At 69.8% G+C, this 54004-nt stretch carries 38 protein-coding genes (1 of these 38 running past the window's edge); 16 read left to right on the top strand and 22 right to left on the bottom strand.

What is annotated here, in order from left to right:
* Positions 1-110 precede the first annotated feature (110 nt).
* The 7 genes from xpsF to xerD all read right to left on the bottom strand — a co-directional run bounded on the left by xpsF (position 111) and on the right by xerD (position 21147).
* A complete protein-coding gene (gene xpsF, locus JR064_RS14400) occupies positions 111-1325 on the bottom strand; it encodes a type II secretion system protein XpsF (protein ID WP_179568523.1) in 1215 nt (404 codons plus the stop codon).
* A 118-nt stretch (positions 1326-1443) separates the two neighbouring features.
* Positions 1444-3174, bottom strand: a complete 1731-nt coding sequence (gene gspE / locus JR064_RS14395; RefSeq protein WP_179568525.1) for a type II secretion system ATPase GspE — start codon at positions 3172-3174, stop codon at positions 1444-1446.
* A 409-nt stretch (positions 3175-3583) separates the two neighbouring features.
* The gene (locus JR064_RS14390; protein WP_191825446.1) at positions 3584-5473 is read right to left on the bottom strand and encodes a S8 family peptidase; all 1890 of its coding nucleotides are present in this window, start codon (positions 5471-5473) and stop codon (positions 3584-3586) included.
* A gap of 162 nt (positions 5474-5635) precedes the next feature.
* Positions 5636-13855, bottom strand: coding sequence for an ESPR-type extended signal peptide-containing protein (locus tag JR064_RS14385; protein WP_206230171.1), 8220 nt, complete (start codon positions 13853-13855; stop codon positions 5636-5638).
* 1094 nt (positions 13856-14949) lie between these two features.
* Entirely contained in the window at positions 14950-19029 is a 4080-nt protein-coding gene (gene purL / locus JR064_RS14380) for a phosphoribosylformylglycinamidine synthase (RefSeq protein WP_206230170.1), read from the bottom strand.
* 211 nt (positions 19030-19240) lie between these two features.
* Positions 19241-20047 (bottom strand): DsbC family protein, encoded by an 807-nt coding sequence (locus JR064_RS14375; protein ID WP_191825443.1) that lies wholly within the window; start codon positions 20045-20047, stop codon positions 19241-19243.
* A gap of 125 nt (positions 20048-20172) precedes the next feature.
* A complete protein-coding gene (gene xerD, locus JR064_RS14370) occupies positions 20173-21147 on the bottom strand; it encodes a site-specific tyrosine recombinase XerD (protein ID WP_206230169.1) in 975 nt (324 codons plus the stop codon).
* A 173-nt stretch (positions 21148-21320) separates the two neighbouring features.
* Between xerD and JR064_RS14365 the strand changes: the two genes are divergently transcribed.
* Positions 21321-21797 (top strand): RDD family protein, encoded by a 477-nt coding sequence (locus JR064_RS14365; RefSeq protein WP_206230168.1) that lies wholly within the window; start codon positions 21321-21323, stop codon positions 21795-21797.
* Between the two features lie 68 nt (positions 21798-21865).
* Here JR064_RS14365 and JR064_RS14360 read toward each other — a convergent pair whose 3' ends face one another.
* From JR064_RS14360 to lptF, 3 genes are read right to left on the bottom strand one after another with little or no spacing between them, the layout of a single operon-like run.
* Positions 21866-22168, bottom strand: a complete 303-nt coding sequence (locus JR064_RS14360) for a hypothetical protein (RefSeq protein WP_206230167.1) — start codon at positions 22166-22168, stop codon at positions 21866-21868.
* Between the two features lie 4 nt (positions 22169-22172).
* A complete protein-coding gene (gene lptG, locus JR064_RS14355) occupies positions 22173-23279 on the bottom strand; it encodes an LPS export ABC transporter permease LptG (protein WP_206230166.1) in 1107 nt (368 codons plus the stop codon).
* Entirely contained in the window at positions 23276-24361 is a 1086-nt protein-coding gene (gene lptF, locus JR064_RS14350; RefSeq protein ID WP_191825440.1) for an LPS export ABC transporter permease LptF, read from the bottom strand. The genes lptG and lptF overlap by 4 nt, the downstream gene beginning before the upstream one ends.
* A gap of 108 nt (positions 24362-24469) precedes the next feature.
* Between lptF and JR064_RS14345 the strand changes: the two genes are divergently transcribed.
* The 4 genes from JR064_RS14345 to JR064_RS14330 all read left to right on the top strand — a co-directional run bounded on the left by JR064_RS14345 (position 24470) and on the right by JR064_RS14330 (position 29953).
* The gene (locus JR064_RS14345) at positions 24470-25954 is read left to right on the top strand and encodes a leucyl aminopeptidase (protein ID WP_179568543.1); all 1485 of its coding nucleotides are present in this window, start codon (positions 24470-24472) and stop codon (positions 25952-25954) included.
* A gap of 121 nt (positions 25955-26075) precedes the next feature.
* Positions 26076-26501 carry a DNA polymerase III subunit chi gene (locus JR064_RS14340; protein ID WP_206230175.1) on the top strand — a complete coding sequence of 142 codons (426 nt, stop codon included), beginning with the start codon at positions 26076-26078 and terminating at the stop codon, positions 26499-26501.
* 125 nt (positions 26502-26626) lie between these two features.
* Positions 26627-29479 carry a valine--tRNA ligase gene (locus JR064_RS14335; protein WP_206230165.1) on the top strand — a complete coding sequence of 951 codons (2853 nt, stop codon included), beginning with the start codon at positions 26627-26629 and terminating at the stop codon, positions 29477-29479.
* A gap of 21 nt (positions 29480-29500) precedes the next feature.
* Positions 29501-29953 (top strand): methyltransferase family protein, encoded by a 453-nt coding sequence (locus JR064_RS14330; RefSeq protein ID WP_191825437.1) that lies wholly within the window; start codon positions 29501-29503, stop codon positions 29951-29953.
* 63 nt (positions 29954-30016) lie between these two features.
* Here the strand turns inward: JR064_RS14330 and JR064_RS14325 are convergent, their stop codons facing one another.
* The 4 genes from JR064_RS14325 to pssA form a co-directional block, all read right to left on the bottom strand.
* On the bottom strand, positions 30017-31168 hold the full coding sequence (locus JR064_RS14325; RefSeq protein WP_225209903.1) for a pectate lyase family protein: 1152 nt from the start codon (positions 31166-31168) through the stop codon (positions 30017-30019).
* Positions 31169-31757: 589 nt separating this feature from the next.
* Positions 31758-32249, bottom strand: coding sequence for a ribosomal protein S18-alanine N-acetyltransferase (gene rimI / locus JR064_RS14320; RefSeq protein WP_179568555.1), 492 nt, complete (start codon positions 32247-32249; stop codon positions 31758-31760).
* Positions 32246-32722, bottom strand: coding sequence for an alanine acetyltransferase (locus JR064_RS14315; protein ID WP_206230174.1), 477 nt, complete (start codon positions 32720-32722; stop codon positions 32246-32248). The genes rimI and JR064_RS14315 overlap by 4 nt, the downstream gene beginning before the upstream one ends.
* An 8-nt stretch (positions 32723-32730) precedes the next feature.
* The gene (gene pssA, locus JR064_RS14310) at positions 32731-33507 is read right to left on the bottom strand and encodes a CDP-diacylglycerol--serine O-phosphatidyltransferase (RefSeq protein ID WP_206230164.1); all 777 of its coding nucleotides are present in this window, start codon (positions 33505-33507) and stop codon (positions 32731-32733) included.
* Between the two features lie 80 nt (positions 33508-33587).
* Here pssA and JR064_RS14305 point away from each other — a divergent pair, with 80 nt between their 5' ends.
* The 3 genes from JR064_RS14305 (at position 33588) to JR064_RS14295 (ending at position 36545) form a co-directional block, all read left to right on the top strand.
* Positions 33588-33980: a DUF4124 domain-containing protein gene (locus JR064_RS14305; RefSeq protein WP_191825436.1), complete on the top strand. Its 393-nt coding sequence runs from the start codon at positions 33588-33590 to the stop codon at positions 33978-33980.
* A gap of 112 nt (positions 33981-34092) precedes the next feature.
* Positions 34093-35787: a proline--tRNA ligase gene (locus JR064_RS14300; protein WP_206230163.1), complete on the top strand. Its 1695-nt coding sequence runs from the start codon at positions 34093-34095 to the stop codon at positions 35785-35787.
* Positions 35788-36068: 281 nt separating this feature from the next.
* Positions 36069-36545: an H-NS histone family protein gene (locus tag JR064_RS14295; RefSeq protein ID WP_191825434.1), complete on the top strand. Its 477-nt coding sequence runs from the start codon at positions 36069-36071 to the stop codon at positions 36543-36545.
* A gap of 99 nt (positions 36546-36644) precedes the next feature.
* On the opposite strand, the gene JR064_RS14290 is transcribed toward JR064_RS14295, so the two are convergent.
* Positions 36645-37904 (bottom strand): threonine/serine exporter family protein, encoded by a 1260-nt coding sequence (locus tag JR064_RS14290; protein WP_179568563.1) that lies wholly within the window; start codon positions 37902-37904, stop codon positions 36645-36647.
* A gap of 98 nt (positions 37905-38002) precedes the next feature.
* On the opposite strand from JR064_RS14290, the gene JR064_RS14285 reads away from it, so the two are divergent.
* From JR064_RS14285 to JR064_RS14270, 4 genes are all read left to right on the top strand, one after another.
* Positions 38003-39115: an ABC transporter permease gene (locus JR064_RS14285; protein WP_179568565.1), complete on the top strand. Its 1113-nt coding sequence runs from the start codon at positions 38003-38005 to the stop codon at positions 39113-39115.
* Between the two features lie 79 nt (positions 39116-39194).
* Positions 39195-40016 (top strand): ABC transporter ATP-binding protein, encoded by an 822-nt coding sequence (locus tag JR064_RS14280; RefSeq protein WP_179568567.1) that lies wholly within the window; start codon positions 39195-39197, stop codon positions 40014-40016.
* Positions 40017-40019: 3 nt separating this feature from the next.
* Positions 40020-40946: an MlaD family protein gene (locus JR064_RS14275; protein ID WP_191825433.1), complete on the top strand. Its 927-nt coding sequence runs from the start codon at positions 40020-40022 to the stop codon at positions 40944-40946.
* A complete protein-coding gene (locus JR064_RS14270) occupies positions 40943-41611 on the top strand; it encodes an ABC-type transport auxiliary lipoprotein family protein (RefSeq protein WP_179568571.1) in 669 nt (222 codons plus the stop codon). The genes JR064_RS14275 and JR064_RS14270 overlap by 4 nt, the downstream gene beginning before the upstream one ends.
* Positions 41612-42058: 447 nt before the next feature.
* On the opposite strand, the gene JR064_RS14265 is transcribed toward JR064_RS14270, so the two are convergent.
* Entirely contained in the window at positions 42059-42640 is a 582-nt protein-coding gene (locus tag JR064_RS14265) for an alpha-ketoglutarate-dependent dioxygenase AlkB family protein (protein ID WP_206230162.1), read from the bottom strand.
* A gap of 113 nt (positions 42641-42753) precedes the next feature.
* Between JR064_RS14265 and JR064_RS14260 the strand changes: the two genes are divergently transcribed.
* Together JR064_RS14260 and JR064_RS14255 are read left to right on the top strand one after the other, a co-directional pair.
* Positions 42754-44397: an electron transfer flavoprotein-ubiquinone oxidoreductase gene (locus JR064_RS14260; RefSeq protein ID WP_206230161.1), complete on the top strand. Its 1644-nt coding sequence runs from the start codon at positions 42754-42756 to the stop codon at positions 44395-44397.
* 66 nt (positions 44398-44463) lie between these two features.
* A complete protein-coding gene (locus JR064_RS14255; protein ID WP_206230160.1) occupies positions 44464-47295 on the top strand; it encodes a rhamnan synthesis F family protein in 2832 nt (943 codons plus the stop codon).
* A gap of 121 nt (positions 47296-47416) precedes the next feature.
* Here JR064_RS14255 and JR064_RS14250 read toward each other — a convergent pair whose 3' ends face one another.
* The 3 genes from JR064_RS14250 to JR064_RS14240 all read right to left on the bottom strand — a co-directional run bounded on the left by JR064_RS14250 (position 47417) and on the right by JR064_RS14240 (position 49422).
* Complete coding sequence (locus tag JR064_RS14250) at positions 47417-47947, bottom strand: glycosyltransferase (protein ID WP_206230159.1); 531 nt, start codon at positions 47945-47947, stop codon at positions 47417-47419.
* A gap of 100 nt (positions 47948-48047) precedes the next feature.
* Positions 48048-48683: a CoA transferase subunit B gene (locus JR064_RS14245; protein WP_206230158.1), complete on the bottom strand. Its 636-nt coding sequence runs from the start codon at positions 48681-48683 to the stop codon at positions 48048-48050.
* Position 48684: 1 nt separating this feature from the next.
* Positions 48685-49422: a CoA transferase subunit A gene (locus JR064_RS14240; RefSeq protein WP_206230157.1), complete on the bottom strand. Its 738-nt coding sequence runs from the start codon at positions 49420-49422 to the stop codon at positions 48685-48687.
* 135 nt (positions 49423-49557) lie between these two features.
* On the opposite strand from JR064_RS14240, the gene JR064_RS14235 reads away from it, so the two are divergent.
* Both JR064_RS14235 and JR064_RS14230 read left to right on the top strand, forming a co-directional pair.
* Positions 49558-50904, top strand: coding sequence for a phosphohexomutase domain-containing protein (locus tag JR064_RS14235; RefSeq protein ID WP_206230156.1), 1347 nt, complete (start codon positions 49558-49560; stop codon positions 50902-50904).
* A gap of 55 nt (positions 50905-50959) precedes the next feature.
* Complete coding sequence (locus JR064_RS14230; RefSeq protein WP_206230155.1) at positions 50960-52363, top strand: mannose-1-phosphate guanylyltransferase/mannose-6-phosphate isomerase; 1404 nt, start codon at positions 50960-50962, stop codon at positions 52361-52363.
* A gap of 80 nt (positions 52364-52443) precedes the next feature.
* Here the strand turns inward: JR064_RS14230 and rfbD are convergent, their stop codons facing one another.
* The 3 genes in view from rfbD to rfbA are tightly spaced (each overlapping or abutting the next) and all read right to left on the bottom strand, a layout consistent with a single transcriptional unit that may run on beyond the window.
* Positions 52444-53358 carry a dTDP-4-dehydrorhamnose reductase gene (gene rfbD, locus JR064_RS14225; protein WP_206230154.1) on the bottom strand — a complete coding sequence of 305 codons (915 nt, stop codon included), beginning with the start codon at positions 53356-53358 and terminating at the stop codon, positions 52444-52446.
* A complete protein-coding gene (gene rfbC, locus JR064_RS14220) occupies positions 53355-53912 on the bottom strand; it encodes a dTDP-4-dehydrorhamnose 3,5-epimerase (RefSeq protein ID WP_206230153.1) in 558 nt (185 codons plus the stop codon). Before rfbC ends, rfbD begins: the two co-directional genes overlap by 4 nt.
* Positions 53909-54004: the final stretch of a glucose-1-phosphate thymidylyltransferase RfbA gene (gene rfbA / locus JR064_RS14215; RefSeq protein ID WP_206230152.1), read on the bottom strand. Its footprint extends 792 nt past the window's final position; the window shows 96 of its 888 coding nt (coding positions 793-888); its start codon lies beyond the right edge, outside the window; its stop codon occupies positions 53909-53911. Before rfbA ends, rfbC begins: the two co-directional genes overlap by 4 nt.

Here is a 54004-nt window from a genome sequence, read left to right as displayed (position 1 = left end):
GTTCACGCCGCCATCCCTGGCGCGGCGCCACGTGCGCCGGAACCACCGGCCCGGCCATCCGTGGCCGGGCGTTCGGCGCCACATGCGCCATGGCGCATGAGCGTGGCGCCTCACCCAATCGCATTGGTGAGGTCGTACAGGGGGACGAGGACGGAAATGATCACCAGCCCGACCACCGAGGCCAGGACCAGGGTGATCAATGGCACCAGCGCGGCGAGCAGGCGGTCGATCGCCTGCGCGGTTTCCTGTTCGAAGGTATCGGCGGTCTTCAGCAGCATCGTGTCCAGCGCGCCGGATTCCTCGCCGACCTGGATCATCTGCAGCGCCAGCCGCGGGAAGCGCTTGCCCTTGGACAGCGACGCCGACAGGCCGTGGCCGTTCTTGACGTCGTCGGCCGCGGCGCCGACGTCGGCGGTCAGCGCCAGGTTCGACAGCACATTGCGCGAAATGCCCAGCGCGGCCAGCAGCGGCACGCCGTTGCGCAGCAGCGTGCCCAGGGTGCGGGTCAGCCGCGCGGTTTCCAGCCGCGCGATCAGCACGCCGATGAAGCGCTGCTTGAGCAGCCAGGCGTCGAAGCTGGCGCGGAACACCGGATCGCGGCGCTTGCGGTCCACCGCCAGCAGCGCCAGCCCGGGCACCACCAGCAACAGGATCCACCAGTCGCGCACGAACAGGCCCACGCTCAGCACCGCCTGGGTGAACCACGGCAGCTGCACGTCCAGGCTCTCGTACATCAGCGCGAACTGCGGCACCACGTAGCCGAGCAGGAACAGCAGCGCGCAGCCGACCACGCTGACCAGGATCGCCGGATAGATCAGCGCGTTGATCACCCGCCCCTTCAGCTCGCGGCTGCGCTCCAGGTATTCGGCCAGGCGCTGCAGCGTGTCGTGCAGGCTGCCGCCGGCCTCGCCGGCGCGGACCATGTTGATGTACAGGCGCGAGAACAACCCATGCTGCCGCTCCAGCGCGGTGGACAGCGGCGCGCCGCCGCGCACCGCATCGCGGATATCGCCGACGGTGCGCTTGGAGCGCTCGTCCTCGGGCAGTTCGAGCAGGATCGTCAGCGCGCGGTCCAGCGGCTGGCCGGCGCCGAGCAGGGTCGCCAGTTGCTGGGTGAACTGCACCAGCGCCGCGCCGTCGAACGGCTTGGGCCGGAACAGGCCGCGCAGCGAGGTGCCGCCGCCCTGCGCCGCGAGCTTGGCCTCCATCGGCATATGCCCCTGCTCCTGCAGGCGCAGCGCCACCTCGGCGTCGCTGGCGGCCTCCATCTGGCCTTCCAGGATCTCGCCGTGCGGGTTGAGCGCTTTGTAGCGGTACAGGGGCATCAGGGCTGGGAATGGGGAATGGGGAATGGGGAGTCGGAAAGCAGGCTGCGCGCGTGCCGGCGCGAACGCCGCAGCCCCACTGCGCCGCTGCGCGCTGCCGCGCCGGGGACGGTGCGCATCAGGTTTCCTCCGTCACGCGCAGCACTTCCTCGATCGTGGTCTGGCCGCTGAGCGCCTTGCCGATGCCGTCCTCGTACATCGTGCGCATGCCTGCCTCGCGCGCCAGCTGTTCGATCTCGCCCATGCCGGCGTGGCGCATCACCGCGCGGCGCAGCGCGTCGTTCATCACCAGGAATTCCATGATCGTGGTGCGGCCCAGGTAGCCGGTCGGCGCGATCGCCGAGGGCCGCGGGCGGAACAGGAAAATGTCGCCCTCGGGCTGCAGCCGGCGCAGTTCGAACTTCTCGATCTCCTCCGGCGAGGCCGCATAGCGCTCGGCATGGGTCGGCTCCAGCCGCCGCACCAGGCGCTGCGCCAGGATGCCGTTGATGGTGGAGGTCAGCAGATAGTCCTCCACGCCCATGTCGAGCAGGCGGGTGATGCCGCCGGCGGCGTTGTTGGTATGCAGGGTGGACAGCACCAGGTGGCCGGTCAGCGCCGACTGGATCGCGATGCGCGCGGTTTCCAGGTCGCGCATTTCGCCGATCATGATGATGTCCGGGTCCTGGCGCACGATGCTGCGCAGCGCGTGCGAGAAATCCAGCCCGATCTGCGGCTTGGCCTGGATCTGGTTGATGCCCTCGATCTGGTATTCGACCGGATCCTCGACGGTGATGATCTTGACGTCGGCGGTATTGAGCTGGCTCAGCGCGGTGTACAGCGTGGTGGTCTTGCCCGAGCCGGTGGGGCCGGTGACCAGCAGGATCCCGTGCGGCTGCTCCAGCACCTTGCGGAACTGCGGCAGGAACGCGTCGGTGAAGCCGAGCCGGTGGAAGTCGAACACCACCGTCTCGCGGTCGAGCAGGCGCATCACCACGCTCTCGCCGTGCGCGGTGGGCACGGTGCTCACGCGCAGGTCCAGTTCCTTGCCCTGCACGCGCAGCATGATGCGTCCGTCCTGCGGCAGGCGGCGTTCGGCGATGTTGAGCTTGGCCATGATCTTGACCCGGCTGATCACCGCCGCGGTCAGGTTGGCCGGCGGGCTTTCGCCGTCGATCAGCACGCCGTCGACGCGGTAGCGCACCTTCAGCCGGTTCTCGAACGGTTCGATGTGGATGTCCGAGGCGCGCAGTTCCACCGCGCGCTGGATCACCAGGTTCACCAGCCGGATCACCGGCGCTTCCGAGGCCAAGTCGCGCAGGTGCTCGATGTCGTCGGCCGCCGTGCTGTCGCCGTCGGCGGTCTCCACGATCGCGCCCATCGCGCTGCGGCCCTGGCCGAACCAGCGCTCGATCAGGTCGTCGATCTCCGAGCGCAGGCCGACCCGCGGCAGCACCTGGAAACCGGTGGCCAGGCGCACCGCATCGGCGGCATAGGCCTCGTGCGGGTCGGACATCCACAGTTCCAGCACGCCGTCGCGCTCGCCCAGCGGGCACACGTGGAATTGCTTGAGGAAGCGCAGCGACAGCGGCTGCGCCTCGGGCAGGTGCTCCGGCGCGGTGGCCGGCAATTGCTTGGCGTCGAGCAGCGGCAGGCCCAGCACTTCGGCGCTGACCTCGGCATGGTCGCGTTCGGAGACCAGCCCCAGCCGCGCCAGCAGCGACAGCAGGCCGCCGCCGGATTCGCGCTGCAACTGGCGCGCGCGCAGCAGGTCGCCCTCCTTGAGCCGGCCCTTGGCCAGCAACGCATCGACGATGCGCGCCTCGGGCGTATCGACAGCGGCAGCAGTGTCCTTGACGAGCGCGTTCACACAATCCCTCCAGAGTGTGCGGCGACTTTAGCAGTTCGGCGCGACCTGCCGCCCGCCCGCGCCGCATCGGCCCGCCGCACTGTCTACGACGCCGTGGCGGCGCGGCACGCCGTCATTGGCGTGACATACGCGGCGCGCAGCATCGCGCGTTGCGGCGCGTTGCGGCGCGTTGCGGCGCGTTGCGGCGCGTTGCGGCGCGTTGCGGCGCGGTGTGCACGCCGCGCGCGGCACCGGCGTTGCAGCGCACAAGCGCAACGGACAGTGGCGCACGCTTGCGCAGCGGCCGTTGCGCCGGCAACGGCAGCGACCGGCGCGCTCGAGGTTCTCAGCTCCAAAACGCAGGAAACCCGGCCGGAGCCGGGTTTCCTGGGTCACTCCGGCGCCGTTGCCGGCGCCGTCCAGCGCACGCTTACTGGCGCGCGACCAGGCTGACGCCGCTGTAGCTCGAGGTGCCGACCAGCTTGACGTAGTAGGTGCCGGCCTGCGGCGCGGTGAAGCGCACCGTCTCGTTGTTGCCCGGACGCGCCGACTTGGCGTCGTAGCTGGTGGTGCTGGGCTCCTTGTCGAAGCTCACGTACAGCGACACGTTGCCGCTGCCGCCGTAGGTGAGGAAGCTCAGCACCGCACCGGCCTCGGCCTCGAAGCTGTACAGCACTTCGTTGCCTGCCGCACCGGTCAACCCGGCCACCGCCACCTTGTTGGTCAGCGCAGTCGCCGGCGGCGCGCACTCTTCGGTCTGCGGGTCGCACGGCACTTCCAGCGCCTTGTCCAGCGCCGCCTTGGCATCGACGATGCCGGTACCGATCGGAGTGCTGGTCGGGATCGACACCGGGAACGGACGCGCGGTCTGCTTGAGCAAGGTTTCCAGCGCGGCCGGGGTCAGCGGCGCGTTGCCGGCGGCGATCACCGCGCTCTGCACCAGGGCCGCCACCGCCGCCACGTGCGGCGAGGCCATCGAGGTGCCGCCCATGCCCATGTAGGTGTAGTTGCCCGAGGTCGGCGTGGTCGCACCGGTATAGCCGTTCTGCCAGACGAAGCCGCCCGGGTTGCCGTCGACGCTGCCGCCGCCGCCCGGACCGGACAGGTCCACCGCCGCGCCATAGTTGGAGTAGTAGGCGATGCCGCCGGTGATGCGCGTCGCGCCGACCGCGATCACGTTGGCGCAGCTGGCCGGACGGAAGTTGGCCGCATTGCCGGCGCTGTTGCCGGCTGCCACCACCACCGTGGTGCCGCGCGCCACCGCGCCGTTGATCGCATCCTGGTACAGCGTGTCGCAGGTGCCGCTGCCGCCCAGGCTCATGTTGATGACCTCGGCCGGATTGGCGTTGGCCGGCACGCCGGCGACGGTGCCGCCGGAGGCCCAGGTGATCGCGTCGGCGATGTCGGACAGGTAGCCGCCGCACTTGCCGAGCACGCGCACCGGCAGCACCGTGGCGTTCGGCGCGACGCCGGCCATGCCGACACCGTTGTTGGTGGCCTCGGCGACGGTGCCGGCGACATGGCTGCCGTGCCAGGAGCTGTCCTCGGCGAGCGAGCCCGCATAGCACTCGTTGTCGTTCTCGACCCAGTCGCCGTAGTCCAGCGCGCCCGGCACGCGCGCGTCGGTCGGACGCCGCGAGGTCTCCGCATCGGAGATGAAGTCGTAGCCCTGCAGCAGGTTCACCGCCACGTCCGGATGGTTCGGCAGGATGCCGGTATCCAGCACCGCGACGACCACGCCATCGCCCTTGGACACGTCCCAGGCGGCCGGCGAGTTGATGCCGCCGGTGGCGCTGCTCAGGTGCCACTGGTACTGCGCGTACAGCGGGTCGTTGGGCACCAGCTGCGGCTGCTCCAGCGTCGCCTTGGGCAGCTCGGTGCGCTGCAGCTTGACGTCCACCTGCGCGTACTTGACCGCCGGGTCGGCGGCGATTTCCGCCACCACCTTGTCCACGTCGGCCTTGCTCAGCTTGCCCGACAGGCGGATCAGGTCGGCGCCCACGCCCAGGGTACGCACGTATTCGGCGCGCACGCTGGCGGCCGCGGCACGCGAGATGCCGTTGCTGCCGCCCAGGCTGGCGCGGGTCACGGCCGACTGCACCGCCGACAGCTTGGCGCTGCGGTCGCTGGCGGCGGCGCTGCCGGTGTTGTAGCGCACCACGATGCGGCTGGAAGTCTGCGCGTCGGCCGGCGCGGCCTTGGCCGGTTGCTTGACCGGCAGCGACGCGGCACCGGCCGCGAATGCGCTCGAGGCCCCCAGCGACATCGCCAGCATGGCGGCGGCGATGGCATTGATACGGAGATTTTGCTTGTCGATCACGTTGACGTCCTCTTCAAAGTTTCGTGGATCAGGCGACTGTTGCGGCCGTAAAAAAAGCTCCTTTTTCCCGAATCCGTTGGCCGGCCCAGCCAAGGTCCTTAGGTCTGCCCCCTCAGGCCATTGCGTGGGCGGACGGCGGCGCGCGCCGCCGTCCGCGATGGCTCACCAGCCGAAGCCGGCGCCGATGCCGACCGAGCTGTCGTCGCCGCTGAACGCGCCGCCGATGGTCAGCGTGGCGCGCTCGCTGAAGGCGCGCTGGTAGCCCACCGACAGCGCCGACTCGCCGTTCTGGAAACCGACGCCGGCACCGACCCGGTTCTGGGTGCGGATGCCCGCCGCGCTGGTGGCCATGTTGAGCATCGCCGCGCTCATCGCGCCCTGCCGGTCGATGCGGCGATCCTGGTCGCGCAACCGCGCATCGACGTCGCCGCGCAGCACGTCGAAGCTGTCGGCCATCGTGTTGAAGCGCGTGTCGGTGTACGACTTGGCGGTGGCGACGCCGCTGTCGAGCTGGCTCTTGTTGACCGCATCGGTAGCCTGGGTGCCGGCGGCAACGTTGGCGACCTGGCGCTCGTTGCCGGCGCTGCCCACCGACACCGTGTTGGCGCGGTCGGCGACCGAGCCCTGGCCCAGCGCGACCGCACCCTGCGCCGTGGCGCTGGCGCCCTGGCCGAGCGCGGTGCCCGAGGCCGCAGTGACGCTGGCGCCCTCGCCCATCGCCACCGCATTGGTCGCCACCGCGGCGATGTGGCTGTTGGCGCCCACCGCGGTGCTGCCGTCGGCGTTGACCTTGGCGTTGCTGCCGATCGCGGTGTCGTTGGGGCCGTGCGCATAGGCGCTGCCGCCGATCGCGGTCCCGGTGACGTCATTGGCGCGCGCCGCGGTGCCGACCGCCGTCGCGCTCGTCCCCGCATCGGCCACGGCCGTCTCGCCGACCTGCGCGGTGGACGCGGTGCCGGACACGGTCGCCGACTCGGACACCGCCTGCGCGCTGGCCACGGTCGACTCCGGCTCGGCCACCGACGCCACGCTGGCGACACGCGCATTGCGTGCCACGCTGGCGGTACCGCCACTGCGCGCATCCAGTTCGCTGACCTTGCCGTCCAGCGCCGCCAGCGCATCGCCGACGTTGCTGTAGCTGGCGCCCTGGATCACGTAGGTCGGCGCCACGAACAGGCCTTGCGCGCCGAGTCCGGCGCCGCCGCCGAGGAACGTGGCCATGTTGCTCAGCGACTGGTACAGCTGGCTGCCGTTGATCGCCTCGGTGCTGCCGGCGGCGATGCTGCCCGCGGTCAGATTGACGATGCGCCGCGTGGCCGGGCCGCCGCGGCCGTTGCCGCTGCCCAGCGACACCGTGTCGGCCTCGTAGACGCGCGAACCGGCGCCCAGCGCGACCGCGTTGTCGGCCGACACGCCGGCATTGGCGCCGATCGCCACGCCGTTGCTGCCGCTGTTGCGGACGAAGCTGTTGTAGCCCAGCGCCACGCCGTTCTCGCCGATCGCATTGGTCTGCAGGCCGACGGCGGTGCTGCGCGCGCCGCTGGCCGAACTGCTGGCGCCCGACGCAGTCGCGCCGGCGCCGCTGGCGAGGCTGTCCACGCCCAGCGCGGTGCTGCGCAGGCCGCTGGCCGTGGCGCCGGCACCGGCCGCGGTGCTGTTCACGCCGCTGGCGCTGGCCACGCCGCTGCCCGAGCTCTGGAAGTTGGCGCTGGTTTCGCCGGCGGCCGCCGCCACCGCATCGAGCTGCGTCTTGTTCACCGCATCGGTGGCGTTGATCGCCGCGCCGACGTTGGTGATGCGACGCGTGGCCGGCGCGCTGACGCCGTTGCCGCCGCCCACCGACACCACGTTGGCCTCGCTGGCGCGCGAACCGGCGCCCAGTGCGACGCTGTTGCTGCCGCTGGCCCAGGCGCTGGTACCCAGCGCGGTGGCGTTGACGCCGCTGTAGGCGTAGGCATCCTGGCCGATCGCGGTGCCGCCCTGCGCGGTGGCCCAGGCGAACTGACCCACCGCGGTGGTCTGCGCCGCGGTGGCCCAGGCCGACGCGCCGAGCGCGGTCGCATCCTCGCCGGTGGCGCGCGAGCTGTAGCCCAGCGCCGACGCGTACGCGCCGGACGCGGTGCTGCCCCAGCCGAGTGCCGAGGCGTAGTCGCCCGCCGCCTCGGCGCCGTAGCCGAAGGCGCTGGTGCGAGTGCCGCTGGCGCTGCTGAACGCACCGACCGCGGTGCTGTAGTCGGTCGTGGCTTCGGCCTTGTAGCCGTTGGCGGTGGACTGCAGGCCGGCAGCGGTAGCGCCGGCGCCGCTGGCGCTGCTGAACGCGGCGGTGGCCTGCGCGCCCGCACCGAGCGCGGTGGCGCCGACGTCGCTGGCGGTGGTGGTGCCGTCGAGCAGCACGTTGCCGGCGTCGTCGGTGTAGTACAGCGAACCGCCGATCGCGGTGCTGGACTCGCCGGTGGCGGTGGCGTTGTAGCCGGACGCGGTGGCGTACTGCGCGCCGGCCAGCGCGCCGCTGCCGAACGCCGAGGCGCCGGTGCCGAAGGCGTTGGACGCCTCGCCGGCGGCGGTAGCGTAGTTGCCCTCGACATAGCTGCCGACGTCGTCGGCCGGCTCTGCGCCGCCGTTGGCCTTGAACTGTTTGCCGGTGGCATCGGCGGACTGCTTGACCGCATCCAGCTGCGCGACGTTGACCGCATCGGTGTCTTCGGTACCGGCGGCGACGTTGGCGATCTGCCGCTCGCTGCCGACGCTGCCCACCGACACGGTGTTGTCGCGATCGGCCTCGGACAGCGCGCCCAGCGCCACGCTGTTGCTGGCGGAGGCATAGGCGCCGTAGCCGAAGGCGCTGGAATCGGCGGCGCTGGCGTAGGCCAGGCTGCCGATGGCGGTGCTGAAGTCGGCGGTGGCGCCGGCGCCGGCACCGAACGCCGACGAATTGGCACCGGAGGCTTCGGCCGGAATCAGCCCGAAGAACGAGGTGCCGCCGACCGCGACGCTCTCCTCGCCGGATGCCACGCTGTACTCGCCCACCGCCACGCTGCTGGTGCCGGAGGCGGTGGAGGCGACGCCGACCGCGGTGCCGTAGTCGCCGGCGGCGAGCGCGCCATAGCCCAGCGCCGAGGACAGGTAGCCGCTGGCTTCGCTGTAGCCGCCGAGCGCGGTGGCGCCGATGTTCGAGGCACTGCTGCGGAAACCGGTGGCCGTGGCCTGGTTGTCCGACGCCACCGCCTCGCTGCCGGTGGCAGTGGAGTAGGTACCGCTGGCCTGCGCACCGGCACCGCTGGCGCTGGCGCCGATCTCGCTGGCCAGCGCACCGTTGCCGATGGCGATGCTGTCCTGGCCCAGCGCCTGGCTGTCGCTGCCGAGCGCGACCGCATCGCTGCCGCTGGACACCGCGTTGAAGCCGATCGCGGTGGCCCCGGCCGCCAGCGCATTGGCGCCGCCGCCCAGCGCGGTGCTGCCGTCGCCGATCGCATTGGCCGCCTCGCCGGCGGCCAGCGCATTGTCGCCTTCGACATAGGCGCCGGCATCGCTGGCGTCGCCGCCGCTGGCCTGGAAGTACTTGCTGGTGGTTTCCGCCGCCTGCTTGACCGCATCGAGCTGGGCGACGTTGACCGCGTCGGTGGCTTCGGTGCCGGCGGCGACGTTGGTGATCTGGCGCTCGTTGCCGGCGCTGCCGACCGACACGCTGTAGGCGCGATCGGCCACCGAGCCTGCCCCCAGCGCCACGGCGTTGGAGGCGGTCGCCTCGCTGCCGGCGCCGATCGCCACCGCGCTTTCCGCATCGGCCAGGCTGTTGGTGCCCAGGGCGATCGTGTTGACCTGGTTGCCCAGCGCCTGGAAGCCCATCGCCACGCTGTAGTTGCCGTAGCCGAACGCGCCGCGGCCCACCGCGGTGGCGCTGAGGCCCGGTGCCCAGCTGTTGAAGCCGATCGAGGTGGCGCCGCTGCCGCTGGCCCACGCACCGGTGCCGAAGGCCGAGGCATTGGTGCCCGTCGCCCACGCCGAGGCGCCGAACGCCGAGGCGCCGTCGGCGGTGGCCCAGGCATAGGCGCCGCTGGCGCTGGCGTCGTCGCCGCTGGCCCAGGCGTTGTCGCCCTGCGCCAGGCTGTAGCTGCCGGTCGCACGCGCCTTGTAGCCGCCGGCGGTGCTGTGGTCGCCGGTGGCCTGCGCGCCGTAGCCGGTGGCGGTCGCCAGCGCACCGGTGGCCTGTGCGCCGGCGCCGATGGCGGTGGCGTTCTCGCCGGCGTTGGCGCCGATCAGTTGCGCGTTGCCGTCGGCATCGGTGATCGGCTGGTTGTACTGGTCGAAGGCCTGGCCCTGGCCGCCGATCGCGGTGCTGCCGGTACCGCCGGCGGTGCTGCCGTTGCCGAGCGCGACCGCGTCGTTGCCGATCGCGGCGGCGCCGCTGCCGTACGCGGCCGCACCGTTGCCGTAGGCGTTGGCCGCATCGCCTGCCGCGACCGCGCCCTCGCCATCGGCGTAGGCGCCGACCGTACCGCTGCCGCTGCTGGTGAAGAATTTGGCGGTGGTCTCGGCGGTCTGCTTCACCGCGTCCAGCTGCGCCACGTTGACCGCGTCGGTGGCCTGGCTGCCGGCGGCGACGTTGGCGATCTGCCGTTCGCTGCCCACATCGCCGACCGACACCGTGTTGGCGCGGCGCGCGACCGAGTTGGAACCCAGCGCCACGCTGTCGGCGGCGAGCGCGGTGCTGTAGTAGCCGATCGCGGTGCTGTTGGCGCCGCTGGCCCAGGACTCGGCGCCGAGCGCCGTGGCGAACGCGCCCGGCGCATAGGCGAAGTAGCCCAGCGCGGTGCTTTCCAGGCCGGAGGCCTCGCTGAGGCTGCCGCTGGCGAGGCTGTAGTCGCCCGAGGCGATCGCGCCGGCGCCGAACGCCGCCGCGCTCTCGCCGCTGGCCTGGGTCTGCACGAACAGGCCCAGGCCCGGAATCAGGTCGGCCGGGCCGCCGACGGCGACGCTGCTGGCGCCGGTCGCCGCGCTCTGCGTGCCGACCGCGGTGGCGTAGTCGCCGGTGGCATTGGCCACCGCGCCGAAGGCCGAGGCCTGCGCGCCGCTGGCGTAAGCGCCCACGCCCACCGCCGAGGCGGCGAAGCCGCCGGCATCGGCGCTGGCGCCCAGCGCGGTGCCGCCGACGCCGGCGCTGGTCGCGCCGGTGTCCACCGCCACGCCGCCGTTGGTGATCAGCGGGTCGCCGTTCTCGTCGACCGCCACCCCGCCCACGGCCACCGCCGCCGGGCCGGTGGCCTGCGCGTTGGTGCCGAACGCGGCGCTGTTCTGCCCCGCCGCGACCGCGCCGCTGCCCACCGCGGTGGCGCCGCTGCTCAGCGCATCGGCACCGCCGCCGAGCGCGGTGCTGCCGTTGCCGATGGCATTGGCCGCCTCGCCCGCGGCCAGCGCATCGTCGCCTTCGACATAGGCGCCGGCGTCGCTGTTGCCGGCGCTGGCCTGCAGGTACTTGCCCGCCGCCTGCAGCTGCGCGACGTTGACCGCGTCGGTGGCCTCGGTACCGGCGGCCACGCTGGTGATCTGCCGGGTCAGGCCGCTGGCCACGTCGCCGACCGAGACGCTGTTGTCGCGGTCCGCGTAGGAATACGCGCCGAGCGCGACCGCGCTGGATGCGGAACGGTTCTGCGCGTCCTCGAGCCAGCTGCTGACCCGCGCGCCGTAGCCGATCGCGGTCGCGTCGGTGCCGTTGGCCGCGCTGTTGGCGCCGATCGCGGTGCTGCTGTCGTGGAACATCGAGGTCACCGCATCGGCGCCGAGGGCCACGCTGTTGGCGGTCCACGCGGTGGACGCCTGGCCGATCGCCACTCCGCCCTCGCCCGCGGACAGCGCATGGGCACCGAGCGAGACGGTGTGCGGCGCGAACGAACCGGCGCTGTGGCCGATCGCCACCGAGTCGGCGGTACCGTTCTCCAGGTTCGGGAACACGTTGGCGTTGTAGCCCAGCGCGATCGCGTAGTCACCCTGGCTCTGCGCGCCCGCGCCCAGGGCGACGCCGCCGACGCCGGTCGCCGCGGCAATGCCGACGCTGTTGCCGGCACTTTCGGCGGCGGTACTGACGCCGCCGATGGCGACGCTGTCGGTGCCGCTGGCCAGGGCATTCATGCCCATCGCCACGGTACTGGTCGCGGTCGCCCGCGCGCCGATGCCGGTCGCGGTGGCGTAGTCGCCCGCGGCGCGCGAGCCGTAGCCCACTGCCGTGCCCAGCGCGCCGGACACTTCGGACAGGCCGCCGACCGCGGTGGCGCCGTCCTGGAAGGTCTGCGCGTGGTAGCCCAGCGCGGTGCTCTGCACGCCGCTGGCGGAACTGCCGGTGCCGACCGCGGTGCTCAGCGGATCCAGCGCCTGCGCGCCGCCGCCGACCGCCGTGGACGCGGTGCCCAGCGCCTGCGTGGTCTGCTCGCGGCTGCCGACGATGAAGCCGTTCTCGTCGTACTCGTACACGGTGGCGACGCCGCCGATCGCGGTCGCCGACTCGCCGTCGGCGGTGGCGTTGGCGCCGAGTGCGCTGGCGTTCTGGCCGTTGGCCACCGCGCCGCTGCCGATCGCGGACGCCGCGCTGCCGCCGGCGAAGCTGCTGGAGCCCAGCGCGGTGGCATAGTCGCCGTCGGCCAGCGCGTTGGAACCGGAAGCGGTGGCCTCTTCGCCCTGCGCCAGCGCGCTGCCTTCGCCGTTGGCGGAGAACAGGCGCGCGGTGGTGTCGGCGACGTTGGCGACCGCGTCGAGCTGGTCCAGGTTCACCGCATCGGTGCCCTCGGTACCGGCGGCGACGTTGGCGATCTGGCGCTCGTTGCCGGCGCTGCCGACCGAGACCGTGTCGGCGCGATCGGCAGTGGAGCCCTGGCCCAGCGCGACGCTGCCGGCGGCCGCGGCCTTGGCGCCGTAGCCCAGCGCGGTGGAGTCCTCGGCCTGCGCCCAGGAGGCGCCGCCGAGCGCGGTGCTGGAGTCGCCGTCGGCCGAACTCAGCCAGCCGATCGAGGTGGAGAACGCGCCGTTGGCCCAGGCGCCGGCGCCGAACGCCGAACCGCCTTCGCCCTGCGCTTCGGTGGCGAAAAAGCCGAGCACGCTGCCGCCGACCGCGGTGCTGGATTCGCCGCTGGCCAGGCTCGACTCGCCCACCGCCACGGCGCTGCCGCCGCTGGCATTGGCGCCGTAACCGAACGCGGAGGCGAAATCGCCGCCGGCCTGGCTGAAGCCGCCGTTCGCGGTGCTGGCGAGGCCGCCGGCCTCGGCGGAGAAACCGGTGGCTGTGCTCTGCACGCCGTCGGCGCGCGCGGCGGTACCGAGCGCGGTGGAGAACGCACCGTTGCCCTGCGCGCCGGCGCCGAACGCGCTGGCGCCCTGCGCCGCGGCGCTGGTGGTGCCTTCCAGCAGCACCTCGCCGTTCTCGTCGACGATCGACAGCGCACCGCCGACCGCGGTCGCCGAAGCGCCCGTCGCGGTCGCGTTGCTGCCCACCGCGGTGGCATTGCCGCCCACGCTGGTGGCGCCGCTGCCCAGCGCGCTGCTGCCGTTGCCGATCGCATTGGCGGCTTCGCCGGCGGCCAGTGCGTTGTCGCCTTCCACGTAGGCGCCGGCATCGCTGTCGTCGCTGCCGCTGGACTGGAAATACTTGGCGGTGGTGTCGGCGGTCTGCTTCACCGCGTCGAGCTGGGCCACGTTGACCGCATCGGTGGCTTCGCTGCCGGCGGCGACGTTGGTGATCTGGCGTTCGCCGCCGGCCTTGCCGACCGACACGCTGTTGTCGCGATCGGCGAGCGCATCGGCGCCCAGCGCCACGCTGTTCTCGCCCTGCGCCACGGCGGCATTGCCGAGCGCGGTACTGTTGTAGCCGGTCGCGGTGGCGAAGCCGCCGACCGCGGTCGCGAAGTCGGCATCGGCGGTGGCGCCCAGGCCGACCGCCGCGGTGGCGGTGCCGTTGGCGACGCTTTCGGCGCCGAGCGCGGTCGCGCCGATGCCGCTGGCGGTGCTGTAGTAGCCGAGGGCAGTGGATTCCAGGCCGTTCGCTTCGCTGAGCGCGCCGCTGGCCACGCTGCCGTCGCCGCTGGCGTTGCTGGCCGCGCCGGTGGCGGTGCTCTGTTCGCCGCTGGCGTTGCTTTCGGCACCGACCGCGGTGGCGTAGTCGCCGCTGGCGCTGGCGCCGTCGCCGATCTGCAGCGCCTGCGCCTGTGCGGCAGAGGGCAGCACGGATCCGCCGGCGCCCAGCGCCATGGCGATCGCGGCCGACAAGGCTAGGCCCTGCGCGCGCCCAGCCCTGCCTTCGCGAACGAGCTGGCCGCGGGAATCGCCGCTGGCCAGTTCCGAGGCCACGGTCCACATCCCCAACGCCTTGTTCCAGACCTTGCGATAAATCCGATTCATCGAGTACTGCTCCTCAATAGGCTGGTTTTTGGTCAAAAAGCCACCCTCGCCCGGCATTCCAGCCGGCCGACCCCCTGTCGGTATATGCGCCGCATCCCTGACTCGCAGCGCGACAGGCTGGCGCCTGTCGCTGCCCGTCTGCCTTGATGAACCAAGACGAAATGCGGAACTGTCTGGAGTGTTAACCCCGTATCTTGAGTACGTCAAGTTTTTGACTAAAAACGGCACGACCAGGGATGGAGATCTCGGATTTACAACTTAATTGTTAATATTTCGATAAATTTCAATCAAAACAAGACATTCCGCCAAATTCTCGGCACGGCACTTGCCATGCGTTGACATTGGGCCGGCGCGGCATTCGCTGTTGCGCCAAGGGTTTGACGCGCATTGGGGTGATGGCGGAGAAGGCTTGCCGCTGGCCCGAGGGCGAGGGCCGTGTTCCGCCGTGCACAAGCGCAACTGCGCAGAATGCAGCCGTTGGCCGGCAGCGGAAGGCCGCGGTCAGTCCGCCGCCGAGGGGTGCGAAACGAGGTTTTCTTCAGCCGGTTTCAGGCTGCAGCGGCCTGGCCGCCACTCGGCGATACGAGACGGCTCCGACAGTTCGCCGAGGCTGCGCCCGTACCCTCATCCGCTCCTTCGGGGCACCTTCTCTTCTCGAAGGGAGAAGGGAACGGCCGCGGTGTGCTTTAGCCCCTCTCCCACCGGGAGAGGGGTTGGGGTGAGGGTACGGCGCGAAGCGACTCGCGGAGTTGGATGCACGAGGCTGCGCCCGGACCCTCATCCGCCCCTGCGGGGCACCTTCCCCCGAAAAGGGGGCCATGGTCCCGAGGGGAGAAGGGAACGGCGCGGTGTGCTTTAGCCCCTCTCCCACCGGGAGAGGGGTTGGGGTGAGGGTACGGCGCGAAGCGGCTCGTGGACTTGGGCGCACGAGGCTTGCGCACGTACCCTCATCCGGCCCTGCGGGCCACCTGCTCCCGGTGGGAGAAGGAACAGCCGCTGAGTGCATAGCCCTTCTGCGCCGGGCCGGCGCAGGACGTGCTCGCCTGCACCATGCCGCCGCGCCCGCCGACGGCGGACGCGGCAGGTGGGCGCTCTCAGCCCACCCACACCCGCGCGTTGCGGAACATGCGCAGCCACGGCGAAGCGTCCACCCAGCCCTCGGGATGCCAGCTGAGGTTGAGCGCGCGCGGGGTGCGCTCGGGATGCGGCATCAGGATCGTCACCCGGCCGTCGTCGCTGGTCAGGCCGGTGATGCCGTCGGGCGAGCCGTTCGGGTTCAGCGGATAGCGCTGTGCGACCTCGCCGTTGCCGTCGACGAAACGCAGCGCCACGCGCGCGGCGGCCTGGTCCACGGCATTGTCGAACTCGGCGCGGCCTTCGCCATGCGCCACCGCCACCGGGATCCGCGAGCCGGCCATGCCGCGCAGGAAGATCGACGGCGACTCCACCACTTCCAGCAGGCTGGTACGCGCCTCGAACTGCTCGCTGCGGTTGCGCAGGAAACGCGGCCAGTGTTCGGCGCCGGGAATGATGTCCTTGAGCTGGCTGAGCATCTGGCAGCCGTTGCACACGCCCAGCGCGAACGTGTCCGCACGCGCGAAGAACGCCGCGAACGCGTCGCGCAGCGCGGGCCGCTCCAGGATCGAGGTGGCCCAGCCGCGGCCGGCGCCGAGCACGTCGCCGTAGCTGAAGCCGCCGCAGGCCGCCAGCCCGACGAACTCGGCCAGGTCCACGCGGCCGGCGATCAGGTCGCTCATGTGCACGTCGAAGGCGCGGAAGCCTGCCTGCTCGAACGCGTTGGCCATCTCGATCTGGCCGTTGACGCCCTGCTCGCGCAGGATCGCCACCTTGGGCCGCTGCCCGCTGGCGACGAACGGCGCTCCCACATCCTCGGCCGGGTCGAACGCCAGCTTCGGCCTCAGGCCGGGCGCGGCGAAATCGCGCGCCACCGCGCGCTCCTCGTCGGCGCTGTCGGGGTTGTCGCGCAGCTTCTGCATGGCGTGGCTCACCGACCACCACGCATCGAACAGCTCTTCCCAGCGCCACTCGACCAGGGTCTTGCCGGCCAGGCCCACGCGCACCACCGCGGCGGTGCTGGGACGGGCGATGCGCTGCGCGCACTCGGTCAGCGCATGCCGCTCGATCAGATCGGCGAACGCGGCGCGGTCCTCGTTGGCGACCTGCACCACCGCGCCCAGTTCCTCGTTGAACAGGCTGCGGAACGGATCGTCGCCCCAGGCATCGAGGTTGATCTCCAGGCCCTGGCGCGAGGCGAACGCCATCTCGCACAGGGTGGCGAAGGCGCCGCCGTCGCTGCGGTCGTGGTAGGCCAGCAGCAAGCCGGACTCGCGCGCATCGCGGATCAGTTCGAAGAACGCGCGCAGGCGCTGCGCATCGTCCAGGTCCGGCACCGCGCCGCCGAATGCCGGCAAGCCGCCCTCGGCATGCACCTGCGCCAGCACCGACCCGCCCAGGCGCTGCTTGCCGCCGCCCAGCCCGATCAGCCACAGCTCGCTCTCCGCCTCACGCGCCAGCAACGGCGTCAGCTGCGCGCGCGCGTCGGCTACCGGGGCGAACGCGGAGACGATGAGGGAGACGGGCGATACCGACTTGTGGGTGGCGGTGGAGCCGGGATTGGGGAGTGGGGATTCGGGATTGGCAACAGCACTGTCCGTGCCCGTCGACCCGCTTCCACCAATCCCCAATGCCGCTCGCTCTTCGGCAGCCGCAGGCTGACCATCCCGAATCCCGGCTACTGCCCACTGCGCCTGCATCGACAACGAATCCTTGCCGACCGGAATGCTCAGGTCCAGCTGCGGGCACAGTTCCATGCCCACCGCCTTGACTGCGGCGTACAGCCGCGCGTCCTCGCCGGCGTGGTTGGCCGCGGCCATCCAGTTCGCCGACAGCTTGACCTGGTCCAGCGCCTCGACCGGCGCGGCGCACAGGTTGGTGATCGCCTCGCCGACCGCCATGCGCGCCGCCGCGGCGGCATCGAGCAGCGCCAGCGGGGTGCGTTCGCCGATCGCCATCGCTTCGCCGGCATAGGTATCGAACCCGGCCAGGGTGATCGCGCAATCGGCCAGCGGCAGCTGCCACGGACCGATCATCTGCTCGCGCGCGGTCAGGCCGCCGACACTGCGGTCGCCGATCGTGACCAGGAAACTCTTCGCCGCCACCGCCGGATGCGCCAGCACGCGCAACCCGGCCTCGCGCAGGTCCAGCGTGTCGGTATCCAGCTCCGGCCAACGCGGCGCCGGCGGCTGCCGCGCATCGCGGTGCATCTTCGGCGGCTTGCCGAACAGCACGTCCATCGGCAGGTCGATTGGATGCTGGGAATGGGGAATGGGGAATGGGGAATGGGAAGAAGCGGGATGGGCTGGCTTTTCACCATTCCCGATTCCCGATTCCCCATTCCCGCCGCCGAGGACGCCATAGCCCACGATGAGCCGTTCCTCGGCGGTGGCCACGCCGACCGCGGCGAACGGACAGCGCTCGCGTTCGCAGATCGCGGCGAATTCGGCCAGGCGCGCCTGCGGCACGCCGAGCACGTAGCGTTCCTGCGATTCGTTGCACCACAGCTGCATCGGCGACAGCGACGGGTCGTCGCTGGGCACGCGGTCCAGGTCGACGATGCCGCCCACGCCCGAGTCGTGCAGCAACTCGGGAATGGCGTTGGACAGGCCGCCGGCGCCGACGTCGTGGAACCAGCGGATCGGGTTGTCCGCGCCCAGCGCCACGCAGCGGTCGATGACCTCCTGCACGCGCCGCTCCATCTCCGGGTTGTCGCGCTGCACGCTGGCGAAATCCAGGTCCTCGGCGCTGTCGCCGGAGGCCACCGAACTGGCCGCGCCGCCGCCCAGGCCGATCAGCATCGCCGGGCCGCCGAGCACGATCACCGCATCGCCCGGCTGCAGGCGGATCTTCTCGACCTGGATGCGGTCGATCGCGCCGAGGCCGCCGGCGAGCATGATCGGCTTGTCGTAGGCGCGGGTCAGGTCCTGCGCCTCGGGCAGCTCGAAGCTGCGGAAATAGCCGAGCAGGTTGGGCCGGCCGAATTCGTTGTTGAACGCGGCGCCGCCGAGCGGGGCCTCGAGCATGATCTCCAGCGCCGGGGCCATGCGCGGGTTCAACGGGCGCTCGCCCTCCCACGGCTGCGGTAGGGTCGGGATGCGCAGGTGCGAGACGCTGAAGCCGGTCAGCCCGGCCTTGGGCTTGCCGCCGCGGCCGGTGGCGCCCTCGTCGCGGATCTCGCCGCCGGCGCCGGTGGAGGCGCCCGGGAACGGCGCGATCGCGGTCGGGTGGTTGTGGGTCTCGACCTTGATGCAGAACGCCGACGGCGTCACCGCCTCGCTGCGGTATTCGCCGCTGGCCGGGTCCGGGCGGTAACGCGCGGCCGGATGCCCTTCCACCACCGCCGCATTGTCGCTGTACGCGCTGAGCGTGTGCTGCGGGGTATGCTGGTGGGTGTGCTTGATCATCCGGAACAGCGAGCGGTCCTGCTCCTTGCCGTCGATGCTCCAGCTGGCGTTGAAGATTTTGTGCCGGCAGTGCTCGGAATTGGCCTGCGCGAACATCATCAGCTCGACGTCGGCCGGATCGCGGCCGAGCTCGCCGAAGCGCTGGCGCAGGTAGTCGATCTCGTCCTGCGCCAGGGCCAGGCCCAGCCGCGCGTTGGCCGCTTCCAGCTGGTCCAGCGCGATGCGCTCGACGTCGCCGCGCGCCGGCGCCTGGAACAGCGCCTGCGCCTGCGCCGCGCCGTCCAGCAGCGACTGGGTCATCGGGTCGTGCAGCAGCTTGGCCAGCGCCGCCTGCTGGCTGGCGTCGTCCGGCCAGCCGGCCAGGTCCAGGCGGGTGCCGCGCTCCACGCGGCGAATCGCCAGGCCGGCGCCGCGCACCAGCTCGGTGGCCTTGCTCGACCACGGCGAGCGCGTGCCCAGCCGCGGCACCACGTAGCGCGAGCAGGTGCCGGCCTCGGCCGCGATCGGCGCGTCCTGCGCCTGCAGGATGCGCTGCGCGGCGGCGGTATCCACCGCGCCGTCGGCGTCGCTGTCGATGAAGTAGACGTGCCAGGCGCCGGCGATGCGCAGACCGGGAACGACGGATTGCAGGCGGGTTTCGAGCCGAGCGCGACGGAACGGCGAAAGGGCGGAAGCGCCCTCGAGGACGATCATGTCCGGGGAACCGTGTGAGGTAAACGGGCTGCGTAGTGTAGCCGGGACTCGGGACCGGGGACTCGGGACTCGCAAAAGCTGTTTTCGGCGGCCGGGGAAATTCCCAGAAAATCAATAACTAACGCACACGACACGAACGCCCGCGGCAACGCTCACATGCCGGGGACGCGCGTTTGCGAATCCCCAATCCCGAAGGCCCAATCCCGGCCGCTTAGCGACCGCCTCCCGCCCGACCCGCCTCGGCCGCACGCTTGTCCAGCGCCTCGCGCAGCTGCGCCGGCGGCAGGTAGCCGCCGAGCTGGGTGCCGTCCGGAGCGAAGATCGCCGGGGTGCCGTTGACGCCCAGGCGCTGGCCCAGGTTGTACTGCATGGTCACTGGGTTCTTGCAGTTGGCCGCGCTCGGCACCTTGCCGTTGGCCTTGGCCTCGGTCAGCGCCTTCTTCTTGTCGGCCGCACACCACACCGCGACCATGTCCTTGTAGTCCTGGCTGCCCAGGCCCATGCGCGGGAACGCCAGGTACTCCACCGCGATGCCCTGCTTGTTGAGCTCGGCGATCTGGCTATGCAGCTTGCGGCAGTAGCCGCACTCGATGTCGGTGAACACGCTGATGGTGTACTTCGGGTTGGCCGGGGCGAACACGATGCGCTCGGTGCGCGGCGCGGACTCCAGCAGCTTGCGGCGGTAGTTCAGCAGGCCCTCGCTGGAGGCGAACTGCCTTTCCTGGATGTCGAACGGCTGCGCCTGGAACAGGTAGCGGCCATCGTCGGACACGTACAGCACCTGCCCGCCAACCACCACTTCGCGGAAACCCGGGAACGGCGCGGCGCCGATGAAGTCGGGCTTGAAGTTCGGATCCAGCTGCAGCAGCGCCGCACGCACGCGCTGGTCGCCCGGGGTGCCGGCGGGAGCGGCGGCCGGCTTGGCCGGGGCGGCGCCGGCACCGGTAGGCGAAGCCGGCTGCGCGCAGGCGGAAAGGGACGTGGCGCCCAGCAGCGCAAAAAGAGCAAAACGGAGCATTGGCTATCCATGAGGGCTGCGAATCGGCTGGATTGTCGCATACCGATTGGTCCGCTCCATGTAGACAGGCTGAGCCGGCCCTGGACGCGGCAAGCGCAAGCGGACGCGGGCACCGCCGGGGCGCCTCAGCCGCGCGGATGGTGCTTGCTGTGCAGTTTCTGCAGGTGTTCGCGCGCCACCAGGGTGTAGATCTGGGTGGTGGACAGCGAGCTGTGCCCGAGCAGCATCTGCAGCGCGCGCAGGTCGGCGCCGCGGTTGAGCAGGTGGGTGGCGAAGCTGTGGCGCAGGCCGTGCGGGCTGACCGAGACCGGGTCGATGCCGGCCAGCGCCGCATAGCGCTTGACCAGGCCCCAAAACTGCTGCCGGCTCAGCGGACGCCGCGCCGCATCGATGAACATCGGCACGGTGCCGTCGCTGGCCGGCACCGCCTGCCCCGCCGCCAGCGCCGGCCGCGCCGTGTCCAGGTAGCGCTGCAGCCAGTGCTGCGATTCCTCGCCCAGCGGCACCAGGCGTTCCTTGCTGCCCTTGCCGGTGACCCGCAGCACGCCCTGGCGCAGGTTCACCGCGTTCGCCGGCAGGTTCACCAGTTCGCTGACGCGCAGCCCCGCGGCGTACATCAGCTCGAGCATGGCGCGGTCGCGCAGGCCGGCCGGGGCGGTGTCGTCCGGGGTCGCCAGCAGCGCGTCGATCTGGCTCTCGGCCAAGGCCTTGGGCAGGGAGCGCGGCAGCTTGGGCGGGTCCAGCAGCGCGGTCGGATCGTCGCTGCGCTCGCCGCGGCGCAGGCGCAAGGCGAAGAACGCGCGCAGCGACGACAGCCAGCGTGCGTTGCTGCGCTGCGAATAGCCCATGCGGGCACGCCAGGCCAGGTAGTCGAACAAGGCCTGGCGATCGGCGCCGGGCAGGCCGCCGCCGGCGCCGTCGCGCCAGCGCGCGAAGCCCTCCAGGTCGCGCCGGTAGCTGTCCAGGCTCTGCCGCGCCAGGCCCTGCTCGGCCCAGGCCGTGTCCAGGAACTGCTGGATCGCGGCGGCATCGGCATCGCGCAGCGGGGCGAGCCGTTGCGCCTGCTGGCGGCGTTCGGCAGGGGTGCGGAGTTCGGGCATCGGGAGAGCTTACGGGACTTGGGACTTGGGACTTGGGACTTGGGACTCGGGACTCGGGATTCGGGATTCGGGATTCGGGATTCGGGAAAAGCCTAGCGCCGACTTGGCGCGACACAAGGCGTTGGCGGCGCGAGCCGGTGACGGGTTGGTGGCGCTGCCGCTAAGCTGTGGCGATGACCGCCGCGTCCACCGCCACCGCTTCCCGTCCGCGCGCGCTGCTGCCGTGGCGGCTGCTGGCGCTGTTCTACGATGCCTGGCCGGTATTGGCGCTGTGGTTCGCGATCTCCGCGCTGTTCACCCTCGGCTACACGCTCGAAGGCCACGCGCCGCGCGAGAACATCGCCCCGTTCAGCGCCTTGCAGTGGCTGCTGTGGCTGTGCTGCTGGCTGGCCGCCGGGCTGTACGCGACGCTGAGCTGGCGCCGCGGCGGCCAGACCCTGGGCATGCGCCCGTGGCGGCTGCGCCTGCATGGTGCCGATGGCGGCACGCCGAGCTGGGGCGCGCTGTGGCGGCGCTACCTGGTCGGCACGCTGTCGCTGCTGCTGGGCGGGCTGGGGTTCTGGTGGGCGCTGTTCGATCGCGACCGGTTGACGTGGCACGACCGCGCCAGCGGCACGCAGCTGGTGCGACTTCCGAAGCAAACGCCCTGACCGCAGCGGATGGGCACGCGGCGAACCCGATTGACGCGTCAATGGCACTGCGGCGCAAGGCGCTCCGCTCAGCCCGGTCGCGCAAGGCGTATCGCGATGCGGCGCAACGTCACCCCCAGCAGATGTCCCGCCAAATACAGCAATAGCAGCAGCGGCGGCACCAGCAACGCGTAACCGGCAATCCAGGACATCCCGCGCAACCACGCGTCGGCGCCCAGCGCATCCAGCACCAGCAACTGCGGGGTCAACGGCAGTTGCAGCAACACGAAGTGCCCTTTGTCGTCGGCACCCTGGGCACCCCACACGCACAACGCGGTCGGCACTGCATACAGCAGGCACAGGCCCACGCCGAGCAGGCTCAACCGGCGCATCGACTCAACTGCTGCGCTTGCGGAACAACAGCCACGACACGGTCAGCATCACCAGCGGCGGCAACGCGTAGGCGATGCGGTAGTCGAACTTGAGCGCGCCGGCCATGCGCCCGAAGAACAGCTGCAGCAGCCAGAACACCAGCGCGAACAGGATGCCCAGGAACAGGCGCTTGCCCATGCCGCCGCTGCGCAGCGCGCCGAACGCGAACGGGATCGCGGCGAAGCACAGCGCCAGCACGTTGACCGGATAGAACCAGCGGCTCCAGTACTGGTCCTCGTAGTCGCGCGCGTCCAGGCCGTTGCGGCGCCGGTACTCGATGCTGGTGTGCAGGTCGTGCGCGGACAGGTTGCGCGGCTTGGCCAGGCCCGAGGCCAGCGCCGCGGCGTCCAGCCGCGAGGCCCACGGCAGGCTGTCGAACTTCTCGCGCTGCACCGAACGCTCGGCGAAGGTGTCGCGGTAGGCCTGCTTCAGAGTCCAGCCGCTGCTGCGGTGCTCGGCGGTGGTGGCGTGGGTCAGCGAGGCCAGGCGACCGTCCTGGTCCAGCGTGTACAGGCGCACGTCGCGCAGCTCCAGCCAGGTGCCGCCGCTGCCTTCCAGGTGTTCCTCGCCGGCCTGCGCGTTGAGGAAGGTGTCGCCCTCGCGCGCCCACACCCCGGAGTAGCGGGCCATGCTCATGTTGCCGTTGTACTTGGCGTTGGCCTTGATCGTGTCGGCCTGGTTCTGCGCCCACGGCGCCAGGGTCTCGCCGCTGAACACCATCGCCACGGTCAGCAGCAGCATCGTCGCCGCCGCGGCCACGCTCAGCCGCGGCCGCGACAGGCCCAGCGCGCGCAGCGCGGTCAGCTCGGAGGTGGCCGCCAGCTGCCCCAGGCCCATCAGCACGCCGATCACCGCGCCGGTCGGGAACAGGGTGTAGGCGCGCCGCGGCACGGTGTAGGCGACGAACGCCACGGCGTGGCCGAGGCTGTAGCTGCCCTTGCCGATGTCCTTGAATTCGTTGGACAAGGCCATGATCACGTCGAGCCCGAGCAGCACCGCCCAGGTCAGCAGGACGGTGCCGAGCACGGCGCGGCCGACGTAGACGTCGTGCAGGTTCGGACGCAGCCTCATGCCGGCTGCCTCCGCGGCCGCGACAGCTGGCCGTCGCGCAGATAGGTCCACACCGCCAGCACCAGCAGCGGCACGGTCAGCCACCACAGGCCCAGCGCGCGCGGCAGCTTGTCGGTGCTCAGCCACTGGGTGCCGATGAACATCAGGTTGGTGCCGACCAGGTAGGCCAGGAACGCCAGCATGATCCGGCCGTAGCGCTGCTGCCGCGGCGAACTGCGCGACAGCGGCAGGGTCAGCAGGGCGAAGGCCAGCGCCAGCAGCGGCGGGGCGATGCGCGCGTGCAGCTGCGCATTGGCCTGCGGCCGCGGGTCGCCGATCAGCTTGGCGGTGGGCAACAGTTCCGGATCGTCGTCCTTGCGCGCCTCATCGCGGTCCGGCAGGGCCACGTCGTTGCTGACGTAGCGCATCAGCCGGTAGTCCATGCCGTCGCCGGCCAGCGGCCCTTCCACGCGGTAGCCGTCCTCCAGGCGCAGGTAGCGGTCGGCCTTGCCCTCGAAGAACATCGCGCCGCGCTGCGCGGTGACCACGTCCAGGCGGTCGTCCTTCTGCCGCTGCATGAACACCTTGCCCAGCTTGGTGCCGTCGCCGGACAGGGTGCTGATGTAGACGATGCCGCCGTCGGACAGCGGGGTGAAGCGCCCGGCCTCCAGCCCGGCCATCAGCAGGCTGCGGTTGGCCTCGTCGATCAGCCGGTCGGAGGTGCGGTCGGCCCAGGGGCCCAGCCACAGCGAGCACAGTCCGACCAGGGCCACCACCGGCACCACCAGCATCAGGATCGGCCGCAGCAGGCGCCGCGGGCCGACGCCGATGGCGGTGATCACCGCCATTTCCGAGTCGCGGTACAGCCGCGCCAGCGCCAGCAGCAGGCCCAGCATCAGCGCCAGCGGCAGGATCAGCGGCAGATACACCACGAACTGCAGGCCCAACTGGGAAAACAGCAACTTGGCCGGGATGCGGCCATCGGCGATGTTGCCCAGGATGTCGACCAGCACGCCGCCGACACTGACCACCAGCAACACGATGAGGGTCGCCAAGAAGCTCTGGATGAAATCGCGCAGCAGGTATCGATCGAGCTTCGGCATGGGGGTGGGTTGATTTAAACTCTCGGATTCGTTCGCGGCGGAGCCAGCCTAACCCGGCTGGACGTAAACAGCCCGCGATTGTACGGATTTGCCAACGGAATCTGATCAATGGCCCTGGAATTCACCCTGAACCACGACGCCCCGGCTACTGCGGCGTTCGATTGCATCGTCGTCGGCATGTTCGCCGACAAGCGTCTGTCGCCCGCCGCCCAGGCCCTGGATGCGGCCAGCGGCGGACGCCTGACGGCCCTGGCCGGCCGCGGCGACGTCAGCGGCAAGACCGGCGCCAGCGCGCTGCTGCACGACCTGCCCGGGGTGACCGCGCCGCGCGTGCTGGTGGTCGGCCTGGGCGAGGCCGCCAAGTTCGGCGTGCCGCAGTACCTGAAGGCGGTCGGCGACGCGGCGCGCGCGCTGAAGAGCGGGCCGTCCGCCAAGGCGCTGTTCACCCTGTCCGAGCTGGAGATCAAGGGCCGCGACCAGGCCTGGGCGATCCGCCAGGCGGTGATCGCCAGCGACCACGCCTGCTACCGCTACACCGCCACGCTGGGCAAGAAGAAGCCCGACGACAGCGGCCTGGCCAGCCTGGCCGTGCTCGGCGAGGACGCCACCGCGCTGGCCCAGGGCCAGGCCATCGCCGCCGGCGTCAAGTTCGCCCGCGAGCTCGGCAACCTGCCGCCGAACCTGTGCACCCCGGCCTACCTGGCCGAGACCGCGGCCGCCTTCGCCCACGGCGTCGACGGCGCCGAGGCCGAGATCCTCGACGAGACGCAGATGCAGGAACTGGGCATGGGCTCGCTGCTGGCGGTGGCGCGCGGCTCGGCCAACCGCCCGCGGCTGCTGGTGCTGAAGTGGCACGGCGGCGGCGACGCCAAGCCCTACGTGCTGGTCGGCAAGGGCATCACCTTCGATACCGGCGGCGTCAACCTGAAGACCCAGGGCGGCATCGAGGAGATGAAGTACGACATGTGCGGCGGCGCCAACGTCATCGGCACCTTCGTCGCCGCGGCGACCGCGCGCCTGCCGCTGAACCTGGTGGTGGTGGTGCCGGCGGTGGAGAACGCGATCGACGGCGACGCCTACCGCCCCTCCGACGTGATCACCAGCATGTCCGGCAAGACCATCGAGGTCGGCAACACCGACGCCGAAGGCCGCCTGATCCTGTGCGACGCGCTGACCTACGCCGAGCGCTTCAACCCCGAGGCGCTGATCGACGTGGCCACCCTGACCGGCGCCTGCATGGTCGCCCTCGGCCACCAGACCGCCGGCCTGATGAGCAAGCACGACGACCTGGCCAACGAACTGCTGGCCGCCGGCGAGCACGTGTTCGACCGCGCCTGGCGCCTGCCGCTGTGGGACGAATACCAGGGCCTGCTCGATTCCAGCTTCGCCGACGTCTACAACATCGGCGGCCGCTGGGCCGGCGCCATCACCGCCGGCTGCTTCCTGTCGCGCTTCACCGAGGGCCAGCGCTGGGCGCACCTGGACATCGCCGGCGTGGCCAGCGACGAAGGCAAGCGCGGCATGGCCACCGGTCGGCCGGTGGGGTTGTTGTCGCAGTGGTTGCTCGACCGCGCCGCAGGCGGCGCGGCGTGATTCGGGAGTCGGGATTGGGGATTCGCGAAAAGCGCCTCCCCTTTTCCCCCGTCCCGCACCTTCCGCCGGCGATCGTGACCTGCGTCAGCCAATCCCCAATCCCAAATAACGAATCCCCGCTCTGATGCGCGCCGATTTCTACCTGATCGCCAAGCCGCGCTTCCTGACCGAGCCGCTGCGGCTGGTGTGCGAACTGGCGCGCAAGGCCAACGACGCCAACCTGTGGACGCTGGTGATGGCGCGCGACCAGGCGCAGGCCGAGGAACTGGACGAGTTGCTGTGGGCGTTCGACGACGACGCCTACATCCCGCACCAGATCGCCGGCGCCGATGTCGACGAGGAAGAGGCGCAGGTGCTGATCGTCCCGCCCGGCGTGGAAGCGCCGTCGCGCGCGCTGGTGATCAACCTGCGCGACGACGCCTACCGCGGCACCTGCGAGCGCGTGCTGGAAGTGGTGCCGGCCGACCCCGCCGCGCGCGAACCGCTGCGCGAACGCTGGAAACAGTACAAGGCGCTGGGCTTCGAGGTCAGCAAGTACGACATGTGATGAAGCCGGGATTGGGGAGTGGGGATTCGAGATTAGTCTCCACGTCACTTCCATCGGCCACGTCTCAGTCCCCGTCCCTGCGCTTCACCAATCCCGAATCACGAATCCCCAATCCCGGCTCCTCAATGACCACCCTCGCCCCCAGCTACGACCCCACCTCCTTCGAATCGCGCCTGTACGCCCAGTGGGAGGCGGCCGGCTATTTCAAGCCATCCGGGCAGGGCGAGGCGTACACGGTGCTGCTGCCGCCACCGAACGTGACCGGCACCCTGCACATGGGCCACGCCTTCCAGCAGACGCTGATGGACGCGCTGGTGCGCTACCACCGCATGCGCGGCTTCGACACGCTGTGGCAGGTCGGCAGCGACCACGCCGGCATCGCCACCGAGATGGTGGTGTCGCGCAACCTGGCGCTGGAAGGCAAGGGCGAGACCCGCGACTCGCTGGGGCGCGAGGGCTTCATCGCCAAGGTGTGGGAGTGGAAGGCGCAGTCGGGCGACACCATCGAGCGGCAGATGCGCCGCCTGGGCACCTCCAGCGACTGGTCGCGCAGCACCTTCACCATGGACCCGCAGCCGTCGGCGGCGGTGGTCGAGGCGTTCGTGCGCTGGCACGAGCAGGGCCTGATCTACCGCGGCCAGCGCCTGGTCAATTGGGACCCGGTGTTGAAGACCGCGATCTCCGACCTGGAAGTGGAGAACGTCGAGGAAGACGGCTTCCTGTGGTCGATCGCCTACAAACTCGAGGACGGCGCCAGCTACGAGCACGTCGAGCACGACGCCGACGGCAACGAGACCCTGCGCGAGACCCGCGACTACCTGGTGGTGGCCACCACGCGCCCGGAAACCCTGCTCGGCGACACCGCGGTGATGGTGCACCCGCAGGACGCGCGCTACGCGCACCTGATCGGCAGGACGGTGACGCTGCCGTTGACCGGCCGCCAGGTGCCGGTGATCGGCGACGACTACGTGGACCGCGCGTTCGGCACCGGCGTGGTCAAGGTGACGCCGGCGCACGATTTCAACGATTACCAGGTCGGCGTGCGCCACAGCCTGCCGATGATCAACCTGTTCACCCCGACCGCGGCGATCAACGACAACGCGCCGGAGAAGTACCGTGGCCTGGACCGCTACGACGCGCGCAAGGCGGTGCTGGCCGACCTGGAAGACCTCGGCATCCTGGTCGAGACCAAGCCGCACAAGCTGCAGGTGCCGCGCGGCGACCGCACCGGCCAGGTGATCGAGCCCTACCTCACCGACCAGTGGTTCGTGAAGATGGACGCGCTGGCCAAACGCGGCCTGGAACTGGTCGAGTCGGGCCAGGTCAAGTTCGTGCCGCCGAACTGGATCAACACCTATCGGCACTGGATGGAGAACATCCAGGACTGGTGCATCAGCCGCCAGCTGTGGTGGGGCCACCGCATTCCGGCCTGGTTCGACGACGCCGGCACTTGCTACGTCGGTCGCGACGAGGCCGAGGCGCGCGCGAAGCACGGCCTTGGCGCCGACGTCGCCCTGCACCAGGACAGCGACGTGCTGGAGACCTGGTTCTCCTCGCAGCTGTGGCCGTTCTCGACGATGGGCTGGCCCGATCCGCAGGCGATGGCCGAGCGCGGCTACGAGCGCTACCTGCCGTCGAGCGTGCTGGTCACCGGCTTCGACATCATCTTCTTCTGGGTGGCGCGGATGATCATGGCCACCGACAGCTTCACCGGCCAGGTGCCGTTCCGCGACGTGTACATCACCGGCCTGATCCGCGACAAGGACGGGCAGAAGATGTCCAAGTCCAAGGGCAACGTGCTCGATCCGCTGGACATCATCGACGGCATCAGCATCGAGGACCTGGTCGCCAAGCGCACCACCGGGCTGATGAAGCCCAAGGACGCCCCGAAGATCGAGAAGGCCACGCGCAAGGAATTCCCCGAGGGCATCATCGCCCACGGCGCCGACGCCTTGCGCTTCACCATCGCCGCGCTGGCCGGCCACGGCCGCGACATCAAGTTCGACCTCGGCCGCGCCGAGGGCTACAAGAATTTCTGCAACAAGCTGTGGAACGCCAGCCGCTTCGTGCTCATGAACACGGAGGGACGGGACTCGGGACTCGGGACCCGGGACTCGGCACAGCACGCGCCGGTCACCGATGCCGAGAAGTGGATCCTGGTGCGGCTGGACAAGGTCGCCGCCGAAGCGCAGGCGCACTACGCCGCCTACCGCTTCGACCTGCTCGCGCAATCGCTGTACGAGTTCGCCTGGAACGAGTTCTGCGACTGGTTCCTGGAGCTGACCAAGCCGGCCTTGAACGGCGACGACGCGGTCGCCGCCGACAGCACCCGCCACACCCTGCTGCAGGTGCTGGAGACGCTGCTGCGCCTGCTGCACCCGCTGACCCCGTTCGTCACCGAGGAACTGTGGCAGCAGGTGGCGCCGCGCCTGGGCATCGCCGCGCCGACCATCTCGCTGCAGCCGTATCCGCGCACCGGCGACCTGGACGTGGGCGCCTACGCCGGTGCCGAAGCCGACATCGAATGGCTCAAGGCCATGGTCTCGGCGCTGCGTCGGGTGCGCAGCGAACTCAACGTGCCGCCGTCCAGGCTGGTGCCGCTGCTGCTGCAGGGCGGCCACGCCGAAGACCGCGCGCGGGTGGAACGCTGCGCCTCGCAGCTGAAGTTCCTGCTGCGGCTGGAGGCGATCCAGTGGCTGGACGCGGCGCAGGACGCACCGCCGGCCGCGGCGGCGATCGTCGGCGAACTGCGGCTGCTGGTGCCGCTGGAAGGACTGGTCGACCTGGATGCCGAACGCACCCGCCTGGACAAGGAGATCAAGCGCGTGGACGCGGAGATCGGCAAGTGCAACGGCAAGCTCGGCAACGCCACCTTCGTGCAGAACGCACCGGCGGCGGTGGTCGAACAGGAACGCGCGCGCCTGGCCGACTGGACCACGCAACTGGCTGGCCTGCGCGAGCAGCGCGCCAAGCTGTAAGTCGCGGACAATCCCAAGCGCATGAAGCTGCGCGTGCCGCCGCCGCTGATCGTGGTCGCCGGCGCGCTGTGCGCATGGGTTGCCGCACATGCCTGGCCGGCGGCGACGTTGCTGCTGCCGGGTCAACGCCCGTTGGGCGCAGCGATGATCGTTGCCGGAGCGGTCGCCAACGTGGCGCCCAAGCTGCATTTTCGCCGCGCCGGGACCACGGTCAATCCGTTGCACCCGCAGCGCGCCAGCGCCTTGGTGCAATCCGGGCTGCATCGCTATTCGCGTAACCCGATGTACGTGGGGCATGCGCTGATACTGCTGGGCTTGCTACTGTGCCTCGGCCATCCGGCCGCAGGTCTTTCCCTGGTGCTCTACCTGCTGTACGTCGATCGCGTGCAGATTCCGAGCGAAGAAGAGGCATTACGCGAACGTTTCGGCGCGGACTACGCGGGTTATTGCCGGCGCGTGCGCCGCTGGCTGTAGAGGGAATTTCACAACGACGACAATCGACCGCCGCCCGGCATCGCGGGCGGCGGTCTTCAACACTCAGAGCTTGCCGGCGCCCGCCTTGGCCTTGACGTCGTTCGCCACCTGGTTCGCCGGCAACAGCGAATAGGTGTACGGCGGGGTCCAGCCGATGCTGTTGTTCCACGAGCAGGTCAGCGCCTTGCCGTTGAGCAGCGAGCCGAAATCGCGGTACACGCTGCCGCCGTAGTTGGCCGCGATCTTGTCGCAGCTGCTGACCCCGCTGATGTCGAAGGCGTTGTTCTCGGAGAAGATCTTCGACTCCTTGCCGACGCCATGCGCATGCGAGAACGGATACACCGCGTGGCTGGTGCTGCCGACGTGGTAGTTGTTGTACAGGTGCACCTGGCCGAACCGCACCCGCGGCGCGCGCGCGGAAATGTTCTCGAACAGCGTGTTGTGGATGGTCACCTTGAGCTTGCCGCTGTCGGTGCTGGAGGCGCTGTCGCTGGAGCCGATCAGGTTGTTCTTCTCGTGCGACTTGAACGCCGAGTACGAGATGGTCACGTAGTTGGCGCCCTTCTTGACGTCCAGCGCGCCGTCGTGATGCTGCTTGGGGCGGCCGTTGGCGGTGCCGTTCTGGTCGTCGGTGCGGCGCCCGTCGGTGAAGGTGACATGGTCCACCCACACGTTGCTGGCGCCTTCGATGGTCAGGCCGTCGTATTCGGAATTCCAGTTGCCGGCGCTGCCGTCGTCCGGATCCCACACCGGCTGCGGATCCCACGGATTCTCGATCGTGAGGTTGCGGATGATCACGTCGTTGGCCTTGACGTACAGATAGCCTTCGCGGATCTGCGCATTGGAACCGACGCCGATCAGCGTGGTCTTGGTGGGGACGTCCAGGCGCGCACGGCTCTTCATGTCCGCGGTTGTGCTGTACGGCGTGCCCTCGCTGACGTCGATGATGCCGCTGATCTTGATGATGCGGCCGTTGCTGCCGACGCTGGCCTTCAGCGCGGTCTTCAGCTGCGCGGCGGTGCTGACGCTGTAGACGTTGGCCGCCGCGGCCTTGGAGCCGCCCTTGGTGCCGCCGTTCTGCGTCGCCCACCCGGTGCTGGCGACCTCCAGGCTGGCATCGGCGTAGGCGCTGCCGGTCGCGCCCGCCAGACAGACTGCAAGCGCAATCGCGTGGGTGAGCGTGCGCGGGGATGCGATGAGTGACTGTGTCTTCATCCTGGAACCTCGTAAGCATGGGTGGAGTCGTCGCACGCGTGGCGCGGTTCCGCAGCCCGGAAAACGCAAGCGACGCGCGCGCATTCGCTGTCCCTTCGGACAACTGCGCCTCATGCCATCGAATCAGGCAGCGCCGAAGAGGCGCGCACTGTAGGGAGCGCGTTCGGCTTGGGAAGAGACAAATGCGGCGCGTGCGGATCCAACGCTGCGATATGGGGAAGGCATCTAACAAAACCCACTGGCGATGCCGCTTCCGCATCCGCTCCCGCTGCGGGACAACAACGCTGTCCCGACGACATGTCGCGACATTGCGCGAATGCGCGATGCATTCCGAACGTGCTGAAAAATCCGTGTCGCAGGCGGCATCGTCGGCAGGCATCGGCAGAGCGACGGCGGGCGACACCGGGTCTATCGGTCGCGGCTGGCAACACCGATCACGTCCATCGCGACCGATGGCCCTGGATCACCCGGCGTCGCTCCCACCGCATTCCGCCGGCCGCAAAACGGCCAAGGCCGAAATGCTCCAATCATCGGAAGTGAAACGGCGCGCACCGCCCGCAGAGTGGCGGCGGCGGCAGGCCGTCGCGGGTTACGACATGCCTTCGAAGAACAGTTCGATCGCCATCACCAGCGCGTCCTCGCGGCCGTTCGCCGCCGGGTAGTAGCGCGGGCGGCGGCCGATCTCGTTGAAACCTTCGCTGTGGTACAGCGCGATCGCGCTGGGATTGGACGGGCGCACTTCCAGGAACACGCGGCGCGCGCCCAGGTCGGCGCCGTACTTGATCAGCGCGCGCAGCAGCAGGCGGCCGTAGCCGCGCGATTGCCGTTCCGGCGCGATGCAGACGTTGAGGATGTGCGCCTCGTCGGCGGCGACGCTGATCACGCCGTAGCCGACGATCTGGCCCTGCTCCAGCAGCACCCAGCCCGGATAACCGGCCTGCAGGCAGTCGCGGAAGATGCCGCGCGTCCACGGGAACGGATAGGCGCGGCGCTCGATCTCCATCACCGTGTCGAGGTCGGTCTCGCGCAACGTGCGCAGCGTCGCCGCCGCCGGCGAGGACGCCGTGCCCAGCGCGCTCATCGCGGCGCCTGCTTGCGCAGCGCGCGCAGCTGCGGCCACAGCGCGCGCTTGGCGGCGGCATTGCCGCGCAGTTCGGCCAGCGGCCAGGTCGCCATCAACGTCTGCGTGGCCGGATCGTTCGGATTGCGCCCGGAGGCGCGCAACAACGCGATCTGCAGCCGATCGGGCAGACGCAGGCCGGCGCGGCGCGCAGCCGGCGCAGGCGCCGCGCGTTGCGGCTCCGGATAGTCCGCGGGCGCGGCCGGCGCGCGCCCGCGCGGCGACGGCTCCGCAGGCGCGTGAGCCGGTGTCGCGTGCGCGGACGCCCTGGCCGGCGCAGCCACGTCGGCGGCAGGGGCATCGCGCTCCTCGGCCAGCGACGGCTGCGCGACCACCGCGCCGACGTCGGCGTCGGCCCCGACATAGAGCGTATGGCCCAATGCCTGCAGCCAGCCGTGCTGCTCGGCCGACCACAGCGGCGCGGCGTTGGCCATCGCCTCGCTCACGTCGCGTCCGGCAGCTTGCGCCAGCGCCGCCACAGCCAGTAGCAGGGACCGGACAGGGCGTACAGCACGCCGATCGCCAGCAACGCGCGCGACAGGTCGATGACCAGCACCGCGATCACCACCGGCGCCAGCACCAGCATCAGGAACGGCACCCGGTCGGCACGCGGGCCTTTGGCGGCGCCGCCCTTGAAGCTCCAGAAACGGATGCGGCTGACCATCAGCAGCGCCGCGACCATGGTCACGCCCAGCGCCACGTAGCGCAGCTGCTCGCCGTCCCAGCCCAGGTTGCCGTCGGCGAACGCCCACACGAAGGCCATCATCAGCCCCGCCGCAGCCGGACTGGCCAGGCCCACGAACCAGCGCTTGTCGACGGTGCCGACCTGGGTGTTGAAGCGCGCCAGGCGCAGCGCGGCGCAGGCCGCGTACAGGAACGCCACCGACCAGCCGACCCGGCCCATCACGCTGCCGTCGAACTTCAGCGCCGACAGCGACCAGTGGTACATCACCAGCGCCGGGGCCATGCCGAAGCTGACCAGGTCGGCCAGCGAGTCGTACTGCACGCCGAATTCGCTGCTGGTGCCGGTCAGCCGCGCCACCCGTCCGTCCAGCCCGTCCATCACCGCGGCGACGAACACCGCCACGCTGGCGTGCACGAACTGGCCGTTGGCGGCGGCGATGATGGCGTAGAAACCGGAGAACAGGCCGGCGGTGGTGAACAGGTTCGGCAGCAGATAGATGGTGCGCGAACGGGGAGGCGGTCGGGATGGGTCCATGCCGGGCAGTTTAATCGACTTGCCAGGCCCGACGGCGGGTGCTGCAATCGGCCCTCGCCCTCGTGCCCCTGGAGAACGTGATGCGCGCCCTGACCCGGCTTTGCTGCCTGTCCCTGCTCGCCGCCAGCGGCGTGGCCGGCGCCGCCACCCTGTACCAATGGAAGGATGCGCAGGGCGTCACCCACTATTCGCAGAGCCCTCCGCCCGGCGGCAAGTACCAGGCGCGGCGGGTCGACCGCCACGGCGACGCCCCGGTCGAGGCCACCGAAGCCGCCGCCCCGGCCGAGAACGCCAACTGCCTGAGCGCGCGCAAGAACCTGGAGATCCTGGGCAAGCCGGGCAAGGTGATGACCGACCGCGACGGCGACGGCAAGCCCGACGCGGAGCTGGACGACGCCCAGCGCGACGCGCAGAAGGGCCTGGCCGAGGCCGCGATCAAGGCCTATTGCGCGCCGCCCGCCGCCGCGGAGTGAGCGCGCCGGGGCGACGCAGACACGGCGCGGCCGCCGCGCGTCCCCGCAGTGCACCCCCGCAACGCCGGCAATGACTGGCAAAATGGGCGCCCGCCGTTAGCGAAGCCCCTCGATGCGCCTTTCCCAGTTCCACCTGCACACCACCAAGGAAACTCCGGCCGACGCCGAACTGGTCAGCCACCGGCTGATGCTGCGCGCCGGCATGATCCGCAAACTCGCCTCCGGCCTGTACACCTGGTCGCCGCTGGGTCTGCGCGTGCTGCGCAAGGTGGAAGCGGTGGTGCGCGAGGAAATGAACCGCGCCGGCGCGGTGGAAGTGCTGTTCCCGACCATCCAGCCGCGCGAACTGTGGGAAGCCACCGGGCGCTGGAAGAAGTTCGGCGGCCTGATGCTCCGGATGAAGGACCGCAAGGAGCAGGAATACTGCTACAGCCCCACCGCCGAGGAGGCCGCCGCCGATTTCGCGCGCCAGGAACTGAGCAGCTACAAGCAGCTGCCGGTCAATTTCTACCAGATCCAGACCAAGTTCCGCGACGAGATCCGGCCGCGCTTCGGGGTGATGCGCGCGCGCGAGTTCCTGATGAAGGACGCCTATTCGTTCCACGTCAGCGACGAGGACCTGGCCCGCGAATACGAGAACATGAAGGCCGCCTACAGCCGCATCTTCACCCGCCTGGGCCTGCAGTTCCGCGCGGTGCAGGCCGATTCCGGCGACATCGGCGGCGACGCCTCGCAGGAATTCCACGTGCTGGCCGAGTCCGGCGAGGACTCGCTGGCGTTCTCCACCGGTTCGGACTACGCCGCCAATGTCGAGACAGCGGTCGCCGCCGATCCTGCGCCCCGCGCGGCGGCGCAGGAGGAACTGCGCAAGGTCGCCACGCCCACCCAGAAGACCTGCGAGGCCGTGGCGCAATTGCTCGGCATCGCGCTGCAGCGCACGGTCAAGTCGGTCGCGGTGATGGCCGGCGACGCGTTCGTGCTGGCGCTGGTGCGCGGCGATCACGCGGTGAACGAGATCAAGCTGGGCAAGGTCGCCGGCCTGGCCGGCTACCGCATGGCCAACGAGGCCGAGATCCGCGCCCACCTCGGCAGCGAGCCGGGCTTCCTCGGACCGCTGAACCCCAGCCAGCCGATCCGCGTGGTCGCCGACCGCGACGTGGCGGCGATGGCCGATTTCGTGGTCGGCGCCAACGAGACCGGCTTCCATCTGGCCGGGGTCAACTGGGGCCGCGACCTGCCCGAGCCGGACACCGTGGCCGACCTGCGCAACGTGGTCGAAGGCGAGCGCGCGCACGACGGCGGCGAGATCCGCCTGGCGCGCGGCATCGAAGTCGGCCACGTGTTCCAGCTCGGCCGCCAGTATGCGCAGGCGCTTGACGCCACCGTGCTGGACGAGAACGGCAAGACCGTGGCGATGGCGATGGGCTGCTACGGCATCGGCATTTCGCGCATCGTCGCCGCGGCGATCGAGCAGAACCACGACGAGGCCGGCATCCGCTGGCCGCAGCCGATGGCGCCGTGGTCGGTGGCGGTGTGCGTGATCAATCCCAAGCGCGATCCGGCGATCGACGCGGCCGGCGAGGCGCTGCTGGCCGAACTGCAACAGGCCGGCCTGGACGCCGCGCTCGACGATCGCGGCCTGCGCGCCGGCGCGATGTTCGCCGATATCGAACTGATCGGCATCCCGCACCGCGTGGTGGTCTCCGAGCGCGGGCTGGCCGCCGGCACCTTCGAATATCGCGCGCGCAGCGGCGGCGACGCCGAGAACTTGGACCGCGCCGAATTGCTGGCGCGCCTGCAGGGTTAATCGGAAAGGCCGGGAATATATCCCGGCCTTTTTTTGCGCCGCGATTCGTCACGACGCGGCCTCGACATTTGCCGGGTCAATATGCCGACCGAATCAGCGCCGTTACCCCGCGTTGATTTGACAATCGGAATTCGGTGCGTATAAGTGACACCCACACCGATCCAGCGATCGGCGTGCCTATCGAAATACCCGGAATATTTGTCAATCCGATAAAGCGATATTATGATTCCGCTCTAGCCAGGGAATGGCTGTATGCCCATCACCCATTTTCCGGAGTACAAATGACCATCGATCTCAGTGGCCTGTCGGCCAAGCAGTTGGGCGCTCTCATCAAGACGGCCAAGAAGCAACAGACCATCGTCGCCAAGCGCACGCCCATCGCCAAGGTCCGCACGCAGCTGGCACGCCTGGCCAAGTCGCACGGTTACAGCATCGACGAAGTCTTCGATGGCGCCGCTCCGGCCAAGCGCGGCCGCAAGCCGGCTGCCGGCAAGCCGGGTCCGAAGCCGGGCCGCAAGCTGGGCAAGGTGCCGCCGAAGTACCGCAATCCGGCCAATACCGCCGAAACCTGGACCGGCCGCGGCAAGCAGCCGCGCTGGCTGGCCGAGCAGGTGGCCAAGGGCAAGAAGGTCGACGACTTCCTGATCGCAGCGCCGGCCAAGTCCGCCGCGCCGGCCAAGAAGACGGCGAAGAAGGCCACCAAGAAAGTCGCCAAGGTCGCCAAGAAAGCCAGCAAGTCCGCCGCCCCGAAAAACTGATCGGCACCCCGATCCGGCAACGGGTCGGGGATCGGTCGTTTATTCGAGAAACGCCAGCGCGAGCCGGCGTTTTTTATGCCTGCCGCAGCGACCGCGGAACTAGAGATTCTTCCGCGCCGGCACCAGCAGATTGCCGAACAGCAGGCCGGCGACCAGCGCCATCACGATATTGGTCACCGCCAGCAGCGCCGACTGCCCGCCGGACACGTCGTGCTGCTGCACCAGGGTCAGCAGTCCGCGCAGGCTGGCGCTGCCGGGCACCAGCATGATGATGCCGGGCAGGCGGATCAGCGCGCCCGGACGCTGCACCAGCCGGCCGAACAGATTGCCGGCCGCGGTCAGCGACATCGCCGACAGGAAGATCCCGACCGGGCTGCCCCAGGCCTCGCCGGCGAAGCGCGCGATCGCGTAGCCGGCCACCGAGGCGGCCATCACCCACGGATAGTCGCGGCCGTTGGCCTTGAACAGCAACGCGAACGCGTACGCCGCGACCAGCAGCGACGCCCATTCCACCCACACCGCCTGCGGCCGCGACGCGTGCACCAGCGGCTCCAGTCCGAGCAACTGCGCCAGGGTCACCGCGATCACCGCGCCCACGGTGAGCTTGAGGATGGTGGTGACCGCACCGGCGAAGCGCGCCGTGCCGGATACCCAGTGCTGGCTGGTCAGTTCGTTGACCGCATTGGTCAGCGCCATCCCCGGCAGCAGCACCACCAGCGAGGCGATGATCACCGAATTGAGGTTCAGCGGCGCCACGAAGGTCGCCACCAGCGCGGCGACGACGCCGGCCAGCAGCGCCGCCAGCGCCTCGTTGGCCTCCTTGGCCGCCGGGCGCTTGTCGGTGAGCTGGGTCAGCGCGCCGATCAGCAGGCCGATCGCGGTGGCGGTGGCGATGTCCAGCCACGGCAGCCGCCACAGCCCGGCCACGCCGAGCGCGGCCAGGCCGAAGCCGAGCACCTGCATCGCCTTCCAGCGCCGCCCCGGCGGGCGGTCCAGCTGGCGCAGCGCGGTATGGCCCTGGGCCACACTCATGCGCCCGCTGGCGACGTCGTCGGCGATGCTGTCGGCGACGCTGAGCTTGTGCAGATCGTTGTCGCCCGGCGCCAGCCGCACCACGCGGGTGATGTCGCTGGAGCCGATCGCCTTGGTCGGATCGCTGAAACTGAGGATCAGCCCGGTCGGGTTGGACCAGGGTTCGCAATCCAGGTCCAACTGCTGCGACAACGCCACCACCGCCGCCTCCAGGCGTTGCGCGGTGGTGCCGTAGGTGTGCAGGCGGCCGGCGATCTCGGAGACGAAGGCGATCCGTTGCGCATAGGTGGCGCTGGCAGAGGGAGTGGCGATGGGCGCGGCTTGCATGTCGGCTAGTATGGCGCGAACCCCGCGCACAGCCACCCTGTGGCGCACGACGACATTGCGGTGCAGGCGAAACAGGTATGCTCGCGCCCGGACACCCCATGATCGAACCGCAACCGCCAACACTCAGCCAGGACGACCGAGACCCCACGCGGGTGCGGCTATCCGGCAGTTGGACGCTGGCCACCGCGCTGGCGTCGTCCGACGTGCTGCGCACGCTGCCGGCCGGCACCACCGGCATCGACGCCAGCGGCATCGGCCAGCTGGATTCGGCCGGCGTGCTGCAGCTGATGCGCTACGCCACCCGCAACGGCATCGCCCACGAGGCGCTGAACTTCCGCCACGACCACCAGGCGCTGGTCAGCACCATCGAGGACGTCGCCGACGACCGCCCCAAGCGCAAGCGCGACTACGGCTTCGCCGCGGCGCTGGAGCGCCTGGGCTACGCGGTGCACCGCAACGGCAAGGAGATCGTCGCCCTGGTCGGCTTCCTCGGCGAGACCCTGGTCAAGGTGCTACGCCTGGTGCACGAACCGCGGCGTTTCCGCCTGACCTCCACCGTGCACCACATGGAACAGGTCGGGCTGGACGCGGTGCCGCTGGTCGCCCTGCTGTCCTATCTGGTCGGCGCGGTGATCGCGTTCCTGGGCTCGACCATCCTGCGCGACTTCGGCGCCGAGATCTATGTGGTGGAACTGGTCAGCATCGCCTTCCTGCGCGAATTCGCGGTGCTGCTGACCGCGATCGTGCTGGCCGGGCGCACCGCCAGCGCGTTCACCGCGCAGATCGGCGCGATGAAGGCGCGCGAAGAGGTGGACGCGATCCAGACCCTGGGTCTGGACCCGATGGACCTGCTGGTGATCCCGCGGCTGGTGGCGCTGCTGGTGATGCTGCCGCTGCTGACCTTCGTGGCGATGATCGCCGGCCTGGCCGGCGGCGTCACCGTCGGCGCCTTCGACCTGGGCATCCCGCCGCAGATGTACCTGGCGCGCATGCACGACACCATCCAGCTGCGGCACATGCTGGTGGGCCTGTCGAAGGCGCCGATCTTCGCGATCGTGATCGGCCTGATCGGCTGTCTGGAAGGCCTGCGCGTGGAAGGCACCGCGCAATCGGTCGGCGAGCGCACCACCTCCAGCGTGGTGCAGACGATCTCGCTGGTGATCATCATCGACGCGATCGCCGCGCTGTGGTTCATGAACGTGGGGTGGTGATGGAGCCGGGATTGGAGATTGGGAATTGGGGATTCGTTGAAGGCGGACGCCGCGCGCTGCCTGGCCGGGAGCCATTGCCTTGACCAATCCCGAATCCCCAATCCCCAATCCCGACCAAGAACTGGCCATCTCGGTCCGCGGCCTGCTCAACCGCTTCGGCACCCAGACCGTGCACGAAGACCTGGACCTGGACGTGCGCCGCGGCGAGATCCTCGGCGTGGTCGGCGGCTCGGGCACCGGCAAGTCGGTGCTGATGCGCAGCATCCTCGGCCTGCGCGAGCCCGATGCCGGCCACATCCGCGTGCTCGGCGTGGACACCGACTCCCGGCGCCGCGAAGACCGCCTGCACGTGGAGCGCAATACCGGCGTGCTGTTCCAGGACGGCGCGCTGTTCTCCTCGCTGAGCGTGGGCGAGAACGTGCAGGTGCCGCTCAAGGAGCACTTCGGCGAACTGCCCGACAGCTGGCATTACGAACTGGCGCTGCTGAAGGTGAAGCTGGCCGGGCTGCCGGCCGATGCGATCAACAAGCTGCCCTCGCAGCTGTCCGGCGGCATGCGCAAGCGCGCCGGACTGGCGCGCGCGCTGGCGCTGGACCCGCCGCTGCTGTTCCTGGACGAACCCACCGCCGGGCTGGACCCGATCGGCGCGGCCGCCTTCGACCGCCTGATCCGCACCCTGCAGGAAGCGCTGGGGCTGACCGTGTTCCTCATCACCCACGACCTGGACACCTTGTACGCTATCTGCGACCGCGTGGCGGTGCTGGCCGACCGCAAGGTCATCGCCACCGCGCCGCTGGCCGAGATCGAGCAGGTCGACCACCCCTGGATCCAGGACTATTTCCACGGCCCGCGCGCGCGCGCGGCGCGCGACGCCAAAACCGCCTGGACCGAGACCCACTGAGCCATGGAAACCAAAGCCAACTACGTCCTGATCGGCGCCTTCACCATCGTGGCCGGGCTGGCCTTGCTGCTGTTCGGGCTGTGGGCCGCCAAGTATTCGTCCGACCGCACCTGGCAGGAATACCGGGTGGTGTTCCGCGAGGCGGTGACCGGCCTGTCGGTGGGCAGCCCGGTGCAGTACAACGGCATCGCGGTCGGCTCGATCACCGAACTGACCCTGGCGCCGAACGATCCGCGCCAGGTGGTGGCGCGGGTGCGGCTGAATTCGACCACGCCGATCAAGAGCGACACCCGCGCCAAACTGGGCATCACCAGCCTGACCGGGCCGTCGATCATCCAGCTCTCCGGCGGCACCCCGGAGGCGCCGTCGCTGACCTCCATCGACGCCAGCGACGCGCCGATCATCCAGACCACGCCGTCGGCGCTGCAGAACATCACCGACACCGCCAACCGCATCGTCGAGCGCCTGGACGAAGTGCTCAGCGACCGCAACGTGGCCAGCATCACCGCCACCCTGCACAACCTGGAAACGATCAGCGGCTCGCTGGCCGACCGCGACGAAGGCATGCAATCGCTGATCCTCAGCGCGCGCGATGCCGCGCGCAATCTCGACGTGACCCTGAAGACCACCAACGGCACCATCCAGCGCCTGGACCAGAACCTGGTGCAGCAGCTGCCGCCGATCCTGGACAAGCTGGAAAGCACGCTGAGCAAGCTCGATTCGGCGTCCGGCAACGCCGACAAGATCCTGGGCGAGAACCGCGCGGCGATCAACAGCTTCGCCAACGACGGCCTGGGCCAGCTCGGCCCGACCCTGACCGAACTGCGCGGGCTGATCCGCGACCTGCGCCGGGTCAGCGACCGCCTGGACAACAACCCCGCGCGCTACCTGCTCGGCCGCGACGCCCCGAAGGAGTTCAAACCCAAATGAAGCCGACGCGCGCCCTCCTGCTGCTCGCCCTTCCGGCCCTGCTGCTCGCTGGCTGCTCCGCGCTGACCGGCGGCAGCAAGGATCCGGTGACGATCTACGCGCCCAACGTGCGCGTCGCGCCGGATCCGTCATGGCCGCAGGTAACCTGGCAACTGGCGATCGCCAAGCCCAGCGCCGCGCGGGTGGTCGACAGCCCGCGCATCTCGGTGCGCCCCACCCCGGGCGAACTGCAGGTCTACAGCGGCGTCAGCTGGGCGCAGCCCGCCACCGACATGCTGGAGGACACCCTGGTCCGCGCGTTCGAGGATTCCGGCCGCATTCCCGGCGTGGCCCGGCTCGGCACCGGCATCCGCGCCGACTACAAGCTGTTGCTGGACCTGCGCCGCTTCGAATCCGACTACGCCGGCCACGACGTGCCATCGGCCACGATCGAGCTCAACGCCAAGTTGCTGTACACGCCCGACCAGCGCGTGGTCGCCTCGCGCACCTTCCTCGCCGCGCAACCGGCCGCCAGCACCGCGCAGGCGCAGGTCGCCGACGCCTTCAGCCAGGCGCTGTCGCAGGTGACCGGCGATGTGGTCGGCTGGACCCTGCAGCAGGGCCAGGCCGATGCGGCCACGGCCCTGGCGCCGGTGCCGAAGGTCGCACCGGCACCGCGCCGCTGATCCAAAGCCCCTCTCCCGCCGGGAGAGGGGTTGGGGCGAGGGTACGGCGCAAAGCGTCTCGCGGAGTTTGGGGGCACCAGGCTGCGCCCTACCCTCATCCGCCCCTTCGGGGCACCTTCTCCCGATGGGAGAAGGAACAGCCGCTAGCCCCTCTCCCATCGGGAGAGGGGTTGGGGTGAGGGTACGGCGCGAAAGCGACTCGCGGAGTTGGATGCACCAGGCTGCGCCCGTACCCTCATCCACCCCTTCGGGGCACCTTCTCCCGATGGGAGAAGGGAACGTCTGCCCCTCTCCCACCGGGAGAGGGGTTGGGGTGAGGGTACGGCGCGAAGCGTCTCGCAGAGTTTGGGGGCACCAGACTGCGCCCGTACCCTCATCCGCCCCTTCGAGGCACTTCCCCTGAAAAGGAGACCATGCTCCCGAGGGGGAGAAGGGAATTCGTGGCCGCTAAGGCGCGGCGATTTTCCGAAACGTCAGATTGATCCGCTCGCCGACCGGTTTCGCAGTCCGCGGCAAGGCATGCCGGTACAGGCGCTGGGTCTCCCCGCCCATCAACAGCAAGCCACCGGCGCTCAGTTCCAGCGCCTGGCGCAGCGCCGGCTCCTGGCGATGGCGCAGCACGAAGCGGCGCGTGGCGCCCAGGCTCAGCGAGGCGATCAGCGGACGCGCGCCCAATTCCTTTTCGTCGTCGCTGTGCCAGCCCATCGCATCGCGGCCGTCGCGATAGCGGTTGGCCAGCACGCTGTTGAACGCGACTCCGGTCTCCGCGGCCAGCCGTTCGCGCAACGGCTGCAACGCCGGCGGCCACGGATGCGGCGCGAAGCGGGTACCGGAATAGCGGTAGCTCGCCTCCGGGTCGCCGATCCAGCAGCTCAGCCGCGGCGAATCCACCATCCGCCCGAACAGGCGGATGCGGTGAACCTCCCAGGCCACCCCGGCCAGCAAGTGCGCCAACAGCGCCGCCGCCTCGGCCGGGGCGAGCCAGCCGGGCAGCCAGCGGACGTCGGCGCCGGGCAGATCGAGTTGCATCGCGCCACGCTAGCATGCCGGCCGGCACCATACGCCAGCGTGCGGAATTTGCCCCGTCACGCACAAAGCCTGAAAATGCAGACAGCCAGATCGAGCCAACGGGAGCGGACCAGATGACGGAATTGGAGGGCGGCGCCAACGCGCCGGAGCCAGTGGAACGCGACGTCATGGAATACGACGTGGTCACCGTCGGCGCGGGTCCGGCCGGGCTGGCGTTCGCGATCCGGCTCAGGCAGCTCAACCCGGACATCTCGGTCTGCGTGATCGAAAAGGCCAGCACGGTCGGTGCGCAGATCCTGTCCGGCGCGGTGATCGAACCGGCGCCGCTCGACGCGCTGCTGCCCGGCTGGCGCGACGCGCCGCCGCCGATCTGCGTGCCCGCCGGCGAAGACGAGTTCTGGCACCTGAGCAAGGACGGCGGGCGCAAGTTTCCGATCGTGCCGCCGGGCATGCGCAACCACGGCAACTTCATCGTCAGCCTCGGCGCGCTGTGCGCGTGGCTGGCGCCGCAGGCCGAGGCGCTGGGCGTGGAAATCTATCCCGGCTTCGCCGCCGCCGAGACCCTGCATGCCGACGACGGCACGGTGCTCGGCGTGCGCATCGGCGACATGGGCGTGGCCAAGGACGGGTCGCACAAGCCCGGCTACACCCCCGGCATCGATATCCGCGCCAAGGTCACGGTGCTGGCCGAAGGCGCGCGCGGGCACCTGACCAAGCGCCTGGTCAAGCGCTTCGCGCTGGACGCCGACAGCGACCCGCAGGCCTATTCGATCGGCATCAAGGAACTGTGGCAGCTGCCGGAAGGCCGCGTGGTGCCCGGCAAGATCGTGCATACCCTGGGCTGGCCGGCGGACAACGCCACCTATGCCGGCAGCTTCCTGTACCACCTGGAGAACAACCAGGTGGCGCTGGGCTACGTCAGCGGCCTGGACTACCACGACCCCGAATACCGGCCGTGGGAGGCGTTCCAGCAATGGAAGAACCATCCGCTGATGAAGCCGCTGCTGGAAGGCGGCACCATCCTGTCGGCCGGCGCCCGCGCCATCGCCAGCGGCGGCTGGCAGTCGTTGCCGAAGGTGGAGATGCCCGGCGCGCTGCTGATCGGCGACAGCGCCGGCCTGCTCAACGTGCCCAAGATCAAGGGCACCCACCAGGCGATCCGCAGCGGCATGCTCGCCGCCGAACACCTGGCCGCCGGCGCGGCGCTGAACCCGGCCGGCTTCGACGCGCGGCTGCGCGGCTCGGAGGTGATGGCCGAACTGCGCCAGGTGCGCAACATCAAGCCCGGCTTCAAGAAGGGCATGTGGTTCGGCCTGCTCAACGGCGCCTGGGAGACCCTGGTCAAGGGCGCCTCGCCGTGGACGCTGAAGGTGACCGCCGACTGGTCGTCGCTGGACCGGCTGGGCGAACACGAACAGCCCAAGCGCGACTACGTGCAGCGCGACCTGGCGCCGCGCGACCGCCTGCAGGCCGTGTACTTCGCCGCCACCGAACACGACGAAGACCAGCCCGTGCACCTGCAGGTGCTGGACCCGCAGATCTGCGTGACCCGCTGCACCGAGGAATACGGCAACCCCTGCACCCGCTTCTGCCCCGCCGCGGTGTACGAGATCGTCGACGACGCGGCCGGCAAGCGCCTGCAGATCAACGCCGCCAACTGCGTGCACTGCAAGACCTGCGACATCAAGGACCCCTACGAAATCATCAACTGGGTCACGCCGGAAGGCGGCTCCGGGCCGAACTACCAGAACCTGTGAGCCACACGCTTCCGACACGATGCTCCTGCTGCGCCGCCGCCGCGTTCTTCGCCACGTGACGTCGCGATGAGAGCCCGCTGGCGCAAGACCGGGCTTGCCGCGCGTGCGGCCGTCGAGCGGCACGGCGGCGGCTGGCGTGGCCTGGTCGCGGTTGCCGAGCGCAGCTGGAAGGTCCTGCGAGCGCTGGGCCTTACCGGCTTCGTGCGGCGCCTGCGCAATGCCGCGCACGCGCAAACGTCTGCACCTCCGCCATCGGATGTCGCGTTTCCCGCGCCGACGCCGATCGAGCGCGTGCAACTGCGCGTGGGCGTGATGGCCCACGTTTTTTATCCTGACCTGCTGGGTGAATTGGCGCAGGCGCTGACCGCCATGCCGGTGCCGTACGTGCTGATGGTGTCGGTCATCGACGCCGACGCGCAGGCCGCGGCCCAACAGCGCCTGTCGTCGTTGCCCAACCTGCAGACGCTGCACGTGCGCAAGGTCGCCAATCGTGGCCGCGATCTGGCGCCGTTGATCGTGACGTTCCGCGAGGACATCCTCGCGCTCGACGTCGTGGCGCACTGGCATAGCAAAAAATCGCTGTATACCGGTGGCGAGCGCCAGGATTGGCGTCGCTATCTGACCAACGCGCTGTTCGGCTCGACGCAGCGCGTCGCCTGGATCCTCGGCATGTTCGGCGCCGAGCCGAGATTGGGAATCGTCTACCCGGAAAGCTTTACCGGCATACCACTGTGGGGCCACACCTGGCTCAGCAATCTGCAGGTCTGTCGCGAACTGGGCCAGCGGCTGGGGATCGCCATTGATGCCACTGCCTATATCGACTACCCGGCCGGCTCTATGTTCTGGGCACGCGTGACGGCATTGCACCCCATTTACGCGCTCGGGTTGAGGTTGCAGGATTTTCCGGAGGAGCGCGGCCAGACCGATGGAACACTGCAGCATGCGCTGGAGCGGATGTTCGTGGCCGTGGTACGCCAACAAGGACTGCTGGCCGGCATCCTGCCGCCAGATGGGCGGCTTGCGCTGAGCACGGAAGGCAACCGCAATTGGATACAGGCCTTCCAGATGCCTCTGGCCACGCGCCTGACCATGTCGGCAATCGAGGCAAAGCTGGTATCGCTGGACGTGTTCGACACCCTGGTGACGCGTCCGTTCCTGACCCCGGCAGGAGCACGCGCTTACCTGGCTCATCTGGCAGCAGAAACCCTTGGCGTACCCGGATTCGCCGCGTTGCGCGATCGCGCCGAGGCGATCGCGCGTGCGGCTGCCGGGCGCGACGTCGACCTAGACGCCATCTATGCCGCAATGGCACGGCTCGCGGAGGCGAAGGACCTGCCCTTGCAAGCGCTGCAGACACTGGAACTGGATACCGAAGCACGTTTGCTGCAGCCGCGCCAGGCGCTGGTTGCCGCAGCCGATGCGCTCGCCGCCAGCGGACGGCGCCTGGTCGCCGTGTCGGACATGTACCTCAATAGCGCAGATCTGCAGCGGGTCTTGCCATCTGCCGTGCGAGCGCTGCCGCGAGCCTGGTACGTGTCTTGCGAAACCGGCTGGCGCAAGGATGACGACCAGGCCTGGGAACAGCTGCCGGCGCACGAAGGCGTGGCGGCGCGGCACTGGCTGCACGTCGGCGACAACGAACAGGCGGATATCCAGCGCCCGCAGATGCACGGCTATCTCACGCCCGTGCACGTGCTGCGGCCATCGGCATTGCTCGACGTGGTCCCGGCGCTACGTCCTTTGCGACCCGCGGCAGGCGCGCACAGCGCCTGGCAAGACCAGTTGTGGCTGGGCCTGCTGAGTCGCCACCTGGCGGATCTTGCCGATACCCGACCGGAGCAGTTCGGCGACCGGTTGCGCCTGGAATCGCCGGCATCGCTCGGCTATCTGGTGTACGGCCCCTTGGTCGCGGACTACCTGCTGTGGCTGGTGCGTCTGGCGCTGTCGCGCGGCGTCGGCCAGATCCTGTTCCTGAGCCGGGAAGGCTATCTGCTGCAAAAGGCGTTTGCGCAGTTGCAGGCGGCATGTCCGCCGCTGGCCGCATTGCGGGGCAGCTATGTGCTGGCCTCGCGGCGCGGCACTGGCGTGCCGACGCTGCGCGAGGCCACCGACCTGGATGCGCTGCTCGGTAGCACCTACACCGGCAGCCTGCACGACCTGCTGCGCGCGCGGCTCGGCTCGGCGGCAACCGCGGCGGTCGCGGCACGGCTGGGAGCCGCCAGCATGCGCGGCATGGCGCTGCTGCCGGAGAAACGTGCCTCGCTGCTACAGACACTGGCGCCGGCGATGCCCGCGCTGCTCGAGGTCGCCACGGCGGAGCGCGAAGGCTACCTGCGCTACTGGCATGCAACCGTCGGCGACGCGCCCGCCATGGTGGCGGACCTGGGGTACGCAGGCACAATCCAGGCGCAGCTGAGCCGGTTGACCCGCACCGCCTTGGGCGGCGGCTACTTCGCCGTGAACGCCGGGATCGCGCAGATTCGGGCCCCGGGCTGGGCCGAAGCGCGCTACTTCGATGCGCGCGACCCGCACATGCAGGCGTCGCCGATCCCGCAGCACGACCTGCTGCTGGAAACATTCCTGACCGCGCCGGACGGCCAGTTCTCTCACTTCGCGCTACGCAGCGACGGCCATGCCGAACCGGTCTTCGCCGCCAAGGAACTGACACCCGCGCAGTTCGCCACTATTGCGGAGGTCCAGCAAGGCGCGCTCGATTTCGTCGCCGACCTTTGCACGGTCGGCGGCAGCGAGACCTGGACGTTCGCGTTCGACCGGGAGCTGATCCAGATCCCGTTGCGGTGCATGGGCGAGGGCCGCTGGCAGACGGGTCGGTGGGCGAGCGGCCTGGCGGTCGAGGATGCATTCACCGGCCGCGGCCGAGTGCCTGTCGCCACCTGACCGAGGCATCCGTGCGGCAGCCGGAACCGGCTGGCGGCGATTGCCCCTGGGCATCAGGCCCAGCAGCAAGAAGGCGCCATCGGCGCCTTCTGTGGAATGCCGGAGGCGCCGCCAGAGGATGTCACTTGGCGAGCGGGATTGGACCCACGTCCAGAGTCGGCTGACCGAAATCCGCGAACCAGCTGACCGATTCCTGGACCAAATCGACCTTCAATCGGCGGCCATCGATGCGCGGATCAGCAGGTACCTGCACGGCCACCGATGCGGACGCGCCGGGTGCGATCTCCGGCAGTGGCGTGCGTGCGAAATCCCGCACCAGACCGTCGGCATTACCGCCGGGGCCCTCGATCTGGACGCCCAGATTGACCGGCGGATTGCTGGTCCCGGAGAGCGCCACTTTTCCGTTGTTCTCCACCTTGACCGTGAACGTGATGACACCCGCCGCCGTGTCCACCTTGGGCTCGGACTCCAGGCTGAGCTTGACGCTGACCTGATCGGCAGTGAGTTTGGTGACCGGCGCCTGAGCTGCCGCGGCAGCATCGGGCGCCGGTGCGGGAGCCGTCGCTGGCGTCGTCTGGCTGGCGTCCTGGCCGCAGCCGGCCAACGCGATCGTCACCGCTGACGCGGCCAACAGAACATAAAGTGGTTTCATCGATGCACCTGTGTAGGGAGGGCGGACCAGGACGCGCCGGCCAGGATGGCCAGGCGATTCAGGTCACCGCCCATCATACGTCGCCGCGGGCGCGGCAGGATTAGCCTCGAATGCGGTAGTGCGCCTGAGTCATCTGGCGCACCTGTGGCTCGTCCACGCCGTCGGCGAGCGCAACCAGCCACAGCCCTTCGGCGTCGACGTCGAACACCGCCAGGTCGGTGATGATGCGGTCGACCACGCCCACGCCGGTCAGCGGCAGGTCGCACTCGTGCAGGATCTTGTGGCTGCCGTCCTTGGCCACGTGCTCCATCAGCACCACCACGCGCTTGACCCCAGCGACCAGGTCCATTGCCCCGCCCATGCCCTTGACCATCTTGCCGGGCACCATCCAGTTGGCCAGGTCGCCGCGCGCGCTGACCTGCATCGCGCCGAGGATCGCCAGGTCGATGTGGCCGCCGCGGATCATCGCGAAGGAATCGTGGCTACCGAAATAGCTGGCGCCGGCGCGCGCGGTGACGGTCTGCTTGCCGGCGTTGATCAGGTCGGCGTCCACTTCGTCCTCGCTCGGGAACGGACCGATGCCGAGCAGGCCGTTCTCCGACTGCAGCCACACGTCCACGCCCTCGGGAATGTGGTTGGCGACCAGGGTCGGCAGGCCGATGCCCAGGTTCACGTAGGCGCCATCGGTGAGTTCGCGGGCGGCGCGCTGCGCCATTTCGTCGCGGGTCCAGGCCATGTCAGGCGTCCTTCTGGCGCAGGGTGCGCTGTTCGATGCGTTTCTCGGGATGCGGGTTGTGCACGATGCGATCGACGTAGATGCCGGGCAGATGCACCTGGTCCGGGTCGATGCTGCCGGTCTCGACGACCTGCTCGACCTCGGCGATGCAGACCTTGCCGGCCATCGCGCAGGCCGGGTTGAAGTTGCGCGCGGTCTTGCGGAACACCAGGTTGCCCGCGGCATCGGCCTTCCACGCCTTGACCAGGGCCACATCGGCCTGCAGCGCGGTCTCCAGCACGTAGTGCTTGCCGTCGAATTCGCGCGTCTCCTTGCCCTCGGCGACGACCGTGCCATAGCCGGTGGCGGTGAAGAACGCGGGAATGCCGGCGCCGCCGGCGCGCAGCCGTTCGGCCAGGGTGCCCTGCGGATTGAACTCCAGCTCCAGCTCGCCGGCCAGGTACTGGCGCTCGAATTCCTTGTTCTCGCCGACGTAGGACGAGATCATCTTGCGGATCTGCCGGGTCGCCAGCAGCTGGCCCAGGCCGAAACCGTCGACCCCGGCGTTGTTGGAGATCACGGTCAGGCCGTTCGCGCCGGAATCGCGCAGCGCCGCGATCAGCGCCTCGGGAATGCCGCACAGGCCGAAACCGCCGACCGCCAGGGTCTGGCCGTCCGCCACCACGTCGGCCAGCGCCGTGGCCGCGTCGGGGAAAAGCTTGCCGCGTCGCCCGGTCGCCCGGGTGGAGGTATCGCCCATTGGCCCGCATCCGCATTGGAAGTAGACAGATAGTCTAGCCGCTCGCCGGCTAAGACCCGCTGCGCACTGCCGCAATGACCGATTAAGGGCCGGAACGTTACACTTCAACCTCCCCCCATCCAAGGTCCCTCCCCTATGCCGCTTCCCGCATTCAAGGCCTACGACATCCGCGGTCGCGTTCCCGACGAACTGAACGAGGACCTGGCCCGCCGCATCGGCGTGGCATTGGCGGGGCAATTGGAGAGCGGACCGGTGGTGGTGGGCCACGACGTGCGCCTGGCCAGCCCCGCACTGCAGGCGGCGCTGTCGGCCGGCCTGCGCGCCAGCGGCCGCGAGGTCATCGACATCGGCCTGTGCGGTACCGAGGAAGTGTATTTCCAGACCGACCACCTGCAGGCCGCCGGCGGGGTGATGGTGACCGCCAGCCACAATCCGATGGACTACAACGGGATGAAGCTGGTGCGCGAGAATGCGCGCCCGATCAGCTCCGATACCGGCCTGTTCGCGATCCGCGACACCGTGGCGGCCGACACCGCGCCCGCCGGCACTCCGACCGCAGCCGAGCACAGCCGCCCGGACAAGTCCGCCTACATCGCGCACCTGCTCAGCTACGTCGACCTCGGCACGCTCAAGCCGCTGAAGCTGGTGGTCAACGCCGGCAACGGCGGCGCCGGCGCCATCGTCGACCTGCTGGCGCCGCACCTGCCGTTCGAGTTCGTGCGCGTGTTCCACGAGCCGGACGGGCACTTCCCCAACGGCATCCCGAACCCGCTGCTGCCCGAGAACCGCGAGGCCACCGCCAAGGCGGTCAAGGAACACGGCGCGGACTTCGGCATCGCCTGGGACGGCGATTTCGACCGCTGCTTCTTCTTCGACGAGAACGGCCGCTTCATCGAGGGCTACTACCTGGTCGGCCTGCTGGCGCAGGCGATCCTGGCCAAGCAGCCGGGCGGCAAGGTGGTGCACGACCCGCGTCTGACCTGGAACACGATCGAGATGGTCGAGGATGCCGGCGGCGTCCCGGTGCTGTGCAAGAGCGGGCATGCCTTCATCAAGGAGAAGATGCGCGGCGAGAACGCGGTGTACGGCGGCGAGATGAGCGCGCACCATTATTTCCGCGAGTTCGCCTACGCCGACTCGGGCATGATCCCGTGGCTGCTGATCGCCGAACTGGTGTCGCAGTCGGGCCGCTCGCTGGCCGACCTGGTCGAGGCGCGCATGCAGAAGTTCCCGTGCAGCGGCGAGATCAACTTCAAGGTCGCCGATGCCAAGGCCGCGGTGGCGCGGGTGATGGAGCACTACGCCGCGCACTCGCCGTCGCTGGACTACACCGACGGGGTCAGCGCCGAATTCGCCGATTGGCGCTTCAATCTGCGCAGCTCCAATACCGAACCGCTGTTGCGCCTGAACGTGGAAACGCGGGGCGATGCGGCACTGCTGGAACAGCGCACCACTGAAATCTCCGATCTGCTGAAAGCATGACCGGTTTCGTGTCTTCCACCATTTCCTTCAACGCATCTATGGAGTTCCCCCGCCCATGAGCGACGTCCTACCCATCATCCTGTCCGGCGGTTCCGGCACCCGGCTCTGGCCGCTGTCGCGCGAGTCCTACCCGAAGCAGTTCCTGCCGCTGGTCGGCGAACACAGCATGCTGCAGGCCACCTGGCTGCGTGCGGCACCGGTCGCCGGGCATGCGCCGATCGTGGTCGCCAACGAAGAGCATCGCTTCGTCGCCGCCGAGCAATTGCAGCAGATCGGCGTGAAGCCGCAGTCGATCCTGCTCGAGCCCAAGGGCCGCAATACCGCCCCGGCCATCGCCGTGGCGGCGCTGGAGGCGACCCGCAACGGCGCCGACCCCTTGTTGCTGGTGCTGCCGTCCGACCACGTGATCCGCGACGAAGCGGCGTTCCAGGCCGCGGTGCAGGTTGCCGCGGCCGCCGCCGAGCAAGGCAAGCTGGTCACCTTCGGGATCAAGCCGACCGCGCCGGAAACCGGCTACGGCTACATCAAGGCCGGCGCCGGCAACGGCGTCAGCGCGGTCGAGCGCTTCGTCGAGAAGCCCGACCTGGCCACCGCGCAGGGCTATCTGGCCTCGGGCGAGTACTACTGGAACAGCGGCATGTTCCTGTTCCGCGCCTCGCGCTACCTGGAAGAACTGCGCCGCTTCCAGCCGGCAATCGCCGATGCCTGCGCCAAGGCCTGGGACGCGGCAACCCGCGATGCCGACTTCACCCGCCTGGACAAGGACGCCTTCGCCGCCAGCCCGTCGGACTCGATCGACTACGCGGTGATGGAGAAGACCGCCGATGCGGTCGTGGTACCGCTGGACGCCAACTGGAACGACGTCGGGTCGTGGTCTGCCTTGCTGGACGTCTCGCCGCAGGATGCGCAGGGCAATGCGCACCACGGCGACGTGATCGAGATCGATTGCCGCAACACCTATGCCTACGGTTCGCGGCTGATCGCGATGGTCGGGCTGCAGGACGTGGTGGTGGTCGAGACCGACGATGCGGTCCTCGTCGGCCACCGCGAGCGCATCCAGGAGGTCAAGGAGATCGTGGCCAGGATCAAGGCCAGCGGCCGCTCCGAGGCCACCTGGCACCGCAAGGTGTATCGCCCGTGGGGCGCCTACGATTCGATCGACAACGGCCAGCGCTTCCAGGTCAAGCGCATCACGGTCAAGCCCGGCGCCACGCTGAGCCTGCAGATGCACCACCACCGGGCCGAGCACTGGATCGTGGTCAGCGGCACCGCCGAAGTCACCCGTGGCGAGGAAGTGCTGCTGCTCACCGAGAACCAGAGCACCTACATCCCGCTGGGCGTGACCCATCGCCTGAAGAACCCGGGCAAGCTGCCGCTGGAACTGATCGAGGTGCAGTCCGGCAGCTATCTGGGCGAGGACGACATCGTGCGCTTCGAGGACACCTACGGGCGTACCTGAGTCCTGCTGCAGCGAAAAGAAAAAAGCCGGGCGATGCCCGGCTTTTTTCATGCCTGCGTTCGCTGCCGGCGCGCGGCGCGCTACACGGACTGCGCTGGCGTGGCCAGTTCGCCGATCACGCGGCGCAGGCCATCGCGCCACTGCGGCAGCACCAGCGAAAAATCGCGTTGCAGCCTGGAAATATCCAGCCGCGAATAGGCCGGGCGCTTGGCCGGGGTCGGGTACTCGGCCGTGGCGATCGGCAGCACGCGCGGCGCGCGCGCCAGCAGGCCCGCCGCGAGCGCCTCTTCGAAGATCGCTTCGGCGAAGCCGTGCCAGGTGGTCTGGCCGGCAGCGGTCAGGTGCCAAGTGCCCGATTGCGCGGCAGCGCGCCGTTCGAGGACCTGCGCGGTGACATCGGCGATCAGCGCCGCCGGCGTCGGCGTGCCGGCCTGGTCGGCGACCACGCGCAACTCGTCGCGTTCGGCGCCGACGCGCAGCATGGTGCGCAGGAAGTTGTTGCCGTGCGCGGCATAGACCCAGGCGGTGCGGAAGATCAGGTGCTGCGCGCCGGAGGCGCGGATCGCGTCTTCGCCGGCGAGCTTGGTCGCGCCATACACGCCCAGCGGCGCCATCGGTGCGTCCTCCGGATACGGGCGGGTGCCCTGGCCATCGAACACGTAGTCGGTGGAGTAATGCACCATCGGCACGCCATGCGCCGCACACCAGCCGGCGATCACCGCAGGCGCCTCGGCGTTGGCGCGCAACGCGGCGTCGCGATCCTGTTCGGCGCGATCCACCGCGGTATAGGCGGCCGCGTTGACCACCGCCGTCGGCTGCACCCGATCGAGCAAGGTGCCCAGCGTCTGCGGCTGGTCGAAGTCGGCTCTCTCGCAGGCGCTGCCGCCGGGCAGGCGGCCGCTGCGCGTGGTCGCCAGCAACGGCCCGCGTCCGGCCAGCGCGCGCAACAGCTCCTGGCCGACCTGGCCGTTGGCGCCGAACACCAGCGTGGTCACGGCGTATACACCGGCAGACGTTCGGCGGCGATGTCGGCCAGAAACGGCGCCACCGCATCCTTGGCCGACAGCAGCGGCTGGCTGATCGGCCAGTCCACTCCGATCGCCGCGTCGTCCCAGCGCACGCCGGCGTCGGCTTCCTTCACGTACACGTCGGTGCACAGATAGCTGAACACCGCACGCTTGGACAGCACCGCGAACCCGTGGGCAAAGCCTTCCGGTATCCAGAATTGTTTCCTGTTTTCCGCGCTCAGCATTGCCGCCACCCAGCGGCCGAAATGCGGAGAACCGCGACGGATGTCCACCGCCACGTCGTAAACCTCGCCCTCCAGTACGCTGACCAGCTTGCCCTGCGGGCGCGGCCACTGGTAGTGCAATCCGCGCAGTACGCCTTTTGATGATGCCGACACGTTGCTTTGCACGAACGTGGCCGGCAGGCCATGCCGAGCGAAACGCTCGGCATTCCAGCTCTCAAAAAAGTAACCGCGCTCGTCCTCAAATACGGCAGGTTCGATGACGGCACAGCCGGGTATCGCGGTTTCGATCACTTTCAAAGAAACTTTCCTCGTTTTGCCAGTGCCTGCAAATACAGGCCATAACCGCTCTTTGCCAGTGGGAGCGCCAGATGTTGCAACTGCTCGGCATT

Origin of the sequence: Xanthomonas bonasiae (assembly GCF_017163705.1) — a bacterium.
Lineage (GTDB): Bacteria > Pseudomonadota > Gammaproteobacteria > Xanthomonadales > Xanthomonadaceae > Xanthomonas_A > Xanthomonas_A bonasiae.
The sequence above is the reverse complement of the archived record's forward strand: the minus strand, read 5'-3'. Positions and strand labels throughout refer to the sequence as shown.

What these genes read in the sequence shown, in the direction of transcription:
- JR064_RS14360 (WP_206230167.1), bottom strand. Translation starts at nt 22,168, where the DNA reads ATGCGCCGGTTGAGCCTGCTCGGCGTGGGCCTGTGCCTGCTGTATGCA.
- JR064_RS14290 (WP_179568563.1), bottom strand. Translation starts at nt 37,904, where the DNA reads ATGCAAGCCGCGCCCATCGCCACTCCCTCTGCCAGCGCCACCTATGCG.
- JR064_RS14270 (WP_179568571.1), top strand. Translation starts at nt 40,943, where the DNA reads ATGAAGCCGACGCGCGCCCTCCTGCTGCTCGCCCTTCCGGCCCTGCTG.
- JR064_RS14325 (WP_225209903.1), bottom strand. Translation starts at nt 31,168, where the DNA reads ATGAAGACACAGTCACTCATCGCATCCCCGCGCACGCTCACCCACGCG.
- JR064_RS14365 (WP_206230168.1), top strand. Translation starts at nt 21,321, where the DNA reads ATGACCGCCGCGTCCACCGCCACCGCTTCCCGTCCGCGCGCGCTGCTG.
- JR064_RS14345 (WP_179568543.1), top strand. Translation starts at nt 24,470, where the DNA reads ATGGCCCTGGAATTCACCCTGAACCACGACGCCCCGGCTACTGCGGCG.
- purL (WP_206230170.1), bottom strand. Translation starts at nt 19,029, where the DNA reads ATGATCGTCCTCGAGGGCGCTTCCGCCCTTTCGCCGTTCCGTCGCGCT.
- JR064_RS14385 (WP_206230171.1), bottom strand. Translation starts at nt 13,855, where the DNA reads ATGAATCGGATTTATCGCAAGGTCTGGAACAAGGCGTTGGGGATGTGG.
- JR064_RS14265 (WP_206230162.1), bottom strand. Translation starts at nt 42,640, where the DNA reads ATGCAACTCGATCTGCCCGGCGCCGACGTCCGCTGGCTGCCCGGCTGG.
- JR064_RS14260 (WP_206230161.1), top strand. Translation starts at nt 42,754, where the DNA reads ATGACGGAATTGGAGGGCGGCGCCAACGCGCCGGAGCCAGTGGAACGC.
- JR064_RS14335 (WP_206230165.1), top strand. Translation starts at nt 26,627, where the DNA reads ATGACCACCCTCGCCCCCAGCTACGACCCCACCTCCTTCGAATCGCGC.
- JR064_RS14230 (WP_206230155.1), top strand. Translation starts at nt 50,960, where the DNA reads ATGAGCGACGTCCTACCCATCATCCTGTCCGGCGGTTCCGGCACCCGG.
- JR064_RS14375 (WP_191825443.1), bottom strand. Translation starts at nt 20,047, where the DNA reads ATGCTCCGTTTTGCTCTTTTTGCGCTGCTGGGCGCCACGTCCCTTTCC.
- JR064_RS14240 (WP_206230157.1), bottom strand. Translation starts at nt 49,422, where the DNA reads ATGGGCGATACCTCCACCCGGGCGACCGGGCGACGCGGCAAGCTTTTC.
- JR064_RS14275 (WP_191825433.1), top strand. Translation starts at nt 40,020, where the DNA reads ATGGAAACCAAAGCCAACTACGTCCTGATCGGCGCCTTCACCATCGTG.
- rimI (WP_179568555.1), bottom strand. Translation starts at nt 32,249, where the DNA reads ATGAGCGCGCTGGGCACGGCGTCCTCGCCGGCGGCGGCGACGCTGCGC.
- xerD (WP_206230169.1), bottom strand. Translation starts at nt 21,147, where the DNA reads ATGCCCGAACTCCGCACCCCTGCCGAACGCCGCCAGCAGGCGCAACGG.
- JR064_RS14305 (WP_191825436.1), top strand. Translation starts at nt 33,588, where the DNA reads ATGCGCGCCCTGACCCGGCTTTGCTGCCTGTCCCTGCTCGCCGCCAGC.
- JR064_RS14285 (WP_179568565.1), top strand. Translation starts at nt 38,003, where the DNA reads ATGATCGAACCGCAACCGCCAACACTCAGCCAGGACGACCGAGACCCC.
- xpsF (WP_179568523.1), bottom strand. Translation starts at nt 1,325, where the DNA reads ATGCCCCTGTACCGCTACAAAGCGCTCAACCCGCACGGCGAGATCCTG.
- lptF (WP_191825440.1), bottom strand. Translation starts at nt 24,361, where the DNA reads ATGCCGAAGCTCGATCGATACCTGCTGCGCGATTTCATCCAGAGCTTC.
- JR064_RS14235 (WP_206230156.1), top strand. Translation starts at nt 49,558, where the DNA reads ATGCCGCTTCCCGCATTCAAGGCCTACGACATCCGCGGTCGCGTTCCC.
- JR064_RS14315 (WP_206230174.1), bottom strand. Translation starts at nt 32,722, where the DNA reads ATGGCCAACGCCGCGCCGCTGTGGTCGGCCGAGCAGCACGGCTGGCTG.
- lptG (WP_206230166.1), bottom strand. Translation starts at nt 23,279, where the DNA reads ATGAGGCTGCGTCCGAACCTGCACGACGTCTACGTCGGCCGCGCCGTG.
- JR064_RS14330 (WP_191825437.1), top strand. Translation starts at nt 29,501, where the DNA reads ATGAAGCTGCGCGTGCCGCCGCCGCTGATCGTGGTCGCCGGCGCGCTG.
- JR064_RS14300 (WP_206230163.1), top strand. Translation starts at nt 34,093, where the DNA reads ATGCGCCTTTCCCAGTTCCACCTGCACACCACCAAGGAAACTCCGGCC.
- JR064_RS14295 (WP_191825434.1), top strand. Translation starts at nt 36,069, where the DNA reads ATGACCATCGATCTCAGTGGCCTGTCGGCCAAGCAGTTGGGCGCTCTC.
- pssA (WP_206230164.1), bottom strand. Translation starts at nt 33,507, where the DNA reads ATGGACCCATCCCGACCGCCTCCCCGTTCGCGCACCATCTATCTGCTG.
- JR064_RS14250 (WP_206230159.1), bottom strand. Translation starts at nt 47,947, where the DNA reads ATGAAACCACTTTATGTTCTGTTGGCCGCGTCAGCGGTGACGATCGCG.
- JR064_RS14245 (WP_206230158.1), bottom strand. Translation starts at nt 48,683, where the DNA reads ATGGCCTGGACCCGCGACGAAATGGCGCAGCGCGCCGCCCGCGAACTC.
- JR064_RS14255 (WP_206230160.1), top strand. Translation starts at nt 44,464, where the DNA reads ATGAGAGCCCGCTGGCGCAAGACCGGGCTTGCCGCGCGTGCGGCCGTC.